The following is a 57,671-nucleotide window of genomic DNA, read 5'->3' as shown; positions in this document are numbered from 1 at the left end:
GCCTGCCAAAGGAGATTGAATAAACTATAGCCGGCGTGGTGAATCTATCCGCCGCCGGCATCGTTTACACACGCACGGGCGCGGCCATTATAGTTTGACTAACTTACCTGGCCCAGGGGCGCGGCTGCAGCCGTGAGGCCCTTGCCCAAGCTGTTTTCTTTTGTTAATCAAGTTTGTATGACACAGTTTTTTCCACTTCGGGTAGGGGCGTGGGCGCGAACGGCGCTGCTGCTGATGGTCGTTGCCGCGGGGCTGGGCGCGCGGCCGGATGCGGCGTGGGCCACCCACTTGCGGGCCGGCGACATTCAGGCCCGGCCGGACACGGTGACCAACAATCCGCGGCGCGTCTTTTTCAAGATGATTCTCTACACCGACAACAGCTCGACCGTGCCGGCCGACTTTGCCACGGTCTTCTACGGCGATGGCACGTCGAGCTGCCCTCCCGGCATACCGCGCTTTGGGGGCCGCCGCGCCATTCCCGGTAATTCTGATACGAGCGCCAACATTTATTATTTCGACCACACCTACCCATCGTCGGGCAGCTTCACGGTGAGCTACATTGGCGAGAACCGCAACCCGGGCGTGTTGAACATGGTGAACTCCGTCAACACGAACTTCTACATCAGCACCCTGATTACGATTGACCCCGCCCTGGGCCGCAACCGTTCGCCCATCCTCACGGCACCGGCCGTCGACAAGGCTGGGCTCCGCCAGGTGTACCTGCACAACCCGGGGGCTTACGATGCCGACGGCGACTCGCTGGCCTTTCACCTGCGCCCCAGCCAGATGGTGCCGCTGGGCATTGTGGGCACGCAGGGCCCCCCCTGCGTCGGCACGGGCAACAATACCCCCGCCCCGGTGTCGGTAGCAGGCTTTGTTTATCCGAACGACCCGAGCATCACCGGCCCGGCCAACCCGCCGGTGCAGGTGGCTTACAATGGCGTGCCGCCGGGGGCGCCGGGCGCACCCGCCATTTTCGTGCAGGATGCTTTCACGGGCCAGATTACCTGGAATGCGCCGGTGGCGCTGGGCTTTTACAACGTGGCCTTCGAAGTGGAGGAATGGCGCCGCACGCCGCTGGGCCGCCGCCGGATTGGCCTGGTCATCCGTGACATGCAGATTATTGTGACGGCCTCCAACAACCTGCGCCCCATCATCACGGTACCGGCCGACATTTGCGTGGTGGCCGGCGCCACGGTGACCGGCAACGTGACGGCCGTGGACGACGCGACGGGCGGCGCCCAGCAAACCCCGATTTCGTTGTTTGCCTATTCGGGCGTCATCCCGCCGGCTACGTTCCGGCAGTCGCAGACCGGGCCACCGCAGGCCCAGGGCACCTTCACCTGGCAAACGGACTGCAGCAACGTGGCCCGGCAGCCGTACCTGGTGGTGTTTAAGGCGCAGGATTCGCCATCGGCACCCACGGTGCCGCTGATTGACGAGAAGCCCTGGCGCATCACGGTGGTGGGCCCGGCCCCGCAAAACCTGCGCGCCGTGCCCGCCGCCGGCACTGTGGCCAGCGCCGTGCTGACGTGGAACCCCTACATCTGCACCAATGCCTCCCAGATTTACATCTACCGCAAGGTGAACTCGTCGAGCTTCGTGCCCGGGCCTTGCGACACGGGCATTCCCGCCTCGGCCGGATACACCCGCATCGGGGCTGTGGCGGCCAATGCGACCACCTTCACCGATAGCAACCTGGATGCTAACGGCGTGGCCCAGGGCCTCGACCGCGGCCAGACGTATTGCTACCGCATCTATGCCGAATTCCCTTTGCCAGCAGGTGGGGCCAGCATTGCCTCGCAGGAGGCCTGCGTGTCGTTTCAGGGCAATGCGGCCAGAATTGTGAAGGTAGACGTGGAAAACACTGGCGTGACCACCGGCCAGATGCAGGTGTGCTGGACGCGCCCGCGCGCCGCCGGCGGCATCCCCTTCGAGGGCACGCCCAGCTACGTGCTGTCGCGCGGGGAGGGCCTGACGCCGACCACGTTCACGCCCATCGCCACGCTCAGTTCGCTGGCCGATACGTGCTACACCGACACGCAAATCAATACCCAAGACCTGCAGTACACTTATAAGCTGGAGTTTGTGCGCACCTTCGCCCCCGGCGATTCCCGGGCACCGGTTCGGGAAGCTTCGCCCACGGCCAGTAGTGTGCGCACCAGCGCCGTGCCCACCAGTGCCGCGGCCACGGCCGTGCGCGTAAGCTGGACCTACAATGTGCCGTGGGACAACGCCACCCGCCCGGCCATCGTCTTCCGCCGCACGGGCAGCACGGGCGCTTTTGCCCGCATCGGCACGGCCCCGACCACGGCCACCGGCGGCACCTATACCGACAGCGACCCCACGCTGGTGAAGGGCCAGACCTACTGCTACTACGTGCAAACCGATGGCCAATACCCCGGCATTGCCTACCTGAACTCGCTGCAAAACCGCAGCCAGGTGCGTTGCCTGGAACTGCGCAGCCCGCCCTGCACGCCCAAGCTGACGCTCGAACCCACCAACTGCGATGAGCTGGCCGCCCGGCCACAGTACCCCACGCCCAACGACCGGTATACCAACCGCTTAAGCTGGACGCTGACCGACACGCCCACCGGCTGCGATGCCACCGTGACGGGCTACCGCGTGTATTACCGGCCCACGCCCACGGGGCCCTTCGCCTTCCTGGGCACCACTACGCAGCCCAGCTTCGTGCACAGCGATTTGGCCTCTAATGGCGGCTGCTACGCAGTGCAGGCCGTGGGCACGGGTGGGGTGCTGAGCGACACGAGCAACGTGGCTTGCCAGGACAATTGCCTGTTCTTCATCCTGCCCAACGTGTTCACGCCCAACGGCGACAACCAGAACGCGGTGTTCCGGCCCAAAAATAACTCGCCGGTGCGGCGGGTGCACTTCCAGGCCTTCAACCGCTGGGGCGTGAAAGTATTTGAAAACACCACCACCGCCAGCGACCCCGTGCTCATCAACTGGGACGGCGGCGGGCCGGTGGGGGAGGCGGCCACCAGCTCGGGCAAAACCACCGCCGATGGCGTGTACTACTATCTGGCCGAAGTGGAGTTTGCCGATTTCAACAACACGAAGCGGACGTATAAAGGCTGGGTTGAAATCATTCGCTAGCCTTAAAAGCGAGTTAAAAAGAAAGGCCGTTCCGAAAGGGGCGGCCTTTTCGGCTTAATTTGTGTGGGCAAGAAAAGGGGGGAAAAATAACGCGTTTGCGCAGGCAAACCGGCTTCACTTTCCGTACTTACTTCAAAACCTCGTGCGTTCAGCAGAGTTGCTAGTCGAAGCCTGCCCCGCACGGGGGGAGCGGCGCTGGTTGCTGTTTTTCAAAATAATTATGATAGAATCTTTTCTCCTTCGTGCCAGGGCTTGGGCCTGGGCGGTTTCGTTGGTGTTGGTGGTGGGGGCGGGGCTGCGGCCGGAAGTGGCGCACGCCAGCCACATCCGGGCCGGCGACATTCAAGCCAAAGTGGACACCACGGCGGGCCGCAACCCGCGCCGCATCTTCTTCAAGATGATACTCTACACCACCACGCTGCCCAACGGTACCCAGCAGCCGGTGGATGAGCGGCAGGTGACCATCTTTTTCGGCGACGGCACCTCCAGCTGTTACCTGGGCGTTGACCGCGTGGGCGGGCGTCAGCCCATTCCACTGGTGCCGGATACCGGCCTGAATGTGTACGTGTTTGAGCACACTTATCCCGCGACCGGTAGCTACACGGTGAGCTACACCGGCGAAAACCGCGTGGCGGGGGTGTTGAACATGGATAATTCGGGCGCCCAGTCGTTTTTTATCAGCACTACCGTTACCATCGACCCCGCCCTGGGCTTGAACCACTCGCCGGTGCTGACCTCGCCCGCCGTGGACAAAGGCGGTATCAACCAGGTATTTCTGCACAACCCCGGGGGCTACGACGCCGACGGCGACTCGCTGGCCTACCACCTGCGGCCCAGCCAGAAGGTGAGCCTGCTGGCCCAGGACATTGTGGGGCTGCCCTGTCCGGGAACTACGGGCAACAACACCCCCATTTCAGTGGTGGTGCCCAACTTTCGCTTCCCGGCCGACCCGGGTCTGGCCGCGGGCGCTGTACAGGTGCCCTACAACGGCGTGCCGTCGAGCACGGGCACAGGCAACCTTGCGCCCATTTTCGTGCAGGACCCCTTCACCGGCCAGATTACCTGGAACGCTCCCGGGCAGGCTGGCACCTACAACGTGGCCTTCGAAGTGGAGGAATGGCGCCGCACGCCGCTGGGCCGCCGCCAGATTGGCCTGGTCATTCGCGACATGCAGATTATCATCGTGCCCACCAACAACCTGCGGCCGAACCTGACCATTCCGGCCGACATCTGCGTGGTGGCGGGCCAATCAATTACCGGCGTGGTCACGGCCGCCGACGGCATTGGGCCGGGCAGCGCGGCCCAGACGCCGGTTACGCTTTTTGCTTATTCGGGCGTCAGGCCGCCGGCTACCTTTGTGCAGAGCACCCAGGGGCCGCCCACCGCGCGGGGCACATTCACTTGGCAAACCCAGTGCAGCAACGTGGCCCGCTTGCCCTACTTGGTGGTGTTTAAAGCCCAGGACACGCCGCCGGGCTCGGGCACTACCACCACCACCCCGGCCAACCAGCCGCTGATTGATGAGCAGGTGTGGCGCATTACGGTGGTAGGGCCGGCGCCCCAAAACCTGACCGCCACGGCCGGCGTCAACGGCACGGGGCTGAACCGCACAGTGCTCAACTGGAGCCCTTACACCTGCACCAATGCCAGCATTATCTACATCTACCGGAAGGTGGGCCCGGGCCCGGCGCCGGGTGCCTGCGAAACGGGCATTCCGGCCTCGTCGGGCTATGTCCGCATTGGTTCGGTGGCCCCCAACGCCACCACTTTCACCGACGAAAACCTCGATGCCAGCGGCACGGCCCGCGGCTTGGCCCGGGGCTTCACGTACTGCTACCGCATCTACGCCGAGTTTCCGCTGCCGGCGGGCGGGGCCAGCCTGGCTTCGGCCGAGGCGTGCGCTACGTTTGCCGGCCGCTCGGCGCAGCTGAAGAACGTGGATGTGGACGTGACCAGCGCCACCGCCGGCCAGATAGCCGTGCGCTGGACCACGCCGCGCCCCACCACGGGCGTGGCGTTCGATGGCACGCCCAGCTACGTGCTGTCGCGCGGGGAGGGCCAGAGTCCGACGACGTTCACCACGGTGCGGACCTTCACCTCGTTCAACGATACGTCGTTTGTCGACACCGGCCTCAATACCCTGGACAGGCAGTACACGTATCGGCTCGATTTTGTGCGCACCTTCACCAACGGCCAGGCCAGCGTGACCGAAACCGGCATTCCGGCCAGCAGCGTGCGCACCACGGTGGTGGCCGGCAACCCGCCCACGTCGTTCAATGTGCGCTGGAGCTACAACGTGCCTTGGGACAACACCGCCCGGCCCGTAACCATCTACCGCCGCGCCGATACGCCGGGGAGCCAGTTCGTGCAAATTGCGACGGCCCCGACCGGAACCACGGGCGGCTCTTACGTCGATAATAGCGCGACGCTGGTGACAGGCCAGAACTACTGCTACTACGTGCGCACCGAGGGCCGCTACGTGCCCACCGGCTACCTGAGTTCGTTGCTCAACAAAAGCCAGGAGCAGTGCCGCCAGCTGATTGCGCCGCCCTGCACGCCGGTATTGTCCCTGCAAACGGTGAACTGCGACAGCTTGGCGGCCCAGCCCCAACTGTCGGGCAGCAGCCAGACCTACACCAACCGCCTGAGCTGGACGCTGAGCAATGCCCCCACCGGCTGCAACGCCAGCGGGGTCAGCTACCGCCTGTACTACCGCGAAGGCCCCGCCGGCCCCTTCTCCCTGCTTACCACCACCTCGCAAACCAGCTTCACCCACAGCAACCTGCCGAACCTGGGCGGCTGCTACGCGGTGCAGGCCGTGGGCAGCGGCGGCGGCGTGAGCGACACGAGCAATGTGGCCTGCCAGTCCAACTGCCTGTTTTTTTCGCTGCCCAACATCTTCACGCCCAACGGCGACGGCCTGAACACGGTGTTCAAGCCCCGCAACAACTCGCCGGTGCGCAGCGTGCACTTCCAGGCGTTCAACCGCTGGGGCCGCAAGGTTTTCGAGAACACCACCACCGCCTCCGACCCCGTGCTCATCAACTGGGACGGCGGCGGGCCCCTGGCCGGCGATACCCCCGGCGCCCGCGGCAGCAAAGTGGCCGATGGCATCTATTTCTACTTGGCCGAGGTCGAGTTTGCCGATTTGAACGGCACCAAGCGGACTTACAAGGGCTGGGTCGAAATCGTGCGGTAATGGCCCTGGAGGCCAGCCCGCCAAGGCTTTGACAAGGTGACATTTCAAACGGAGCGGACCTCAGGGTGCGCTCCGTTTTTTTGGGTCCAATGCTGGTTTGTTTGCAGCTTGCGCCCCCATTCATTTTCCCTCCCTCAGATACCCTCAATTCCCATGAGCTCGACCACCGCCATCGTTTTCCCCGGCCAGGGCAGCCAGTTTCCGGGCATGGCCCGCGACCTTTTCGACCAGAGCCTCGACGCCCGCGCCCTGCTCACCCAGGCCAACGACCTGCTCGGCTTCAGCCTTACCGATATCATGTTTTCGGGTTCCGACGACGACCTGCGCCGCACCGACGTCACGCAGCCGGCCATTTTCGTGCATTCGGTGGCCCAGTTCGTGGCCCGGCCCGAGCTGCAGCCCGGCATGACGGCCGGCCACTCGCTGGGCGAGTTCTCGGCCCTGGTGGCCGCTGGTGTGCTGCGCTTCGAAGATGCCCTGCCGCTGGTGGCCCGCCGCGCCCAGGCCATGCAGGCCGCCTGCGAGGAGCAGCCCGGCACCATGGCCGCCATTCTGGGCCTTGACGACTCCACCGTGGAGCGCATCTGCCAGGAAATCACCGACGCGGGCGACGTGGTGGTGGCCGCTAATTACAACTGCCCCGGCCAGCTCGTGATTTCGGGCTCCACGGCCGGCATCGCCAAAGCCTGCGAGGCTCTGAAAGCCGCCGGCGCCAAGCGCGCCCTGCCGCTGCCCGTGGGCGGCGCCTTTCACTCGCCGCTCATGCAAAGCGCCGCCGCCGCCCTGGCCGCCGCCATCGAGAAAACCACCTTCAACGCCGCCAAATGCCCCGTTTACCAAAACGTGGACGCCCGGCCGCACACCGACCCCGCCGAAATCAAAGCCAACCTGCTGGCTCAGCTCACCGCCCCCGTGCGCTGGACGCAGCTCGTACAGCAAATGGCCGCCGACGGCGCCACCGAATTCATCGAGTGCGGCCCCGGCAAGGTGCTGCAGGGACTGGTAAAGAAGATTGTGCCCACCGCCACCATCGGGTAGCATCAGCACATGAAAAACGCGCGGCCCTAGCCGGCTGGTTGATGTGTTCAACCGGCTGGCCAGGGCCGCACTGCTAACAGGTCGGGGCATTGCGCCAGCAACTCGGCTACGTGCAGCTTCAGCACCGGGTGCCGTGCCGCGCCCGCAATTTCGGCTAGTGGCACCAAGGCAAAGCGCCGCTCGGGCAGGCGCGGGTGCGGCACTTTCAGGTTCGGTTCGTCAATGATTTTGTCATTGAACAGCAGAATATCCACGTCCAGCGTGCGGCTGCCCCAGCGTTCTAGGCGTTCGCGCCCGGCCTTTTGTTCGGTGGCCAGGCAGTGCGCCAGCAGCTCCTGGGCCGACAGCTCCGTGCGTAGGGCCAGCGCCTGGTTGAGAAAGGCTGGCTGGTCTTCGCGGCCCCAAGCGGCGGTTTCATACAAGGCCGAAGCGGCCGTTATTTTGCCGGCCGAGGCGGCCAATTCCTGGCGCGCAAACGCCAACAAAGCGGCCCGGTTGCCAAGGTTGCTGCCCAGCAGCAGGTAGGCGGTGGCGGGGCGGCTCACAGGTGACGCAGGAAGAAGTCGGCGGTGCGCTCGGCTACGAAACGGGCGGGTTCAGGTAGCTCGTTTTTGGGCCAGGGATGCGCGCCGCCGAACATGTGGGTGGCGTCGGGTATCAGCAGCAGCTCGGCATCGGGCTTGTGCTGGTGCAGGGTGTGGGCGGCGGCCACGTGCACGGTTTCGTCCTGGTCGCCGTGCACCAGCAGCAGGGGCTGGCGCAGCTTGCGGCGCACGTTGTGGGCAATGTCGAGGCGCGGGCGGTGCCGGTGGTAGTCCTCCACAATCTGGTAGTGCATGGGCAGCTGCTGGCCGGTGCGGGTGTTGGGCACGTGCAGGATACCGGTGCGCTCCCACTCGTCAAAAATGGACTGGGGCCAGTGCGGGTGCACTTCGGCAATGGCCGCCCAGGTGGCCACGGCCCGCACGCGTGGGTCTTCGGCGGCCTTGAGCAGCACTAGGCCGCCCCCGCGGCTGTGGCCTACCAGGCCCAGGCGCTGCAGGTCCATTTCGGTGGCCGGCACCGGCGACTTACCGTCGAAAAGGGCGTCGATGACCAGCCCGATGTCATCCAGTTCGATGCTGAAGTTGTTGCGCCCGAAGGCCTCCAAATCTTCCAAATCGCCGGTGCCGCCCACCACGATGCCGTTGTGCGACAAATTGAGCTTGACGAACACAAAGCCCCGTTCGGCAAAGAAATCGGCCAGCAGCGGGAAGTGGCCCCAGTCCTTAAACCCCTTGAAGCCGTGCACGAAAACCACTACGGGCTTGGCCACGCCATCGGCCCGAAAGGTGGCATCGGCCTCAAAAGCCCGGCCGTGGCCGGCATTGGTGAGCAAAAAAGAAGCGTGAGTGAGCATATAGCGAAGGTAGGGGCGGGGAGGTGGTGAACGGGTGAGGACGGCAATGCCGTCAATTCTTAAGTGTCGAAAACCCTTCAGCTTGCCCGTTCTGCCGTATCATTGCCGGCGCAATGCCCCAACAACCCACTTTCTCCCTCGACCAGATTCAGGCGCCCATTGCGGCCGAAATGGAAGAGTTTGAGCACAAGTTCCGTCAGTCGATGCGCACCAAAGTGCTGCTGCTCGACAAGATAATGGGCTACATCGTGAAGCGCAAGGGCAAGCAAATCCGGCCCATGTTCGTGTTTCTCACGGCCCGCGCCGCCCGTCCCGAGCCCACCACTACTGCCCCGCTGCCCGATGCTTCCTTCCGCGGCGCGGCCCTCATCGAGCTGCTGCACACCGCCACGCTGGTGCACGACGACGTGGTGGACGAAAGCAACTACCGCCGCGGCTTCTTCTCCATCAATGCGCTGTGGAAGAACAAGATTGCCGTGCTCGTGGGCGACTACCTGCTGTCGCGCGGCCTCTTATTATCGCTTGAAAACGATGATTTCGACCTGCTAAAGATTGTCAGCAACGCGGTGCGCGAATTGAGCGAAGGCGAATTATTGCAAATCGAAAAAGCGCGCAAGCTCGACATCACCGAAGATGTTTATTTCGACATCATTCGGCAGAAAACGGCTTCGCTCATTGCCTCGTGCACGGCGGTGGGCGCGGCGTCCGTCGGGGCCGACAAGGAGACGATTGAGCGGGCCCGCTTATTTGGAGAAAAAGTCGGCATTGCCTTTCAAATCAAGGACGACTTATTTGACTACGGCACGGCCGAAATCGGCAAGCCGGTGGGCATCGACATCAAGGAAAAAAAGATGACGCTGCCGCTGATTTATGCCCTACAGCACGCTTCCTGGCTGGAAAAGCGCAAGGTGATTTTCAACGTGAAGAACAACGAAGGTCACCGCGACCGGGTGCAGCAGGTCATTGAATTTGTGAAGAAATCGGGTGGGCTGGATTACGCCATCAACACGATGAAGAAGTACCGCGACGACGCGCTGGAAATCCTGCATACTTTTCCAGAGTCGCCAAGCCGCACGTCGCTGGAAGAGTTGATTAACTACACGATTGAGCGGGAAAAATAGCGCTGGACTGTCGGGACGGGTTTCGCCTGTCATTGCGAGCGCAGCGAAGCAATCCGTCCTGTCAAAACCAGACACGCCCTTTTACAAGAAAGCCTCGGCACTGCACAGTGCCGGGGCTTTTTACTGGGCTGGTCACAATAGTAGGTTAGTCGCTGAGAACAGAACGGATTGCCACGGCCTGCGGCCTCGCAATGACAGCATTTACTCCGCCACCTGGTAGCTCACGTCCTTCGCCTCACTCACCTTGAACGTCACGCCATCGAAGGAGCTGTCGACTTCCAGGGTGTGCGTCATTTCGCAGCCGGGGCACTTGATTTCCTCGATTTCGTGGTTGTCGGCGTGCTCGGGCGAGTCGGCTTGGTCGTTGGGGGCGGGCACGCCGATGAGGTCGGTGAAGACTTCGGTGTGGCACTTGGTGCACTCAAACTTGAGGCCGACGGCGCGGCCTTGCAAATCGGCGAGCGGGGCGGGCGAGCTGGGGTTTTGCTGAATCCACATAGGGAAAGGGTGTTGGAAGAAAGAAAAGAAAGGTGTTGAACTGTGAGGTCCGTGTCGGCTTTACGCGGCCGGCGCGAAAAAAGATGAGGCAGCCGCAACAGGGTGGTATTTTTGAGAAACCGGCACCTTGTGGGCCGCGAAAACAACCAACATGGAAGCATCCGAAAAAGCGGCCGCCGCTACGTTTTACCTGCCGCGGCTGCCGCGCTGGCGCTCATTGCTGCGCTCGTTTGCGCTGGCCAAAGACCCCTTGCCGGTGCTCAACGACACACTGGCGCACTACGGCGATACCGTGGAGCTCTACATCGGGGGCGTGGAGAAAAGCATCCTCACCCGCGACCCTGGCCTGACGCAGCACGTGCTGCAGAAAAACAACCGCAACTACGCCAAATCGAAGTTTACGCGGGGATTTTCGCGCTACATCGGCCACGGCCTGCTCACCAACGACGGGCCCGACTGGCTGCGGCAGCGCCGGCTGATTCAGCCCGGTTTCCACCGGCAGCGGGTGGCGGCCCTCACGGGCCTGATGCAGGAAATAGCGGCCGAGACCCTGGCGCCGCTGGCGGCTCGGGCCCAGGCCGGCGGGGGCACCACCACGGTAGAGGTGCACGAGCTGATGACGCGGCTCACCTTTCGCATCATCGCGCGCTCGGTGTTCAGTACCAATTTCCCAGAGGCGCAGCTGGACCGCCTGGCCCGGCTCATCACCGAGATTCAGGCGTTTTTCGTGCGTTCCATCCGGCAGCCCTACCTCAAACCGTGGTTTCACTTCCGTGGCCAGTTTAAGTACCACGATGACCTGGCCGCCGAGCTGCGGGTGCTGCTGGGCAACCTCATCGCAAAGCGCCAGGCCGACAATGCCCGGCCCGGTGCCACCCCGCCCGCCGACCTGCTCCAGATGCTGCTCGACGTGCGCTACGAAGACACCGGCGAGCCCATGACGCCCGACCGCGTGCTCGACGAGGCCCTCATCCTGCTCATTGCCGGCCACGAAACCAGCGCCAACGCCCTCACCTGGCTCACCTACCTACTGGCCCATCACCCGCAGGAAGCCGCCGCCGTTCGCGCCGAAGCCGAGAGCGTGCTGGCCGGCCGCACGCCCGCTTTTGAGGACCTGCCGCGCCTGGGCCGGGCCCTTTATGCCGTGCAGGAAACCATGCGCCGCTACCCGCCCGCCTGGATGGTGGACCGCGTGGCCCTGGCCGACGACGAGTACCAGGGCCTGCACATCCCCAAAGGCACGCTATTTTCGCTCTACTTCCACGGCCTGCACCACGACCCCAAGTACTGGCCCGACCCCGAAGAATTTCGTCCCAGCCGCTTCGCGCCCGGCCAGGCCCGCCCTGTGCAGCCCAACACCTACGTGCCCTTCGGTGGCGGGCCGCGCCTGTGCATCGGCATGCAGTTCGCCCTCACCGAAATGCAGCTCGTGACGCTGGAGCTGCTGCGCCTGTTCGAGGTTGACTGGGTGGCCGGGCAAGCGCCCGTCACCATGCAGCCGCTCATCACCCTGCGGCCCAAGGGCGATTTCCGGGTGGCGTTGCGGTTGCGCGCTGCATGACGTTTTAGTTGGAGACCTAAATTAATGGTGCGCGTAATCGGCTGTGCTGGCCGCTACGTCCGATTTCACACTGCTGAAATGGTAGGTGAGCACCGGCGGGAAGGCGTGGGTGGCCACGGCCTCGGCAATGCTGGTGTGGAAAAAGCTGCTCAGGCCGGAGTGCGCGTGCGTGGGAATGACCACCAAATCGGCGTTCACCTGCTCGGCGTATTGCTCGATGCCGGCTGCCGTGCGGCCGGCGTTCACCTCGCTCATCTGGTAATGGGGGAGTTGGGCCAGCTCCGCAAAGGCTTCCATGCGCTGCCGGGCGGCGAAGGCGTCGCGGTCGCCCACCACGTGCAGCAGGTGCAGCGTGGCGTCGGGGAACGTCGCCAGGGTTTCGCGCAGCGGCCCGATGGCCCGGGCGGTTTCCTCCGAAAAATCGGACGGAAACACGATGGTGCGCACCTCAAATGGCACCTGCTGGTGCTTCACCGTGAGCACCGGGCAGGGCGCCAGCCGAATCATGCGCTCGGTGTTCGAGCTCACGAAAAAGTGCGCCGTGGCGCCGTGGCCCCGCGCCCCGGCCACCACTAGGTCGATGTGGTAGCGCTGAATGGCCTTGAGAATGCCCGCGCCGATGGGGCCGGTTTTGATGGCCTCGCGCACGGGCACGTCGGGGGCCAGCGGAGCCGCCCCGGCCATGGCCGTGAGCAGGCGACGCTTGGTGGCTTCCATGAGCTTGATGGGGAAGATTTCGTCGATGCCCGGGCCGCTCACGGTGCTGCCCATGGTGCTGAAGCCGCCGGCTTCATCGAGGTCTTCCAGCACGTGCAACAGCGTCACGGTGCCGCCCGTGTGGCGGGCCAACTGCAAAGCCACCTCGTAGGCGTGGTGGGCTTCGGGCGAAAAATCGGTGGGCACCAGCAGGTTTTTCATGGCTGAAAAAAATTAGGTCTCACCCACCGCGGAAGCCCGGCTGCGTGGCCGGACTTGTCCGCGATGAATGTGACCTAATATAGCTTTTTCCTGACCGGAAAGCAATGATAACAAGCCCTTTCGGCCTGATATCTTTTGCTGGGCTACTCCTTCAGCAGCTTATTGATGGTTTGCTCGAAACCGGCCATTTCTTCCTGGTAATACTTGCCTGTGCCCGGCCCCGCAAAGCCCGTGTGAATCTTCCGCACGTTGCCCTTCTTATCGAGGAAAATGGTGGTGGGAAAGGCCAGGAATTTCGCCAGCTGCGGCAAGGACTTCGCCACCGAGTCCTTGTTAGACACGCCGGCAAACGCCACGTCGTAGCCAATCTTGAACCGCTCGCGCATGTTGCGCAGCTTGGGCGCCGACTTGGCGTATTCGCCGCTGCGCTCGTAGCCCAGGCCAATGATTTCGACGCCGCGCTGCTTGTTTTTCTCGTACCAGGGCGCTAGGAAGTTGGTTTCGTCCATGCAGTTGGGGCACCACGAGCCCAGCACCTGCAGCACCACCACCTTGCCTCGGTATTTGGCGTCGGTGGGGGAGATGCTGCTGCCTTCTACAACGTTCGGAAACTTGAAATTCAGCCGGCTTTCGCCCTTTTTGAGGTAGGTGAGGGTGTCGGCGTCGGGCAGCTTGGCCTTGGGGTCGGGCACGGCCGTCCAGGTTTCGTGGCCCGCTTTGCCGGAATAGAAGTCGCCAAACAGCGTGTTGGGCGCGTAATGCTTGGTGATGTCGACGGGCTCCTTCGGCCCGTTCTGAGCCGTGAACAGGAAAGCGTGGCTGCCGTCGAAGGTGCTCACCGCCATTTTCTGCCCATTCACTTGGCCGCTCAGGTAGCGGTAGTCGCCGGTGGTGGTGAGGAAAGTGCCCATCAGGCGGTTGCCTTGCTGCGTGAACACACCCGTGGCCGGGTACGAGTCGTCGCCGTCCTGAAAAGTTGCGCGCCAGGTGCCGCCAAAGTTGCCCGGCTTTTCAGTCGATTGCGCGGCCGGAAACAGCTCCTGGGCGCCCGCTGTGGCCGTCAGCGGAACGCGGTACGGGTCTTTGGTATCGTATTTCACCCAGGTGCCTTTCAGCTTGTTCGGGCCATCGGCGCGCACCACCAGCGCCGCGTCGAAGGCGTGCAGGCGGATGGTGGTGGAGTCGCCAGCCGAGGAAATTTCCTCGCAGCGCAGCCGCTCCTCGCCGTTCAGGCCCTTGTTGATGAGGTACACCACCGGCCGGCCGGCCTCGGTTTTTACCTCGAATAGAAACGGGATTTCCTGGCCTTGCGTGGCCAGCACGCCGCGCCAGGGGCCGGGCGTGAGCGTCGGGGCCGCGGCGGAAGTGCCGGCGGCGGCCGTGGTTTCAGAGGAAGAATTGGAAGAGCAGCCGGCGAGGCTGAGCCCCAGCGTGGCCGCGGCCAGCAGGGAAAGGGAAGTTGATTTCATGGTAAGCGCAAAAATGCAAACAGAAGCTCCACAACCGCCACCCGCGCCAATAGGTTACCGTCTGCCACTGCGTACCTCTGCGCCTACCTCGGCGCCCACTGCGGGAACCCGGAACCGCGCCAAGCCCGAACGGAACCACCAAAACCCACGTTAATCCATCCAAAACCCGCATCTACGCATTTTGGCTAGGTCCAACTTCCCGGGAGTGCTACATTTGCGCCACCACTCTTTATAATAACACGCATCCTATGGCTTTCGACCTGGAAATGATTCGCGCCGTGTACGCCGGCATGGGTTCCCGCATCGAGGCGGCCCGCGCCGCCGTGGCGCGCCCGCTCACCCTCACCGAGAAAATTCTCTACGCCCACCTCTACGGCGGCGAAGTAAAGCAGGCTTATGAGCGCGGCGTTTCCTACGTCGATTTCGCCCCCGACCGCGTGGCCATGCAGGACGCCACCGCCCAAATGGCGCTGCTCCAGTTCATGCAGGCCGGCAAGGCCACGGCCGCCGTGCCCAGCACCGTGCACTGCGACCACCTCATTCAGGCCAAAGACGGCGCCACCGCCGACCTGGCCGAAGCCAACTCTGAAAACAAGGAAGTGTACGACTTCCTGGCCTCGGTTTCCAACAAATACGGCATCGGTTTCTGGAAGCCCGGCGCCGGCATCATCCACCAGGTGGTGCTCGAAAACTACGCCTTCCCCGGCGGCATGATGATTGGCACCGACTCGCACACCCCCAACGCGGGCGGCCTGGGCATGGTGGCCATCGGCGTGGGCGGCGCCGACGCCGTGGACGTGATGGCCGGCATGGCCTGGGAATTGAAATTCCCGAAAGTCATCGGCGTGAAACTGACCGGCAAAATGAACGGCTGGACCTCGGCCAAAGACGTGATTCTGCGCGTGGCCGGCATCCTGACCGTGAAGGGCGGCACCGGCGCCATCGTGGAGTACTTCGGCGAGGGCGCCGAGAGCCTCTCGGCCACCGGCAAAGGCACCATCTGCAACATGGGCGCTGAAATCGGCGCCACCACGTCGGTGTTCTCCTACGACGAGAAAATGGGCGACTACCTGCGCGGCACCGGCCGCGCCGAGATTGCCGAAGCCGCCGCCGCCGTGCGCCAGCACCTGCGCGCCGACGACGAGGTGTACGCCGACCCGGCCAAGTTCTACGACCAGCTCATCGAAATCGACCTCAACACGCTGGAGCCCTACGTGAACGGGCCGTTCACGCCGGACGCCGCTTGGCCCATCTCGCAGTTTGCCGCCGCCGTGAAAGAGCACGGCTGGCCCGAGAAGCTGGAAGTGGGCCTGATTGGCTCGTGCACCAACTCGAGCTACGAGGACATCACCCGCGCCGCCAGCATCGCCAAGCAGGCCGTGGAAAAGGGCCTGACCGTGAACGCCGAGTTCACCATCACGCCCGGCTCGGAGCTGGTGCGCTACACCGTGGCCCGCGACGGCCTCCTCGACACCTTCGCCGACATGGGCGGCGTGGTGCTGGCCAACGCCTGCGGTCCGTGCATCGGCCAGTGGGCCCGCCACACCGACGACCCCAAGCGCAAGAACTCCATCATCACGAGCTTCAACCGCAACTTTGCCAAGCGCAACGACGGCAACCCGAACACCCACGCCTTCGTGGCGTCGCCCGAAATCGTGACCGCCTTCGCCATCGCCGGAGATTTGACCTTTAACCCCCTCACCGATACCCTGCAAGGCACCAACGGCCCCGTGAAGCTCGACGAGCCCCAGGGTGTGGAAATGCCGCCCCGTGGTTTCGCCGTGGAGGATGCCGGCTTCCAGGCGCCCGCCGCCGATGGCAGCACGGTGCAGGTACTGGTGAACCCCACCTCCGACCGTCTGGAGCTGCTGGAGCCCTTCAAGGCTTGGGAAGGTACCGATTTGATGGGCCTGCGTCTGCTCATCAAGGCCCAGGGCAAGTGCACGACGGACCATATTTCGATGGCCGGCCCGTGGCTGAAGTACCGCGGCCACCTCGACAACATCTCGAACAACATGCTCATCGGGGCCACCAACGCCTTCAACGGCGAGGCCAACTCGGTGCGCAACTTCGCGGTGCAGGGCGACGGCTACACCACCGTGCCGCAGTCGGCCCGCTCGTACAAGAGCCAGGGCATCGGCACCGTGGTGATTGGCGACGAGAACTACGGCGAAGGCTCCTCGCGCGAACACGCAGCCATGGAGCCCCGCCACCTCGGCGTGCGCGCCGTGATTGTGAAGAGCTTCGCCCGTATTCACGAAACCAACCTCAAGAAGCAGGGCATGCTCGGCCTCACCTTCGCCAACAAGGCCGACTACGACCTGATTGAGGAAGGCGACACCATCGACATCCTCGGCCTGACCACCTTCACGCCCGGCCAGCCCCTGCAGGCCCGCCTGCACCACGCCGACGGCGACACCGACCTCATCACCCTCAACCACACCTACAACGAGGGCCAGATTGAGTGGTTTAAGGCGGGTTCCGCGTTGAATTTGATTCGCCTGAAAGAAGCTGGCCAGACGGTATAACTGCCGTCAGCCTGTAGCTCAAGCCACGGCCGCCTTAGAGAAATCTGGGGCGGCCATTTTGGTTATGCTTAATCGGTGTTAGATTTGATTGAATCTAATTTTTGGTGGTCATGGCTGAATTGCGGCAGTTTAAATTCCCATTACTTGTCGGCCTTTTGTTTTTTCAAAGCCAGTTTGCTTTTAGCCAAGACCTGCTTGCTAAGCGGCGTCAACTGCTAGTTGGAGCTTGGAACCACTGCATTGGTGTGGAGAAAATAGATACAACGGGAAGATGTCAGGGTAATGATTACTATGCCAAGCATAGTGATTTTTTTGTATTCACTGCCGATGGTAAATTCTACCAAAGCCAAGATGGAGTGAAAAGCGCAGGTGTTTGGAAACTAACAGAAGCAGAGTTGATGCTTGACTATAACGACACTCGTACGCGTATTAGTCAACCATTTACAAGTCCAGTAGCTTGGGTGAATAATAACCTGTTTTATGAAATAGGCCAAGAGGGTAAGGGTGGCGTATTGGTTTTTACTTACTTCCGAAGAAAAGCAAAACCATAAAATCGTGAAGTAAGAATGATGCCTAGATTTTCGATGAATAGGGCGTTGGTATTTTTCATTCTGCTATTCAGCAACCTCGCCGCCGCCCAACCTACCCCGCCCTACGGCCACAACCCCGCCGCCGGGCACTACCAGCTGGTGCGCGGCGTGAAGCTCTACTACGAAACCTACGGCCAGGGCCCGCCGCTGCTCCTGATTCATGGCAACGGCGACAACATCTCGGCCTGGGCGAAGAACATTCCCTATTTCGCCCGGCGCTACCGTGTTATTGCCGTGGACAGCCGGGCGCACGGCAAATCAGTGGACCCCGGCGACTCGCTGAGCTTCGAAATGATGGCCGACGACTTTGCCGGCCTGCTCACCAGCCTGCGCATCGATTCGGTCTATGTGATGGGGTGGAGCGATGGCGGCATCAACGCGCTGGTGCTGGCCATGCGCCACCCCGAAAAGGTGAAGAAGCTGGTGGCCACCGGCGCCAACCTCTGGCCCGACTCGACGGCGCTCATGCCCAGCCTGTGGCGGCAACAGCAACGCGGCTATCAGGAAAACCGGAACGTTGTTTTCACTGACCCCAAGCGAAAGAATGACTGGAAAGTGTTTTGCCTGGATGTGTTTCAACCCAATATTCCGCTGGCGGCCTTGCGGCGCGTGCAGGTGCCGGCCTTCATCATTGCCGGCGACCGGGACGTGATTCGGCCCGAGCACACGGTGGCCATTTACCAAAGCCTGCCTCGCGCTTGGCTGTGGCTGGTGCCGGATAGCGGCCACGCTACCTTGCAGGAACACGCGGACGAGTTTAACCGGAAAACGGATGAGTTCTTTCGGGCGAAAACCGTGCGGTCACCAGCACACTAACGAATCAAGAATTAAAGGATTAAAAAGGAACGTTATGCCGAGCGTTCGGATAATAGCTTTCGCCCATGAAAACCTCCACCCGCACCGCCAAGCACTACACCTGGGGTGCCGCCTGCGACGGCTGGCACTTATTAAAAAGCGACTCGCTGAGCGTCATTCAGGAGCGCATCCCGCCGGGCACGGCCGAGCAGCGGCACTACCACGCGCGGGCGCAGCAGGTGTTTTTCGTTTTGGCGGGCGAAGCGACGTTTGAAGTAGGGGAGGAGACGGTGCGGGTGGCGGCGCAGGAAAGCCTGCACATCCCGCCGGGCACGCCGCACCGCATTGCCAACCAGGAAGCAGAAGACCTGCATTTTCTGGTGATTTCGGAACCGAAAGCCCACGGCGACCGGGTGACCACCTGATAGCAGGTGCTGAGGAAGGCGATGCCAAGCATCGAAAAATTGGCAGTCGGCAGCTGCAGGGCGATGTATTAAATTTGTTATTCTGCTGCCTGAAAATCATGGGCGAATCGGTAGCAGCCATTGCTTCGCCGGCTTTACTGTGGTTGCATGAAGAAGGCTCTCCGAATCATTTGCCTGTTGATGGGCTGCGCACTGCTGGGCGCGCTCGGCCCGGTGCGGGCTGCTGCGCCGCGGCACTACGTTATTGGCTTTTCGCAGTGCACCACCGGCGACGCCTGGCGCCGGGCCATGCTGGCGGGCATGCAAAAGGAGCTGAGCTTCTACCCCAACGTCACGTTCCGGCTGAAGGACGCCCGCGACGACAGCCGCCGCCAGCAGCAGCAGATTCGCGAGTTTCTCAAGGAAGGCATCGACCTGCTCATCGTGTCGGCCAACGAGGCCGAGCCGGTGACGCCGGTGGTGGAGGAAGCCTTTAACCGCGGCATTCCGGTGGTGATACTCGACCGCCGCACTACTTCCAAACTTTACACCGCCTACGTGGGCGGCAACAACCTGGAGGTGGGCCGCGCCGCCGGCCGCTATATCGGCAACCTGCTTGATGGGCGCGGCAACGTGCTGGAAATCCAGGGCCTGGCCGGGGCCTCACCGGCCGTGGACCGCCACCAGGGCCTGGCCGCCGCGCTGGCCGCCTACCCCGGCATCCGCCTGGTGGCGCAGGTGCAGGGCGACTGGAAACGGCCCTCGGTGGTGCAGAACCTGCCCCGCGTGCTGCGCGCCCACCCCGAGGTGAACCTGATTTTTGCCCACAACGACCGCATGGCCCTGGGCGCCTACCAGGTGTGCAAGCAGCTGGGGCTCGACCGCCGCGTGCGGGTGGTGGGCGTAGATGGGCTGTCGGGCCCGCAGGGCGGCATTCAGTTTGTGCAGGACGGCGTGCTTACGGCCACGCTGCTTTATCCGCCGGGCGGCGAGGAGGCCATTCGCACGGCCATGAACATCTTGCAGCGCCGGCCCTACGCCAAGGAAAACGTGCTGGGCACGATGGTCATCGACTCGACCAACGTGCTGACCATGAAGATGCAAACTGAGCAGCTGGCCGCCCAGCAGCAGGACATTCAGCGGCAGCAGCGGCTGCTGCAGCAGCAGCGCGACACCTACGCCAGCCAGCAAACGGTGCTCTACGTGCTGGCCGGGGCGCTGCTAGTGGCCGCCGCGTTGGCCCTGCTGGTGTGGCGGGCCCTGCGCGCCAACCGCCGCATCACGCGGGTGCTGGCCGGGCAGAACGACGAAATCCGCTCCCAGCGCAACCAGATTCAGGAGTTTGCCGAGCAAGCCAAGGTCGAAACCGAGGCCAAGCTGCGCTTCTTCACCAACTTCTCGCACGAGCTGCGCACCCCGCTCACCCTCATTCTGGGGCCGGTGGAGGAAATGCTGACCAGCGGGGCCGACTTCACCGCCGCCCACCGCCACGACCTGGGCCTGGTGCGCCGCAACGCCCAGCGCCTGCTGCGCCTGGTGAACCAGCTCATGGACTTCCGCAAAATCGACGTGGGCAAGATGCCCGTGCGCGCCACCGAGGGCAACCTCGTGGCCTTCGTGCGCGACATCCTCGATGCCTTCGAGAAGCCCGCCCGGCAAAAGGGCGTGGCCCTGCGCTTCCTGCCCGCCGAGCCGGTGATGACGCTGCCCTTCGACGTGAACATCCTCGACAAGGTGCTGTTCAACCTGCTGGCCAACGCCTTGAAATTCACACCCGAGCGCGGCCAGATTACCGTCAGCCTCCAGCCCGTGCCGGCCGAAAACAGCGTGCGCGTGAGCGTGGAAGACACCGGCCGCGGCATCAGCGAGCAGGACCGGGCCCACATTTTCGAGTGGTTTTACCAGGGGCAGCAGCCGGGGGCGCAGGGCTCGGGCATGGGGCTGGCGTTGGCCCTAGGGCTCACGCGCTTGCACCAGGGCCAGCTCACGTTCACCAGCCAGGCGGGGCAGGGGAGCACCTTCGTGGTGACCCTGCCCCGCACGCTGCCGGCTGGAATGCTGGCGCCGGCCGCGGCCCTGCCCGTGGCGCCGGGGCTGGCACAGGACGAGGAAATGGTGGCCGCCCCGCCGCCGGCCGTGGCCGAAGCACCGGCCGCCGGCTTTGCCACCGGCGAGGGGCGCGACGCGTTGGTTCTGGTGATTGAGGACAACGAGGAGGTGAACGCCTTCCTGGCCCAGAAGCTGCGGCCGCACTTCCAGGTGCACACCGCCCTGGACGGCAGCACCGGCCTGCGCCTGGCCGCCGAGCTTATTCCCGACCTCATCGTGTGCGACGTGATGCTGCCCGAAATCAGCGGGCTGGAGGTGGTGGCCCAGCTCAAGGGCGACTGGCGCACCTCGCACATTCCCATCGTGCTGCTCACGGCCCGCTCGGCGCCCGAGCAGCAGGTGGAGGGCGTGCAGGCCGGCGCCGACCTCTACCTCACCAAGCCCTTCAACCCCACCTTCCTGCTCGAAAGCCTGCGCACCCTGCTCGGCAACCGCGACCGGCTGCGCGAGCATTTCCGCCGCGAGCTGAGCGTGGACACCGCCACCGTGGCCCCCACCCAGCGCGTCGACCAGAAATTCCTGGCCGACCTCACCGCCATCATCGAGGCCAACCTCGACCGCGCCGACCTGAGCGTGGAGGACGTGGCCCGCAGCCTGGGCATCTCGCGGGTGCAGCTCTACCGCAAGGTGAAGGCCGTACTCGGCACCAGCCCCACGGACTTCGTGCAGAGCATTCGCCTCACCAAAGCGCGGCAGCTGCTGCTCGACGATTCGCTCACCATTGCCGAGGTGGCCTACCAGCTGGGGTTCAATTCGCCGTCCTACTTCTCCACCAGCTTCAAGGGACGTTACCAGATTTCGCCCTCCGAGTATCGGGCCCTGCACACCACGCCGGTGGAATGAACGGATAGTGAAAGTGAGGTAACGAGAGTGCAAGCGGCGGGCTTTCCCCAAACGTTTGCAGTTTGTTAATTATTTATTAATCAGCAGTTTGATTCTATTTTGAAGAGATGAACGGATAGTAAACGTTTTTGAGAGGATTGAGCAAGCCCTCCGTTGGGGGGCGGCGGACATTTGGGTCATCAATCAGCGGCCGGCTTTCCGATGCCAGGGCGCTGCAAACGATTCCTGCTCTTTCAATCCCACTCAAAATCGCATGAACAAACTACTATCCACTCTCCCGCAGGCGGCGCTGGTGGCGCTGCTGGCCGGCGGCCCGGCCCTGGCCACGGAGGCGCCCGCCGCCCATCCGGCCGCCCTGGCGCCCGCCGCCGACCGCCCCATTTCGGGCCGTGTGACCGATGAGAAAGGCGCTGGCCTGCCCGGCGTGACCGTGCTCGTGAAGGGCACTTCGCTGGGCACCACCACCGGCCCCGACGGCAGCTTTGCCCTCACCGCGCCCGACAACGCCACGCTGGTGCTGTCCTTCGTGGGCTACAAAACCCAGGAAATTGCGATGGGTACGCAGGCCACCTTCGCGGTGCAGCTGGCCAACGACGCCGCCGAGCTCGACGAAATTGTGGTGACCGGCTACCAGACCCAGAAGAAGGCCGACCTGACCGGCGCCGTGGCCGTGGTGAAGGTGGACGAGGTGAAGGACCTGCCCTCCAACAACGTGGCCCGCAACCTGCAAGGCCGCGTGCCGGGCGTGAACATCACCACCGACGGCGCGCCCGACGGCAACGTGTCGGTGCGCATCCGCGGCATCGGCACGCTGGGGAATAACGACCCGCTCTATGTCATCGATGGCATTCCGACCAAGGATGGCATCAACCAGATTAACCAGAACGACATTGAGAGCATTCAGGTCCTGAAGGATGCCTCGGCGGCCAGCATCTACGGCTCGCGGGCCGGCAACGGCGTGATTATCATCACCACCAAGCGCGCCAAGAAGGGCGTGAACAAGGTCGATTTCAACACCTTTTTCACCTTTCAGGGGCCCGGCAAGCAGCCCAAATTGCTGAACACCGAGCAGTACGGCCGGGTGCTGTGGCAGGCGGCCATCAACGACGGCGTGACGCCGCCCACCCAGCTCTATACCTACCAGCAGCACAACGACGCCAGCGGCCGGCCGGTGCTCGACCGCGTCATCGTGCCCGAATTCATCGGCCCCGACCAGACCCAGCGCGCGGCCGATACCAACTGGTTCAACGAGATTCAGCAGAACTCGCTGGCGCAGAGCTACAACCTGAACCTGAGCACCGGCGGCGAGAAAGGCGGCGCGCTGGTGTCGCTGAATTACTTCGACAACAAGGGTGTCATCAAATATTCTGAATTTGAGCGCTTTACGGGGCGCATCAATTCTGATTACAACTTCTTCGGCGGGCGGCTGAAGGTGGGCGAAAACCTGACGCTGGTGCGCAACATGCAGACCTACGGCGAAGACCGGCAGGCCCGCGGCCTGGCCGTGCTCAGCCTGCCCATTGTGCCGGTGCGCACCGTGGACGGCGTGGGCTGGGGCGGCCCCGTGTCGGGCATTGCCGACCGCAACAACCCCGTCCGCATTCTGGAAGACAACCGCCAGAACAAGGCCTACAACAACCGCGCCTTCGGCAACTTCTTCGCCGATTTGGAGGTGGTGAAGGGCCTGCACCTGCGCAGCAGCTTCGGGCTCGATTACAACCTGTTCACCTTCCGGGGCATGTACAAGCCCTACAAATCGGGCTACCTCAACAACCCCGAAAGCCGGGTGAGCAACACTAGCCGCGTGTTTGGCAACTGGGTGTGGCAGAACACCTTGAACTACAACCTGACGCTGGGCCGCAACCAAATCGACTTCCTGGCCGGCACCGAGCGCATCAGCTACGACTACGAGGAAACCTTTGCCACGCGCACCGGCTTCGCCATCACCGACCCCAACTTCATGTACCTCGACGCCGGCACCGGCGTGCAGAACAACGGCGGCTATTCGTCGGCCTACCGGCTGGCCTCGTACTTCGGCAAAATCAACTACGCGTTTGCCGATAAATACCTGGTTTCGGCCACTTTGCGCCGCGACGGCTCGTCGCGCTTCGGCAAGGACAACCAGTTTGGTTTGTTCCCGGCCGTGTCGGCGGGCTGGCGCCTGAGCGAGGAGGGCTTCATCAAGGACAACGCCCGGTTTGTGTCGGATTTCAAGCTGCGCGCCGGCTGGGGACAAACTGGTAACCAAGACATTGCCTACAACGCCGCCCGCAGCCTCTACCGCCCCAACTACGGCTCGGACCCCACCTGGGACCCCGACACCGGCACGGCCTACGACATCAACGGCAACAAGAGCGGCCTGCTGCCCTCGGGCTTCCAGCGCTTCCAGCAGGGCAACGACCGGCTGAAGTGGGAAACCACCAGCCAAACCAACCTGGGCGTGGACTTCGGCTTCCTGGAAAACCAGCTCTCGGGCTCGGTCGACTACTTCGTGAAAAACACCAAGGACATTCTGGTGAACCTGCCGTACCCGGCCGTGGTAGGCGAGGGCGGCGGCCAGTTCATCAACGGCGCCTCGCTGCGCAACAAGGGCTGGGAATTCCTGCTCAACTACCAGAAAAAGCTGAGCAACGACTTGGCGTTCAATATCTCCGGCAACCTATCCAGCTACCGCAACGAGGTGACCTACCTGCCGGCCGCGGCCGTGAACGCCTACGGCGGCAACGGCCAGGACCAGACCATTCTGGGCCGCTCCATCGGCTCGGTGTTCGGCTACGTGACGGACGGCCTGTTCCGCACGGCCGAGGAGGTGACCAACTCGCCCACTCAAACCGGCAAGGGCCTGGGCCGCATCCGCTACCAGGACCTGAACGGCGACGGCAAAATCGACGCCAAGGACCAGACCTGGATTTCGAACGGCAACCCCGACTTTAGCTACGGCCTGAACCTGGGCGCCAGCTACAAAGGCTTTGATGTGCAGGTGTTTCTGCAGGGCGTGCAGGGCCTGAAAGTGTACAGCGACACCAAGTTTCGCACCGACTTTTCGTCGCTGACCTCGGGCGAAAACTGGGGCCAGCGCACCCTCGACGCTTGGACGCCCGCCAACCCCGACTCGAACATCCCGGCCGTGTCGCTCATCAACAACAACAACGAGGGCCGCACCTCCACCTACTTCCTCGAAAACGGCTCCTACCTGAAGCTGCGTAACGTGCAGCTCGGCTATAGCCTGCCCGCCGGCCTGATTAGCAAGCTACGCATGACGCAGGCGCGCGTCTACGTGCAGGGCCAGAACCTGCTGGCCTTCTACCAGAAAAAAGGCGACGGCGCCTACACCGCCCCCGACCCCGAAGTGCAAACCTTCGGCTACCCCATCCCGGTCACGTTCACCACGGGCCTCAATATTTCCTTCTAAATCCCGCCCATCGTCTTCATTATGAAAACGTTTAAACACTTCGCCCTAGCTTGCTCGCTGCTCACGCTGGGCCTCGCCACTTCCTGCAACGATAAGGAATTTCTGGACGTGCCGCCGCGCGGCGCCATCAGCGACGAGCAGATTAATACGGCGGAAAACATTGACAAGCAGTGCATCGCGGCCTACTCGGCTCTTGGCAACGACGGCTTCACGGCGCCCTACACCTCCCTGTGGCCCTACGGCAACCTGCGCGCCGGCGACGCCTACAAGGGCGGCGGCGGCACCGGCGACGTGGACGCCTTCCACTTCTACGAAACCTTCAGCTACAACCGGCCCGACATCGGTAACACCGATGAGGTGTGGTTCCGCCTCTACATCGGCATCGGCCGCGCCAACGATGCCCTGCGCCGCCTCAACGCCATTTCCGATGCCGCCATGCCCACCCGCAAGGTGCGCCAGGGCGAAATGCGCTTCCTGCGCGGCCACTTCTACTTCATCCTGAAGGAGTTGTTCGACCGCGTGCCCTACATCGACGAAACGGTGGACGTGGCCGAGTACGGCAACGTTTCGAATGTAGCCCTGAGCAGCCAGCAGCTCTGGGACAAAATTGCCGCCGACTTCCAGTTTGCCGTCGATAACGTGCCCGCCAACCAGCCCGAAGTAGGCCGTGCCAACCAGCTGGCCGCCAAGGCCTACTTGGCCAAAACGCTGCTGTTTCAGGCCTACACCCAGGACGCCAGCCACCAGGTGACCGGCGTGGACCAGGCCAAGCTCCAGGACGTGGTGCGCCTCACGGATGAGGTCATTAGCTCCGGCCGCTACTCGCTGTACCCGGACTTCGCCTTCAACTTCCAGTCGAACCACGACAACGGCGCGGAGTCGGTTTTTGCCATCCAGTTTTCGAAGAATGACGGCACGCCCAAGGGCCGTATTCAGCAGGGCAACAAGCTGAACTACCCCATGAATGCCGAGTTTGGCTGCTGCGGCTTCCACCAGCCCAGCCAGAACCTGGTGAACTCCTTCAAAACCGACGCCAACGGCCTGCCGCTCTTCACCACCTTCAACACCAGCGGCGATTTGGTGAGCGGCGTCGACTTCACCGTGAACAGCGTGGACCCGCGCCTCGACCACACGGTGGCCATCCCCGGCCACCCGTGGAAGTACGACCCGGGCTTTGTGTTTCAGCAGGCCTGGGTGCGGGTGCCGGGCATCTACGGCTACTTCATGTCGATGAAGGAGAACGTGGGGCCCAACGACCCGAGCTTCCAGAAGGAGCCGCCGTTCATGAGCTCGTCGAAGAACTGGGCCATTATCCGCTACGCCGACGTGCTGCTCTGGAAGGCCGAGGCTCTGATTGAGCTCAACCGCGCCGCCGACGCGCTGCCCCTCATCAACCAAATCCGCCAGCGCGCCCAGAATAGCACCGGCCTGCTGCGCCAGAGCACCGGCCTGCCCACCTCCAACTACCGCATCGGCCTCTACCCCAGCACCAACTGGACGCAGGCCTACGCCCGCCAGGCCCTGCGCTACGAGCGCCGCCTGGAACTGGCCATGGAAGGCAACCGCTTCTTCGACCTCGTGCGCTGGGGTATCGCCGCCGACTACCTGACCGCCTACCTCAACCAGGAAAAAACCAAGCGCCAGTACCTGCAGGACGCCCGCTTCACTCGCGGCCGCGACGAGTACCTGCCCATCCCGCAAAACCAAATCAACTTCACCAAAGGGCTTTATCAGCAGAACCCGGGCTGGTAGGGGAGGCCTGACGCATTTACAAGAACGTCATGCTGAGCGCAGCCGAAGCATCTCGCGTGCCGCCACTAATCCAATCGTTCAACGAATTTGATTACTGCCCCGAGCGAGATGCTTCGACTCCGCTGCGCTACGCTCAGCATGACGTTCAGTGACGACACCGACTCCAAAATATTTCGTTAACAACCAATCGTTCTACCCTCAAAAACATCCGCTTGTGAAAAACCGCAACGTATTCTTCTGGTCGATAGTGGTGGCGCTGGGCGGCCTGCTGTTCGGCTTCGACACGGCCGTGATTTCCGGGGCCGAAGAGTCCATTCAGAAGCTGTGGGGCCTGAGCGCCTACGAGCACGGCCTCACCATGTCCATCGCCCTGATTGGCACCGTGCTGGGCGCCATCTTCGGCAGCGTGCCGAGCGATGCCCTGGGGCGGCGCGGCACCCTGGTCTGGATTGCGGTGCTCTACCTCGTGTCGGCGGTGGGCGCGGCCTTGTCGCCGAGCTGGGTGCCGTTTATGGTGTTCCGCTTTTTGGGCGGGCTGGGGGTGGGGGCTTCGTCGGTTACAGCGCCGCTCTACATCTCGGAGGTGTCGCCGCCGGCCTCGCGGGGCCGCATGGTGGGCATGTTCCAGTTCAACGTGGTGTTCGGCATCCTGCTGGCTTACCTGAGCAATTTCCTGCTGCGCGACATTGGCCCCGACGCCTGGCGCTGGATGCTGGGCGTGCAGGCGGTGCCAGCCATTGCCTTCTTTCTCTTGTTGTTCCGCATCCCGGAGAGCCCGCGCTGGCTGCTGCGCCACGGCCGCACCGAGGACGCCCGCGCCGTGTTCGAGCGCATCGACCCGGCAACGGCTGATGAGAACATCAGCACCATTCTGGTGGCTAATGCGGCCGAGCAGGGCCCGGGCGAGTCGCTGTGGGCGCCGCAGTACCGGCCGCCGGTGCTGCTGGCCATCCTCTTCGCCGCCTTCAACCAGCTGGCGGGCATCAACGCCATCATCTACTACGCGCCGCGCATTTTCGAGATGACCGGGCGGGGCCAAAGCGCGGCGCTGCTGTCGTCGGCTGGCATTGGACTGGTGAACTTCTGCTTCACGCTGCTGGCCGTGAACATCATCGACCGGTTCGGCCGGCGCCGGCTGATGCTGGTGGGCTCCGTGGGGCTGATTCTCACGCTGGGGCTGGTGGCGCGGGCCTTCTACACGCAGCAGTTTGAGGCGGTGCCGGTGCTGCTGTTCGGCTACATTGCCTTCTTCGCTTTCTCGCAGGGCGCGGTTATCTGGGTATTTATTTCCGAGATTTTTCCCTCGGCGGTGCGGGCCAAGGGGCAGGCGCTGGGTTCGAGCACGCACTGGGTGCTGGCGGCCGTTATCACCTTCATTTTCCCCAAGCTGACCGAGGCGCTGGGCGGCGGCAACACCTTCGCCTTCTTCTGCGGCATGATGGTGCTGCAGCTGCTCTACGTGTGGAAGCTGATGCCCGAAACCAAAGGCAAAACGCTGGAAGAAGCCGATAAGGTGCTGGTGCTGCATTGATTGAACATCAACCCAGCCCGTCATGCTGAGCGCAGTCGAAGCATCTCTACCGCGCAACACAATCAATTACTACTGCGGTAGAGATGCTTCGACTGCGCTCAGCATGACGTTCTGTTTTGTAAACATGACCGTTCTACATTAGACCAAAACCAAACCCAAATCCAACTGGCTGTTGGCTGGCCGAACTTGCGGGCCCGGCGGCCTGCGCGCTGTGGTGGGTAGCGCCCGCCGCCTTTGAAGGCCCCGTTCGGCCAGCCGCTACCGGAATTATTCCTTGCCCCTAATCCTTCCCCGTCCATGACTACTTCCCTGCCCACCATTGCCTGCTTCGGCGAAATTCTCTGGGACATCCTGCCCACCGGCAAGCAGCCGGGCGGCGCGCCCTTCAACGTGGCCGTGCACCTGCACCAGCTGGGTTTGCCCGTGCGCTTCATCAGCCGCGTGGGCGACGACGAGCTGGGCACCGAGCTGGTCGATTTCGTGGCGTCGAAAGGTGTGGATACCGGCCTCATCCAGCAGGGCAAAACTCACCTCACCGGCGTGGTGAAGGCCAACGTGGACGACGCCAACGAGGTGACCTACAAGATAGTGCAGCCCGTGGCCTGGGACTACATCCACTTCGACGCCGATGTGGAAGCCGCCGTGGCCACTGCCGATGCCTTCGTGTTCGGCAGCCTGGCCGCCCGGCAGGCCGGCACCCGCGAAACGCTGTACCGCCTGCTCGAAACCGCCAAATTCAAGGTGTTTGACGTGAACATGCGCCCGCCGCACTACACCCGCGAGGTGGTGAAGTACCTGCTGGGCAAAGCCAACATGGTGAAAATGAACCACCACGAGCTGGCCGAAATCATGGCCTGGTTCGGGGCCGAAACCGACGATGCCGCCGCCATGCAGTGGCTGGCCACCCGCTTCGACCTGCAAGTGGTGTGCGTGACCTGCGGCGCCGACGGCGCCATGCTCTGGGCCAACAACCAGCTCTACCGCACGCCCGGCGTGCCCGTGCAGGTGCAGGACACCATCGGCAGCGGCGATGCCTTCCTGGCCGCGCTGCTCCGCTGCTGGCTCACCGGCCACGCGCCCGAGGCGGCGCTGCGCTTCGCCTGCGCCGCCGGGGCGCTGGTGGCCACGCACCAGGGTGCCACGCCGGCCTTCGAGGAGGCTGATGTGCGGGCGCTGATGACGGCCGCCGTGGCGTAAGCCTGTAGCGTGGACTCTGCGAGTCCGCGCACCGAACGACGCGCCTTGAACGAACTGCTACCAACCCACGCCTGCGCGGACTCGCAGAGTCCACGCTACATCCCACCCGTATGAAACGCCTTTTTCTCCCGGCCCTTTTTAGCCTCAATCTGCTCGCCTACGCGCAGCAGGCGCCCGTGCCGCCGGCCACGCCGCAGTACCGGCCCGGCTACCACTTTTCGCCCGCCGCGCACTGGATGAACGACCCCAATGGCATGGTGTATTACCAGGGCACCTACCACCTGTTTTTCCAGTACTATCCCGATGGCATGACCTGGGGCCCCATGCACTGGGGCCACGCCACGAGCACCGATTTAACCAGTTGGAAGGAGCAAGCCATCGCGCTTTTTCCGGATAAGCTGGGCTGGATTTTCTCGGGTTCGGCGGTGATTGATGCCAATAATACAGCCGGCTTCGGGAAGAATGCGATGGTGGCTATTTTCACCCACCACAACGACCCCGAGGAGAAAAAGAAAACCAACAAGCATCAGTACCAAAGCCTGGCCTACAGCCTCGACGCCGGCAAAACCTGGACAAAATACGCGGGCAACCCCGTGCTGCCCAACCCCGGCATCCAGGATTTCCGCGACCCGAAAGTGAGCTGGAACGAGGTGGCCAAGAAGTGGATAATGACGCTGGCCACCAAGGACCGCATCACCTTCTACTCCTCGCCCAACCTGAAAAGCTGGACCAAAGAAAGCGAGTTTGGCGAGAAGCTGGGCGCCCACGGCGGCGTGTGGGAGTGCCCCGATTTGTTCCCGCTCACGCTGAACGGCAAAACCCACTGGGTGCTCATCGTGAACCTGAACCCCGGCGGCCCCAACAGCGGCTCGGGCACCCAGTACTTCATCGGCAGCTTCGACGGACACAAATTCACGCCCCTGAACGACAAGACCAAGTGGGCCGACTACGGCCCCGACGACTACGCCGGCGTGACCTGGGCCAACACGGGAGCCCGCCGGATTTTTCTGGGCTGGATGAGCAACTGGGATTACGCCAACCAGGTGCCCACCTCGCCCTGGCGCAACGCCATGACGCTGCCCCGCGAGCTGGGCCTGCGCCAGGTGGGCTCGGAAATCTACCTCACCTCGCAGCCGGTGAAGGAGGTGGCCAAAATAGCCCAGCCCGCCACCACGCTGAAAGATGTGAGAGCCACCGCCACCGCCCAGGACCTGAGCACCAAGCTCAACTTCGGCGGCGACCGGTACGCGCTGAAAATGAGCACCGCACAGCTGAAGGATTTCGCGCTGGTGCTGGGTAACACGGCCGGTGAGGAGCTGCGCATCGGCTACGATGCCGCAGCGAAGCAGTACTACATCGACCGCACCAAGGCCGGCCCCGCGGCTTTCAGCCCCAAGTTTGCGGGCCGGCACGTCACGCCGCGCCTGGCCACCGCGCCGGCCGCCGACGTGGCGCTGTATGTGGACGCGACGTCGGTCGAGCTGTTTGCCGATGGCGGGCTGAGCGTGGCCACCGAACTGTTTTTTCCGACCAAAGCCTTCACCACGCTCAAGCTGGAATCGGCCGGCGGCCTGACGGTGCAGGAGCTGACCTACAGCAAGCTGGCCGGACCCAACGCCAAGCCGGTTAATTGATTCGGCGCTGCATGCAACGGGTAGAGACGCATACTTGCGTCTCGTCGTTGAACGGCCGGGACCGCGCCGTCCGCATCGGCTGGCCGTCATCTTGCAGTTGAATGCAAGCGGCGCGGCCGCCGAGACGCAAGTATGCGTCTCTACTACTCTGTCTTTCTGAGCTAATCCAAGCAAACTTTCCTACTTCCCATGAGGCATTATCGGCAACTCGCCGGGGTGCTGCTGGCGGCGCTTAGCCTGGCCGGCTGCAAGAAAAACGACCCCACCACACCCCAGGACCCGCCCGCCGTCAACCCCGGCGTGGAGCTGGTGTGCACGCCCCCGGCCGAGCGCAACGACTACGGCATCTTCCCCAAAGTGGCCGACGGCGCGGGCGTGGGCGACGTGATGCCCTTCTTCGACGCGGCCTCGGGCACCCAGTACCTCTACTACCTGAAGGACGTGTGGAGCGACGTGAGCAACCAGCGCCATCCCTGGTACGCCTTCACCACCAGCGACTTCCGGCAGTACACCGAAGCGCCGGCCGGCGAGCTGCTGGCCAGCAGCGCGGGCAGCTGCGCGCAGGACCGCGCCATCGGCACGGGCAGCGTAATTGCCCGCAACGGCACCTACTACGCCTTCTACACCGGCAACAACCCCAACGCCGACAACTGCGGCCGCCGTAAGGAGGGCGTGATGCTGGCCACCGCGCCCGGCCCGGCCCAGCGCTTCACCAAGAGCACCAGCTTCGCCACGCTCTACGTGCCCACCGGCCAGGGCTTCGACGAGAACGACAACTTTCGCGACCCCTTTGTATACCAGGACGATGCCACCGGGCAGTACGCCATGCTGGTGTCGGCCCGCCGCAACGTGGCCGGTATCTGGCGCGGCGTCATCGTGAAGCTCACTTCCCCCGATTTGCTTACCTGGACCTACCAGAGCGTGCTCTATGACGGCGGCTCGAGCAACTACTTCATGATGGAGTGCCCGCAGCTGTTTAAAATCGGCAGCACTTACTACCTCACGTATTCCGACACCGGCACCCGCCACTTCTACTACCGCAAAAGCGCCGCGCCCGGCGGCCCCTGGAGCGCACCCGCCGGCAACGAGCGGGTGGACGGCAGCGGCCTCTACGCCGCCCGCGTGCTCAACAACACCGCCACCGGCAAAAACTACCTCATCGGCTGGGTCAACCGCCTCGAAAACAACAGCGACGCCGGCAGCTGGTGGTGGGGCGGCAACCTCGTGACGCACCAGCTCAACCAGCTGCCCAACGGCGACCTCACCGTGAGTATGGTGCCGGCCCTCAAAACCTACCTCGAAGCCCAGACCGAGCCCCTGCAGCGCGTGAGCCGCACCGCCAGCGCTGCCCGGCCCGATTCGAGCACCTACATCCTGACCGGCCCGGCCGCCGGCCCGCTGGCCAACGTGCTGTTCAAGCCCCTCAACCTCACGCGCTTCAAGCTGAGCACCACCGTGTCGTATAGCAGCGCGGCCAAGGATTTTGGCTTCATGCTGGGGGCCTGCGACGGCACCAACCAGTTCTACAGCCTGCGCTTCGTGCCCAGTCAGAACCGCTTCAGCTTCGACCGCCTGAACCGCAGCAGCCTCAATGCCGGCACCTCCGCCGTGGCCGATGTGCCCTTCCCAATGCAGCCGAATACCGATTACATGGTGGACATCGTGGAGGAAAATTCCGTGGTGGTGGTGTACCTCAACGGCGTGGCCGCGCTGTCGGTGCGCATCTACAAAGCGCCCCGCACCTCCTGGGGCATCTTCGCCGACAACAGCACGGCAACCTTCAAAAACCTGACGGTCACCAAGCCCTAGCAAAGTAGGGGCGGGGGCAGGCCCCGCCCCTACATCTATTCCTACTCCAACGGCGCCCTCTCGCGCCCGGGGCATTTACCGCTCTTTGCCTGGTTTTCGGGCGAAGCTGGCCCCTCTCATGCCTGATTTTTCCACTTTCAACCCCCGTCAAATTCCCATGAAAAAACCATTTACCCTCGCTTTTGTCGGCGCCCTCGCTACGGCGGTCTTTTCCTCCAATGCCCAGACCATCAGCATAGATGGCACGCTGAGCGCTAGTGAAATCAGCAGCAGCGGCTACCAGCTCATTGGCCGCTACACGCGCAGCCACAGCTTCGGCGACGCCGGGTTGCTGTCGTTCTACGCCGCGGCCGATGCCAACAACATCTACCTCTTCCTGGCCGGCACGCTCGAAACCGATGGCAGCGCCGCCTCGCTGGGCCAGATTCGCAACTCGCTGCAGATTTACGTGGCCCGGCCGGGCGCGGCGGCCGTGCCCGTGGGCACCGCGCTGCCGCTGCCGGCGACCAGCACGCCCATCACGTCGTTCAAAATGGTGGGCGCTAAGCTCGACCAGCCCGGCGACTTCGGCATCGGGGTGAAGGGCAATGGCGTGGCCGCGCAGGTGCAGGTCGATGGCGTGGTGTACAGCGCGGGTAGCCCGGCCACGGCCGTTACCAAGCCGCTCAATGTCAACGGGCTGAACGTGAACACGGGCGCGGCGGCCACCATCGGCAGCGCCCAGGCCACGGGCCAGTACGCACTGTTTGCCAATGCCGTGGTGGCCTTCCGCAACAGTTCGCGGCTGTCGACCAACCCCGGTGCGCCGGCGGGCGGCGCCAACGCCACGGGCCTGGAAATTTCGCTGAGCCGGGCCAGCCTGGGCCTGCCCGCCGCTGGCGGCGCGGTGCAGGTATTCGGCCTGCAGAACAACGCCGACGGCGACTTTTTCTCCAGCGACATCATCCCGGAAAACACCGCCGCCGCGCCCGGCGCCGACGCCAACGGCAGCCTGCAGCGCAGCCCCGATTTCACGGCTATCCCCGGCCGGCAGTCGGCCACGTTGCAGGTGACGGCCAGCGGCGCCACCGTGCTGGCCGCCCGCTCGGCCGAGGAAGCCGGCCTGGGCCTGCAGGTGTACCCTAACCCCGCCGCCGGCCGGCTGACGGTGGCCTACCAGGTACCCCGCGCCGGCGCCGCCAGCTTGGTATTGACTGACTTGCTGGGCCGCCCCGTGCGCGTGCTGGAGCAGGGCCTGAAAGCCGCCGGCCCGCAAAGCACCACCCTAATCACCGCCGACGTGGCCGCCGGCACCTACCTGCTGCGTGTGCAACTGGGCAGCACCGTGGCCGTGCGCAAAGTCGTGCTGCTGTAGGACCTGTGTGAACAAAGCCGCCTTGCCGTCATTCAGAGCGCAGCGAAGCATGACGGCAAGGCGGTGCCAAATCAACTTCTACTTCCTCCATGCCAAAATTCCCACCGCATGAAAACCAAACTCTTCCGCCCGGGCCTGTGCCTGGGGGCCGGTCTGGCGTTGCTGCTGGCCGGCGGCTGCGACACCCGCACGCCGGACGCCGCGCCCACGCCGCCCGCCAGCACCCCGGCCGATGCGGCGCTGACCTGCGCCCAACAGCCCGAGGGCACCAACTACGCCATCTACCCGCAGTGCGCCGACGGCACGGCGGTGGGCGACGTGATGCCGTACTACGATGCCGCCTCGAACACCACGTACACGTATTTCCTGAAGGATATCTGGAACGACGCCACCACGAAGCGCCACCCCTGGTACGGCTTTAAAACCAGTAATTTCTACGGTTATTCGGACCTGGCTGCCGGCGAGCAACTGAGCTGCAGCGCGCCCACCTGCGCCCCGGATTTTGCCATCGGTACGGGCAGCGTGACGCTGCGCAACGGCACCTACTACGCCTACTACACCGGCTTCAACCCCAACACCGGCAGCTGTACAAACCCCAAGGAAGGCGTGATGCTGGCCACCGCCACCGGCCTGGGTCAGCCTTTCACCAAAAGCACCAGCTTCGGTACCCTGTACGCGCCCGCCGGGCAGAATTTCGACAGCAACGACAACTTCCGCGACCCTTTCGTGTACTTCGACGCGGGCACGGGCCAGTACTCGCTGCTGGTGGCGGCCCGCCAGAGCGTGAGCGGCGTGTGGCGCGGCATCATTGCCCGCTATACTTCCACCAACCTCACGAGCTGGACCTACCAGGGGCGGCTCTACGACGGCGGCAGCACCAATTTCTTCATGATGGAATGCCCGCAGCTGTTCAAGCTAGGCAGCACTTATTACCTGCTGTTTTCCGACATGGACTCCAAAAACGTGTACTACCGCAAAAGCGCCTCCCTGGCCGGGCCGTGGAGCGCACCGGCCGGCAACGCCCGTTTCGACGGCCCCGGCTTTTACGGGGCTAAGGTGATAACCGACAAGTTTGGCGACAGCTACATCCAGGCCTGGTTGCACCGCCGTGCGGGCGCCACCGACACCGGCGCCTGGCAGTGGGGCGGCAACCTGGTGACGCACAAGCTCTACCAGCTGGCCAACGGCGACCTGGCCCTCACCATGCCACACACACTGAAAAGCTACCTGGAGGCCACCACGCCGGCCTTCACCAAAAGCAGCCAATGGGGCAACGTCACCAACACCATCCCCAACACGGAGTCGTACCAACTCGTGAGCACGGCCAACAACGACGTGGCCAACGTGCTCTACGACCCCATCAACCGCACGCGCTTCAAAATCAGCGCCACTGTGTCATACACCAGTGCAGGCAAGGATTTTGGGTTTCTGCTGGGGGCCTGCGACGGTTACAACCAGTTCTACAGCCTGCGCTTTGTGCCCGGCCAGAACCGTTTCAGCCTCGATTTCACCAACCGCACCAACCTCACCAGCACCACCGTGGCCACCGCCGACGTGCCCTTTCCCCTGCAGCCGAACACCGACTACACGGTGGACATCGTGCAGGAAAACTCCGTCGTGGTCGTGTACCTCAACAATGTGGCCGCCCTCACAGCTCGCATCTACAAAGCGCCGAAAACCTCCTGGGGCGTGTTCGTGGACAACAGCACGGCCACCTTCAAGAACATTGTGGTGAAGGCGCCTTAGCCCGGCAGCTGCCGGGCGGGGGCTGCTTCGGCCGCGAAGTGGCGCATGCGGTAGCAGTTCATGGCCGTGTCGCCGAGCTGCTCGATGAGCTTGTAGTTGGCCACGGCGCCCACGGCCGCCCCGATGACGGGCACCAGCTGGGCCATTTTGGCAAGGTCGATGTAGTCGCGGTATTCCTGCTGGAAGGTGCGCCAGTCGAACTCTTCGGGGTTCAGGGGCAGGCCGAGGCGGTAGGCGTCCCAGTCGGCGAGGCGGCGGTAGGTGGCGTTGCGGGCCTGCTGGCTGCTGAAGGCCAGCTGGAACACATGGAGCAGGTACAGCCGCTCGGTGTAGTCGTGCACGTCGTAGCCATAGAGCGCGGCGATGTCGAACAGCAGCTTCATTTTCAGACCGATAAGTAGCGGGAAATCGGCCAGCCCGAGCAGAAAGCCGCCGGCTCCGGTCACGGCGCCCTCGGCCGTGGCCATGGTGCGGTAGTCGCGGATGCGGCTGCGCACCTCGGCCTCGCGGGTGGCAAAGGCGGCCTCAGCCAGCGGCTTGCTGGTGGTGTGCTGCGAGCCGAAGAGCACGCCGCGCACCATCTGCCGGATGGCGCCGGTGATGGCCTGATGCACCTTTTCGGGCAGCAGGGCATTGAGGCGCACCTGCACGCGGTGAGCAAAGTTGTTGAGAAACGAGGGCCGCCGCTGCATGCGCAGCTGCCAGGCGCGCAGCTCGACGCGGGTTTGCTGTTCTTCGGGAGTCATGGGCGTAATGTAGCGCGAATAGTAGCGCGGACTTTTAGTCCGCGTCACCAGAAAGCGAAAACGGCGCGGGGACGCGGACTAAAAGTCCGCGCTACTTGTTCCTACAGCGTGGCCGTTTGCCCGGCCCGGTTTTCGCGCGGCTTCGTCACCAGATAATAGTACAGTAGAATGCCCAGCCCGATGAGAAACGGCACCAGCGCCAGGTGCTTGCCCGTGATGGTGGGCGTGATGTGCACGGTGTCGAAGCCGAAAAATTCGCTCGTCATCCAGTAGGAGTTGGCCGTAATCCAGAACACGATGGCCAGGTTGTGGGCCAGCTCCGAGGCCAGCGCGCGGGTGCGCCAGGCAATGACGAGGGCAATGCCCAGCGTGGGCAGCACCATGAGCAGGCCCAGCGGCTTCCACACCATGCACCAGGCAATGTCCTTGAGCAGCCAGAACAGGATGTGCGTGTTTTCCATCTGCCGGTACACGGCCGGGATGCTGTACACTTCTTCGGAAACCTGGGGCGCGGGAGCAGACATGGGATGGGGAAAAGCCCAAAAATAAGCCGCCGGCTATTGTCTTGGGCTTTCCACCCAGCTATCAGTGAGCCACCACCACGCGCCGCCGAACCGGGCCGGCGTCGGTACTGGCCTGCAGCACATAAACGCCGGGCGCCACATCGGCCAGCGACAAAACGATTTCTGTATGGTGAGCCGGGAGGGTAAACCGCCGCACGACCCGGCCCTGCACGTCCAGCAGCGTCACTGGCTGAGCCGTGGCCGACGCGGCGCCGGCGGGCAGCCGCAACGTCGCCTGCTGCTGGGCCGGGTTGGGAAATACGTCAAGCGCCGGGATGCTGGCAAAAGCCGAGCGCATGGCCAATAGGGTGTTATCGAGGCGGACCAAATTGCTGCGTAACTGCCCGTTGATGCTGGTAAAGCTGCCGGATACCAGTATTTTCCCGTCCAGGGGTTGCAAAGTCACTCTGGCAGGGTAATAGACGATTTCCTGGGGCACCGTTACCGGGGCAAATGTTGCGTCGCGGCTGCCATCGGCATTGAGCCGGACCAGTTGGAACAGGGGCGGCGCAAAATAGCTGGTGTCGGCGAGGCTGCCCAGAATTCGGCCATCGGTCTGAACTTGAAGCACCCTACAGGACAAGGCCGCCGTGAAAGTAGGGTCGGGCTGGCCGTTGGGCAGTAGTCGTGCGATGCCATTGGGCGCGGCCTGGCCGTTGAAGGATGTGAATTGGCCGTTGATGATTATATGGCCCCCGGTCGCTACCTGCGCCCCCCAGTACACGCGCAGGCCGGCGCTGCTCGAAGCGCCGCTGCCAATGGAAAAGGTATTGTCGACCTGGCCCGTCGTGGCCGACAGTCGCGCTAGAAAAGGCCGGTTTGCATCGCCCCAGCTCACCACCGGCTGCCCTCCGGGCTGCACCCCCGCTACATAAAACCCCGACGCGGTGGCCGTTTGCCAGGGCGCGCCCGTGGGGTTAAACCCGGCGTCGAGGACCCCGGCGGCCGATACGCGCGCTAGGCCCGGCCGCGCCTGGCCGTTCACCGCCACGAAGTCGCCGGCAAAGAGCACGCCGCCGGAAGGCAAAGCAACCAGCTGCCACGCAAACTGGGTGGTGGGTGCATAGGCAAAGGAAACCGGAGCGAAACCCGTATCGAGCGCGCCGCTAGCCAGCAGGCGCAGCACGGTGATGCCCGTATAAGGAGCGGTAGCAATTGAGGTGTAGCCCCTCACGTAGAAGCGGCCGTCGGGCTGCGGCAGCACATCGTAGCCGGAGAAAGGGTAAGCGCCCGGGTTGATGGGCACCTGCCCCACATATGCCCCGCTGCTGTTGAGGCGCTGCGGGTAGTACCGGTTGGCCAGGGTGGTGCCGTTGATGGACGTGTAATTACCGGTCAGGATAATGTCGCCATTATTCAGCGGGGTGGTGCTGCTAAGGGTCCCACCGTATTCAATCAGCGGATTAAAGGCCGCATCGACCTGCGTGGCGGTGCCGTTGAGCATGGCGAGCCCAGTGCGGGGCACCCCGCCGATGGAAGTGAACGTGCCCCCGGCCAGAGTTTGGCCGCTGGTCAGGTCCACCAGGTCGTACACGATGTTGGGGGTGCTGGTCGAGGTGGTGGCCGCCGCGGGGCCAAAACCGGCATCCACCACGCCAGTCGCGCTGAGCCTGGCAATGTTGCCCCGGGCAGTGCTGTTGCAGGCCGTGAAGGTGCCGCACACCACCATGGAACCATCGGCCCGTAGGCGGATTTTGTAAATGCCCGTGGCCGTGGCCACCGGGCTGAGCACGGTCGGCGCAAAGCTGGCGTCGCGGGTGCCGTCGGCGTTGAGCCGGACGAGGCCGCCGCTGGCCTGCCCGTTTACCTGCGTGAAGTAGCCGCCCACGAGCAGCTTGCCATCGGGCTGCCGGGCCAGGGCCCGCACCGTGGCGTTGGTGCCCGTGCTCAGAAACGTGTTATCCCGGCTGCCATCGGCATTAAGGCGCACCAGGTTGTTGGCAACTAATCCATTAACCTGCACAAAATTGCCGCCCACCACAATTTTGCCGTCGGGCTGCACCAGCATTACTTCCGGCGTGCCGCTGTTGGGCGTGCTGGGCGAGTTCGCGGATGTGAATCCCAGGTTACCTACGTCGAAACTGGTATCGTAGCTGCCATCGGCATTGAGGCGCAGCAAGTTGGCCACGGCCTGGCCGTTGTAGTGGTCCAGGTTGCCGCCCACCAGAATTTTGTCGTCGGGCTGCACTTCGAGGCTGCGGATGTTGTTGGCAAAGTTCGGCGCCAGCGCATCCCACCCGTAAACCACAAAGCCAGAGCCGCCGCGGTTGAACGTGGCGTCCACACTGCCGTTGAGGTTGAGGCGCACCAAATTGCCGGTGAGCACGCTGTTGTACGTCGCGTTGGTAGCGCAGCCCACCAGGATTTTATTGGTGCTTTGCAAAGCCAGCGCCGTCGGATTGCCCGACGCATCGGGGCCCGTTCCGGTTTGTGCGGCAAACGCCGCGTCGGGCGTGCCGTCGGCGTTGAGGCGCCGCATGCGGCTCGCCCGTTGGTTGTCGATGTATTCGTAGTTGCCGCCCACCAGGATTTTGGCATCCGGCTGTTGTAGCATCGTCCGCGTGGTATAGGCGCCAATAATGCTTGCCTGGGCAGTCTTCAGAACGGTGGGCGCAAACGTGGGGTCGATGGAGCCCTGCGCAAAAGCCGGCGCGCTCGTCAGAAGAACGGTGCCCCAATAGGCCAGCAAGAAGGTGAATAGGTGTTTGGGCATTCAGAATGACATACAAAAAGCCTGGCAATTTACTACTCAAACGCGGACAGAGCGCTTGGTATCAAGTATAACGTTTTAAGTCAGACGGCCAAGCCACTACTTTCCCGGTTCTTCAATTCCCAGCGCCTGCAGCTGCACCGCGTATTTCTGATAAATCGCCCGCAGGTCGGCATTGTGCGTGGCCGCATCCACCCCAATGCTCACGTTGCGGGTATGGAAGCGGTGCAGGTGGCTGATGTGCGGGCACAGCACCGGCAGCTGCCCGGCCAGCAGGAAGCGCACGTAGAGGTCCAGGTCTTCGGCCATTTTCAGCTCCTCGTCGTAGCCGCCCACCTCATCCACGAAGGCCCGGCTATAGCACACGTTGCCCTGTAGGAAGTGCTCGGCCCGGAAAATGGCCTGGAGCATGGCCGTGGGCGAGTCGAACTGCCAGGCGTAGTAATCCTCGTTGGGCAGGTAACGGCCCTGCTCGTCCACGCGCAGGAAATCGGCCACGAACCAGGGCCGGCCGGGGTTCGCGTTGATTTGGGTGCCGTAGTGAAACAGGGTGCGCTGCAGCAGGAAGTCGTCGTCATCCAGCGGCACAATCCAGGCTTCGGCCGGGGCCTCTTTGATGAGCAGGTTGCGGGCGGGGCCGGCCAGCTGGCGGTCCGCCGAGTGCCAGCGGCGCAGCGGCGGGCCAGGCTGGGCGGCGGCCTCGCGCAGGTAGGCGGCCGTGCCATCGCGCGAGCCGCTGTCGAAAATCAAATGCTCAAAGGAGAAGTCGAGGGGGGCGCTCACGGTGGCGCGCACGCTGGCCACGGCCTCGGGCAGCAGCTCGCGGCGTTGGTGCGTGGGGGTAATCACAGAGAAATGCATGCCCGGTTAATCGGCCAATGGCCGAAAAGGTTGTCGGGCAGCGGCCGTTACTTCTGGCTGATTTTGCCTTTCAGCCAGGTATTCAGCTCGCCGGCGGCGGCCAGGTCGCGCACATTTTCCAGGGGCTTGATGGTGCCCAGGCCGCCCAGGGCATAGAGTTTGAGCATGGCCTGCACGCCTTCGGCGTTCAGGGTCAGGGCGTCGGTGTCGTTGGGGTGTTGCAGGCTGTAGCGCGTCCAGCCACCCATGAAGGCCATGAGTAAGTCGGTTTGCTTGCCGTAGAGGTCGCCCAGGTAAGGCTGCACCCCGATGGACACTTTGGGGCTGCCGCTGGCCCATTCCAGCAGAAACCGCTGGGCTTGCTTGCGGCGGCTCACGTCCTCGTTCACGGGCGTGGCCTCCAGCCAGTTGATGGTGTTAAGGACCTGCGGCTCGTAGCGGGCGAAATCGTCGGGCTTGCTCAGGGTGTATTGGGCCGGTACGTCGAAGGTTTGGGCCGAGGCCAGTGCGGGCAGGCCGCCGAGCAACAACGCAAGTAGAAGCTTTTTCATGAAAAAGGGTAGGGGTAAGGAATGCGCTCAAGGTAGGCAGCTGGCAGCAAAAAGCCGCAAAACCGCCGCGCCGGAGACCCCGCAACCGAGGCGGCGCCGTTACTTTGCCACCCATGACACAGCAGGCCATTTTCAACTGGAGCGGGGGCAAGGATTCGGCCCTGGCGCTCTATAAAGTGCGGCAAAGCGGCCAGTACCACGTCCAGACGCTGCTCACCACCGTGAGCGAGCCTTACCAGCGCATTTCCATGCACGGCGTGCGCACCGAATTGCTCGACCGCCAAACCGCCAGCCTCAGGCTGCCCTGCCGCCAGCTTTTCCTGCCCGAGATGCCCAGCATGGATGCCTACGAGCGCCTCATGGCCAGCACGATGGACGAGCTGAAAAGCGACGGCGCGACGGCCGCCATCTTCGGTGATATTTTTCTGGAAGACCTGCGGCGCTACCGCGAAGAAAAGCTGGCCGCCGCCGGCTGGCAGGCCGTTTTCCCACTCTGGGGCGTGCCCACGGCCGAGCTGATGCGCGAGTTCCTAGCCCTGGGCTTCAAAACCATCACCACCTGCGTGAACGAGAAGTACCTCGACCAAAGCTTCGTGGGCCGGGTCATCGACGAGCAGTTTCTGCGCGACCTGCCGCCCCACGTGGACCCCTGCGGCGAAAACGGCGAGTTCCACACTTTCGTCTTCGACGGGCCGATGTTCCGCGAACCCGTGGCCTTCGAAAAAGGCGAAATCGTACACCGCCGCTACACGCCCGCCCCCAAAACCGACACTGCGGACTACGACTGTGGCGACGCTGCTGATGCTAGCCCGTTCGATACGGGCTTCTGGTACTGCGACTTGGTGTAACTAATAGAGCCCGTCATGCAGAGCGCAGCGAAGCATCTCGCGTGGGGTAGTAAATCATTCAATTACGCCCCCGCTTCATCGAGCGTGCGGCTCAAAGCCAACGCCTGCTGCACAATGGCATCGGGGAAGCCGGCCCGGGCCAGCAGCCGGATGGCGTTGCGGGTGCGCAGCGGGCCGGGCTTGAGCAGGTAGTCGAAGAACCAGTCGGTTTCGGTCACGGTCTCGGAGAAGTGGTACTCGGTGAAAGCGGGCGCCAGCAGCTGGCCCAGCTCGCCATCGTGGGTGGAGGCCACCACCAGGCTGCGGGTTTGCAGGTAGGTCAGCACGGCCTGCGTGGCCGCGATGCGCTCCACGGTGTTGGTGCCCTTAAACAGCTCATCGAGAATGAAGAGGTAGCCGCCCACGCCCACTTCGGCCGCCCGCACGAAGCCGAGGATGGTTTCGGCTTCGGCGAAGTAGTAGCTCTTGCCCTCAGTCAGGCTGTCGGCCAGGTTGATGCTCGAAACCACCCGCCGAAACGGCGCCGCGTAGGCCGTGGCCGGGCAGGTGGCAATGGTTTGGGCCAGCAGCGTGCTCAGGCCGATGGCGCGCATAAACGTGGTTTTGCCCGACATATTGGAGCCCGTGAGCAGCACACTGGAGTCGTTGCTCACCGTCAGGTCGTTGGGCACGCAGCCGGGCACCAGCGGGTTGTAGGCGCCTGCGAGGCGCAGGCCCGCATCGGTGGTAAACTGCGGCGTGCAGTGCGGGTGCCGCGCCCGAAACCCGGCCACCGCCACCGCGCAATCCACATAGCCCACGGCCTCATACACGGCCCGGATGGCCCCGAAGTGCTGCTCTATCTGGCGCCGGCAGCTGTGGTACACAATGAAATCGAGCAGCAGCACCATTTTGAGGTACTGCAGAAACAGCCACGGCAGCATGGCTAGGTCCGATTGGACCACCTCGTTGGCCTGCAAAAACGCCACCTTGTTCACAATGGAACCCAGGCGCCCTAGCGCTTCCGGCAGCCCGCGCAGCGCCGCCAGTGGCAGTTGCAGCCGGGCCAGGTCGCGGCCGGTGCGGTAGAGGCTGCCGAGCTGCAGCATGGGCCGCACGCCCACCGAAATGCGCCCCTGGTACCAGAAATGCAACACCGAATGCAGCACAACCAGGCCCCCGGAAACCAGCCACAGCGCCGGCTGCCAGAAGCCGCCCACCACCGTGGCCAGCAGCAGCAGCACCAGCGCGGGCGCGGCGGCCGTCCAGGGCAGGGCCGGCAGGGCGTCGCCGGTCAGGATGTCGGGCAGGTAATAGGCCTGGGTGGAAGTGAGGCGGCGCAGCGCCAGCAGCGCCTGCCCGCGCGGGGCCGCGTCGGCCATCAGGCGGGCGGCCTGGTCAAAGTCCTGCAGGGCGGCTTCGTCAGCAAGCGGACTGCGCAGGCGGTGGTAGAGGCACTGCTGGCCCACGCGGCTCACGGTGCCATCGAGCAGGGCAAACAGGTCGTCGCCATTGAGGTCGGCCCAGGTCTGGTCGTCGAGGCGGTGGTAGGCCGGCTCGGCCTGCACCGTGGCGTGGTAGCGGGCCACGAGGGGAAAGAGGTGGGAGCGGGGCGAGGGCGTGCGCCACTCGGCTTCGAGCAAAGCCAGGCGGTCGGCGGTGGAAGTCCACATGGAGGCAGGGTAGGAACGGGGGCGTGCCCACAGGCGGGCAGGGCCGGGCAAAAGTACGGGCCGCCGCCGCCCGGTCCGGTTTGGGTTACTTTTTCAATTCTGCCGTATTGGGCTGCGGCGGCTTTGCCGCAACACCCCTTTTCGTTGTCCGAACCTATGCCCTCCCTTATTCGCAAAGCGCTGAAAGTTGCCGCCTATACCGCCGTGGGCCTGAGCGGCACCGTGGCGGCTTACCTGTCGTCGGCCTTTGTGCTTTCCCGCATTGCCGTGGCCAAAGCCGTACCCAATGCCACCCCCGACGTGCCGGTATTTCTGCATTCCAACGGCGTGCACACCGACATTGTGGTGCCCGTCCGAACCGCCCAGATGGACTGGAGCCAGCAGCTGCCCTACAGCAACATCCCGTCCGGCGATACCACGCTGCGCTACATCGCCTTCGGCTGGGGTGACAAGGGCTTCTACCTCGACACGCCCACCTGGGCCGACCTCAAGTTCAGCACGGCCTTCGTGGCCGCGTTCTGGCTGGGCTCGTCGGCCATGCACACCACCTACATGCGCAGCCTCACGCCCGGCCCCGAAACCGTGCCGCTCACCCTCACCCACGACGAGTACGCCCGCCTCATTCAGTACATCCAAACCAGCTTCGCCTACGATGCCGCCGGCCGCGTCCAGCACATCAAAGGCCACAGCTACGGGCAAGACGATGCTTTCTACGAAGCCCACCGCGTCTACAGCTTCCTCTACACCTGCAATACCTGGACCAACAACGCCCTCAAAGCCAGCGGCCAGCGCGCCTGCCTCTGGACGCCTTCCGACAAGGGGATTTTATATCAGTACGGGCGGTAGGGAATGATGCGCGCTTGAAGGAAAAGAACGTCATGCTGAGCGCAGCCGAAGCATCTCTGCCGCAATAGTAAATCTGATTACTTGCGCGGTAGACATGCTTCGGCTGCGCAGACGCCAGATAAGCATGACCGTTTTCGAAAGAGCTTTCCTCACTATATCCCAAAAACAAGCCGGCCCCGCCGGCTGCAACACCAACGGGGCCATAAGGGGTGGAACCATGGGGCCAATGGCCCGGGCGGCTTAGTTCAGCCACACATCGGCCACTTGCTCGAAGCGGTGGGCGGCGAAAGCGCCGTAGGGCCGCTCGGCATAAAAGCCGAGGACGTGCACCTGGGGCTGGCCGGTGCGCACGTGCGGCAGCACGCGCACGGCATACACCTGGCCCGCCTGGGGCCAGTCGCCAATGAAGTCGGCAGGGCGCTGCGCGTCGTTCACGCAACGGGCAAATTGCTGCAACGGCAGCGGCGTGGGGAGCTTGACGTTTGACATGTCCAAAGATACTGATTTTGCGACAAACTAAAAAATTTGGCGATTAATTTTTTAGTCTTTTTTAATGACAATTAGCTCAATTATACCTCCATTGCATGATTATACGATGAAGGTAGCCGATGTACGAGGCCGGTTTGTCAGCGGATTGACGGCCTTGATTAAAACAATATACTAAAAATGTTAGTAAATAGCATCCCCGTTCCGTCAGGAAAGACGGCCGGGTACTCGTATGCTTACATCACTGCACGATTTTATTTCGGCTTCCCTGCTCACTACTCGGGAGTTACCCCTGTTTGGTTGCCCGGTGCCAGCTGGTTTCCCTTCGCCCGCCGACGACCACCTCGACGGACCATTCGACCTCACCAAGCACCTGTTCCGGCATCCGGCGTCCACGTTCCTGGCCCGCGTTAGCGGCGATTCCATGATTGGGGCCGGCATTCACCCCGGCGATTTGGTGGCCGTCGACCGCGCCCTTACGCCTCGCCACGGCAGCATTGTAGTGGCCGTGGTCGAGGGCGAGCACACCATCAAGCGCCTGCAGCACCGCGCCGGCCAGCCCTGGCTGGTGGCCGAAAACGTGCGCTACGCACCGGTGGCCGTCAATCAGGAAGCCGGTCTTTTTGTGTGGGGCGTGGTCACGCACGTCATCCACGCGCTGGGCGAGCAGCAACTGACCATAATCAAGTAGCCATGTACGCGCTGGTCGACTGCAATAATTTCTACGTGTCCTGCGAGCGGGTTTTTGCGCCGAAGCTGGAGGGCAAGCCCGTGGTGGTGCTCTCGAACAACGACGGCTGCCTCATTTCGCGCTCCCAGGAAGCAAAGGATTTGGGCCTGAAAATGGGCGAGCCTTACCACTTGGTGCGGCCGCTGCTGGAGCAGCACCGGGTGCAGGTGTTTTCATCGAATTACGCCCTCTACGGCGACATGAGCCGCCGGGTGGTGCAGGTGCTGGGCAGCCTGGCCGGCGGGGTCGACGTGTATTCCATCGACGAGGCTTTTCTGGATTTCGGTGGCATGAACCTGCTGGAGCCGGACCTGCTGGCCTACGGCCAGCGCGTGCACCACACCGTGCTCCAACACACCGGCATTCCTACCTGCGTGGGCATCGCGCCCACCAAAACCCTGGCGAAGCTGGCCAACCGCCTGGCGCCCAAAACCGGCCCCATCCGCACCGTGCTGCTGGCCACGGCCGCCGACTGGGAGCCCGCCCTGGCCCGCGTGCCGGTGGGCACCATCTGGGGCGTGGGCCGCCGCTACGCCCGCAAGCTGAACGAAATGGGCATCATGACCGGGCTGGAGCTGGCCAACCTGCCCGAGCACTGGCTGCGCCGCCACTTGGGCGGCGTGGTGGGCCAGCGCCTCTGGCGCGAGCTGCATGGCCAGCCCTGCCTGGAATGGAACCCCGCCGAGTGGGACGACGACCAACTGCAGCCCGGCCTCGCCAGCCGCCACAGTGTCACGTGCACCCGCTCCTTCGGCCGCCCGCAGCACCAAGAAGCCGTGCTGGCCGAAGCCGTGGCCACCTTCGCCACCAAAGCCGCCGAGAAGCTGCGGAAACACGCCATGGCCACCCACCTGGTAACCGTGATTCTGGGCACCGACCGGTTTGCGCCCGCGGCGGGCCCCAAAACGCACACGGCCGTCATCAGCCTGGCTACGAGCACCAACGATACCACCACCCTGATAAAAGCGGCATTGCAGGGGCTACGTCGGTTGCGCCGCGCCGGAGTGGCTTATAACCGGGCCGGGGTGCTGCTCACCGGCCTGGAGCCGGAGGGGCAGGCGCAATTGGGGCTGTTCTCGGGCACCGCCCCTGACCAGCAACGCAGCCAGCAGCTGATGCAGACCATGGATGCGCTCAATGCCCGCTTCGGGCGGCAGCTGGTGCGGTCGGCCGCCACGGGCACCGCCAAAAACGCCGCGGGGCAACTGCAGTCGCCAGCCTGGGCTGGCCGCTCGGCGCACCGCTCGCCACTCTACACCACTGGCTGGGACGACCTGTGGCAGGTGCGCTGAGACCGGTTTAGCGCACTACTACGGTTTTGGTAAGTATCCCACCCGTGCCTTGTGCCCGCAGCACGTAGAGGCCGGGCGCGAGGCCCGCGAGGTCAAGCACAACCGCTGTTTCCGTGCGGGTTTGCTGCAACACGGTTTGGCCCAGCGCATTGGTCAGCCACAAGTTGGCAGGGCCGAATTTGGCTGGTAGCTCTACCTGCAGCTGCCCGGCCGCCGGGTTGGGGTACACGTTGAAGCCGGGCATCGCCGTGGCCGCCCGCGTGGGCAGCAGGGTGGCATAAGTGGCCGCCGCCGCATCGGCGCTGCCATTGAGCTGGCCCAGGGTGGGGGCCACCAGCAGCGCGAAGGTGACGGTGGTAGAGTCGCCGGGGGCCAGCCGGGCCACGCGGGTGCCCACCACCTGCGATACATCGGCGCCGTTGGGCAGGCCGGCCGTGCGCTGGGCGCGGGCGGTGCCGCTGCTCAGGGTCAGAAATTTTTCGGCCGGCGAGAAGCCATCGGCCAGGCGCACCGCCGAGCCGGCGGGGGCGCCGTTATCGATGGAATAAACCGTGGGCGTGCCGCCGCGCAGCAGCCGGATGCCGGTGTAGGCGGTGGGCAGGGGCTGGGGGGCCGTCTGGCCCACGGCATACACGTAGCCCAAGGAGCGGGTGCTGTCCCAGGTGGCCACGTTGCGGGCGGCGCCATCGGAGTTGGGCAAGTCCCAATCGGTGAAAATGCCGGCGTAAAGGGGCTTGAGGGTATCGGTGGTGATGTTCTTGAGCGAATATTCCAGCAGCACGAAGTCGCGCTGGCCGAGGGCGGCCCAGGCGTAGGCCCGCTGGCGCACGCGCACGCCCACACTGCGCACCCGGCTGCCGGCCACCGGCACGGTGTCCTGAAATACCACGCGGGCTTCCTGGGTGGCGCGGGGGCCGGGCTGCTGCCGGGTGGCCTGCGCCAGGCTGAAAAACGACTGCCGCGACTGCCCGCCGCTGGTGCGCAGCCGGTCCGACACGCGGGTGGCGCTGGTGGCCAGCAGCAGGCCGCCTTCGCTGAGGATGTTACTGCTGCCGCGGTAGGTGAGGCCCGCCCCGACGCGGCCGGTCAGGTCGTCGTAAGCCAGGTTGCCGCGGCTGGTCAGGGTCAGAGCTAGGTCGTTGGCATCGAGCACCACGTAGTCAGGGTTCAGCTGCACATCCACGTACTGGTCGTACTGGAAGCCGCCGGTGGCCGTGAGGCGATAGCGCAGCGTGGCCGTGGTGTTGAGCGGAATGCCGCTGGCCGCCACCGCCAGCCGAAACGGCGCGGCCGTGTTGCGGGCCCGGCCCAAGGTGGCCAAGCTGCCCACCGCGTAGCTGCCCTGCCGCACCGTGACGTAGGGCGACAGCGAGGTAAGCGTGACCGTGAGGCCGGCCACCGGCTGTAGCAGGTTCTGCACGTCGACGGTCAGCCGGATGGTGTCGCCGGGCGTGTAGGCCGTGCGCTGCGGCGCAAAGTAGCTGGTGACCACGCGGGCCTCCTGCAAATTAGTGCGCGTCACGGCCTTCAACACGTTGAGGCGGCCCGTGCCCAGGCGGCCTACCCACTGGGCATTCGCGGGCAGGTTGTCGATGTTGTCGGTGGTTTGGCGCAGCTGGGCCGCCACCTGGTCGGAGTTGTACTGCGGAAACACGCGCCGAACCAGCGCCGCCGCCGCCGACACCAGCGGCGCGGCAAACGAAGTGCCGCCCACGGCGATGTAGTCGTTGTCGCGCACGCCGTAGGTGGTCAGAATGCTGATGCCCGGCGCCACCATATCCACGCGGTGGCTGAAGGTGCCGTTGGGGCTTTTCTGGTCGGTGCTTTGCACGCCCGACACGGACAGCACGTGGTCGTAAGAGGCCGGGTAAAACAGCAGGTCGGCGTTGGTGTTGCCGGCGGCGGCCACCACCACGGCGTCGCGGTTCAGGGCGGCGTAGTTGATGGCGTCCTGCTCGAAGCGCGAATAGCCGCCCGCCGCGCCCCAGCTCAGGTTGATGATTTGGCAGCCGTGGTCGGCCGCGTACACCACGGCCTCGTAGCCGGCGAACACGCCGGTGGCCGTGTTGGGGTAAATGGACAGAGGCATAAACCGGCAGCGGTTGCCCAGGCCCGCCAGCCCGAGGCCGTTGTCGGCCCGGGCCGCCGCCGTGCCCGCCACCAGCGAACCGTGCACGATGGTGGGGTCGTAGCCCGCGTCGTTGTCGTTGTTGGCCAAATCCCAGCCGGTGAAGTTGTCGATGTAGCCGTCGTTGTCGTCGTCGAGGCCGTTGATGGGGTCGGCGTAATTGTGCTTCACCTGCTGACGCAAATCCTCGTGGGTGAGGCGCACGCCGCCATCGGTGATGCCGATGACGATGCTGCTGTCGCCGCGCGTGATGTCCCAGGCGCGGTAGGCCTTAATCTGCTTGAGGTAGAACTGGCTGGTGGTGATGTCGGTCAGCGTCGAGTCGGCCAGCGGGTCGTTGGGCTGGTAGAGCGGCTCGCGGATGTAGAGCGGCTCCACGTACTCCACGGCGCCGGTGCCCAGCAGCGCGGCGCGAGCCCAGTCCAGCGTCACGGTGGCGGGCAACTGGAGCTGATAAATGGTGCGCAGCTCCACGCTGCCGGGCCGCTCCGGGCTGGGCGGCAGCGCGCGCGGAAACTTCTGCTGCAATGCCCCCGCGCCCAACGAGCGCAACACCGCATCGAGCGCGGCTGGCGTTTTGCCCGGCCGCAGCTTCAGCACCAGCCGGCCGGGGATGGTGGGCGGCGTGGCCGCGGCCGTGAACGTCCCGCCCAGTCCAACCAAAAACAGAAAAATAAATAAGCGTAAGGCGTTTGTCATCAGGCAGAAGGATAAAGGAACAAGCGGCTAGTAAATATACTCTTTTACGAATTCGGAGCGGGTTTGGCCTTTTGATTCAGGAAATGTTTTCGCCCAAACAACCCGGAATACGCACAGGTAATGCCGATATCGAAACAAAGTAAAACGGCCATGCTGAGCGGAGCTGAAGCGTCTCTACTGCACTACTAAAATCGATTAGTTGCACAGTAGAGATGCTTCGGCTCCGCTCGGCATGACCGTTTTATCGAACCTTGGAGCGAGCCAACGGCAGCTTGCCGCGGGCTTAGCGGGCGCGCTTGAGCTTGTTGCCGTTGCTGTATTTGTAGGGCCGCGGGGCCTTCACCGTTTTGGAGCGCTCCAGGCTATGCGGCTTGAGGTCGATGACCGGCCGGATGGTTTCGTGCCGGAACTGGGCCTTGCTGGATTTGCCTTTGCTCGATTCGGAAGGATGCGCAAACGCGCGCTTGGCTTTGATTTTGGGCCGGTTTTGGGCCTGAAGGGTGCCCGCTGCGAAGCAGGTCAGGAGCAGGAAGAGGAAGAACTGTTTCATGGCAAAAGCAAGGGAAAGCAGCGTGAAAAGAAAAACCTGATGGATAAAAGCGAAGCGCCCAGCTCCTACAGCAAGCCGCGCACATCATCGCGCAACGACTCGATGCCGCGCCGGATGGTGTGGAGCAGGCCGGAGTCGGCCCCGCCGGCTTCGTGCTGGCCGAGCTGCGCGGCCAACTGGGCGCGCTTGGTTTCAAGCGCGTCGGCGTGCTGCTGGTGGGTGCTGGCCGAGCCGGCAGCCGTGGCGTGGGCGCGGTTGCGCAGGGTCTGGATTTTGGCGTCGAGCTCGTCGAGGGCTTGGCGCAAATCGGCCTCAGACAGCTGGGGCGCGCGCGGGTGGGTGGGCGTGGACATAGCGGAGCAAATCAGGACAAAGGAACCTGGGCTTTGTACTGCGATTGCGCCGGAAAAGATGCCACGCCGGGGCCATTATTGCCAAAAAAGCTACCGCACCAGCGTGCGGGGCAGGCCCAGCTCCCGGGCCAGTGGCGCCGCGCCGGATTGCCACAGGGCGGCCAGCACGGCGTTGGCCGTTTCGGCTAGCTCTAAGTGGTAGTCTTCGTGCAGCCTGGCGGTTTGCTTCAGGGCCTCGTGGGTGCGCTTGGCCAGGTGCTGGAGCAGGGGTTGGGTGGGGCCGTGCAGGCGGGCCGTGGCCTCGGCCTGATGCCGGAACACGTTGGCCAGCAGGCGCCAGCTCAACTCCACCTCGCCAAAGGCGTCGTCGGTAATCTTGGCGTGGTAGGCCAGCCGGGCCTGCAGCTGGCGCAGGATGACGAGCAGGTCGTTGGGGGTGGGGTGGAAGCCGCGCACGGGGTCGTCGACCAGGGTGCGCAGCGCGGCGCGGCGGTTTGCCAGCGCCTCGGGGCCTTCGAGCAGGCGGTAGGCCAGCTGCTCCGTCAGCACCGCATCCTGGGCCACGAGGCGGGCCAGGAGCTGGTCTTTCTCGCGTTCGGGCAGGGCGAAGAGGGCGCGGCGCAGGTCGGGGGAGAGGGCGGGCATGGGAGGAGGCGGATGGGATGCAGCCTCAAAATAACAGCGTTTACGCCGTGCGCCACGCGCCAAAGATTCGCCAGCCGGCCAACACAGTCATCAGGGCAATCAGCCACAAAGGCAAACGCCATTCAGCGGGTAGAATGAATAATTCCCAGGGGCTGGACTCTGGTGTCGGAGGCAACGGCATCGGTAAAAAGTAGGAACCACCACAAATCAAAGGTGGGTCAAGCGACGGCGGTTGCGGCGTATATTCATCTACAAGCACATACAGGGCGAAAGGACCATGATGCATATCGAAGAGATACTTCTTCTGATTGTTGATAGCCATCAGGTCAAGCAGCCGCACGAACGATTTGTATCTGGTGTGGGGCGTGATTGCAACCCGAATGCCGCAGTTCGGAACCGTATCGGCGCGCATTGACTCAATGGTTTTCGAAATGCCAGCCAATGCAGTTGAGTCGTGGGCAGCCGTCCCATCAAATGCAATATCCTGCCACTTGTACAAGGTAAATAGCTGGGAATAAAGGAACGGAATCCTTCTCTCGCTCGAATAGAGCGTGTGATAAATGGTGTCTGAATCTGGTTTAGGTGGCATCGTCAACTGCAGCACGCTTCGTCGCGTCAGCTTCTCCCGCCACGAGCCCACGGCCACGCTGCCCAGCCACAGCAGCCCCGCCAGCGCCAGCAGGCCCGGCGGCAACAGCAGCGGGCGGCGGTAGCGGCGCGGCAGGTGGAGGTGCATAGGCAGGGGGTAGCGCGAACTCTGTAGCTCGCATGGCAGAACGACAACCGTTGAATCGGCGCGGGCACGCGGACTACAAAGTCCGCGCTACAAAACGCCCGGCACCGCCCGTTTATTCTATCAGCGTCAGGTTGTACGTCACGCCCAGCCGGAAGCCGTTGTTGAACTCGAACACCGGAAAGCGGGTGGCCGGGTCGGGGTCGTAGTGCTGGGTTATCTGGTTGAGGAATTGCAGTTCGACGCGGAAACCCTCGCTGAACTGGTAGCCCAGGCCGGCGGCCACGCGGTTTTGGTTGAACACGTTGCCGGTGATTTCCCGGCCGAAGTTGAGAAACAGCTCATCGAAGGCCGTGAAATACCACTCGTGGTCGTCGAGCGTGGGGCCTTGCAGCGGCATTTCGCCGGCCAGCTGGTAGCGGATGCGGTTCTGGCGCTGCCACACAGCGTCGTTGCCGAGGGGGCCACTGGCGCCGGGCACGCCAATCCAGCGCTGCTCCAGGCGCAGGCGGTGCGTGAGGGCCACCCGGCCGAGGGAGTCGGTCAGCGTTACATCTTCGTAGAAGCGCTTTTCGGGAAAGGTGCCCTGGTCGGCCGTGGGGTGGGCGCCGTAGGGATGGGTTTTGAAAAACGTGTAGCCGCCGCCCAGCTTCAGGCGCGGCAGCAGCTGGTAGCCCACGCCGGCCCGTAGCAGCGACTGCTGCCAGCCCGTGATGAAGCCCGTGCGCCGGGCCTGGTACTCGGTATGAACGGTGAGGTGGGGGCCCAGCCGGTGGTCGCCCTCGTACACGTACCAGCCGATGCGGTTGAAATCGTCAATTCGGTTGACTGGCCCCTGGGCCCGGGCACCCAGCGGCAACAGCAGAAGCAGCGGCAGTAAATATTTCACTGGGCGAAGGTAAGGGCCCCGCTGAGTGGTGCCGTGCGCCGGCCGGGCCCGCGCCTCAGCCCTGGCGGGCCAGCCGCCGGAGCTGGCGCAGCTCGGCGGCTTTGGTGTAGCGCAGCTCTTTGGTGCGGGTGCACAGGCCGGTGATGAAGTAGGGCGTCACCGGCCGTACTGTGCCGCGCGGGCTGTAGGCCGTGTCGATGGCGTAAGCAAACACCACGAAATCAGCCCCGACCCGATACGAAACGCCGCAGGAAGAACCCGGTCCGTCGGTCTGCACCACCACGGTGGCGCCGGCGGGCGAGCCTTTCAGTTGCCGCGTCATAGCAAACGTGTACTGGCGAAACTGCTGCCGCAGGGTCACCACCGTATCGGCGCCGGTGCGCGACCGCAGATGCAGCGTGTCCACCTTTTCCACCAGCGCTACCGACTCCAGGCGGCCCGTGAAAACGAGGCCGGCCTGCGCGTGGGCTTTCGCAATTTTCTGTTTCTCCGGAATATTTTCGGAAACGCAGGAGCAGGCCCATACGCTGGACAAATTGAGCAGAAGTACGCAGGTCAGCAGTAGGGCTTTCAACATGAAAAGTGGAGCGGTAAGGTTGTCGGATTGATGCGGGCAGCCGCCATTTTGCACACGGCTTTTGAAAATATGGTGGCGAAGCTGCGCCCAAAGCGTCGAAATCGGGCTTGCATCGCCCGGCGCGCCTCGGCCGCCGAATCTAACATTCCGCCCCCCTTCGCCGTTGGCACAAGCCTGCACTAGCCGCCGTTCATGTTTCGATTTTCTTTGCTGGCGTTGCTGGCTGCCGGGCTTGCCACCGCCCCGCTCTGCGCCCAAACGCCCGCCGCCCCCGATACCGCCCGCGCCGTGGCCCTGCCCGAAGCCACCGTGACGGGCTACGGCCAGCGCCTGCCGCTGCGCCGCACGGCCGCCGCCGTGGGCGTGCTCGACGCCCGCACCATTCAGCAGTTTAACCCCGCCGCCCTCACTCAGGCCGTGAACACGCTGCCCGGCGTGCGGCTGGAGGAGCGGGCCACAGCCAGCTACCGGCTCAGCATCCGGGGCAGCACGCTGCGCTCGCCGTTCGGGGTGCGCAACGTGAAGGTGTACTACAACGGCATTCCATTCACCGAGGCCGGCGGCAGCACGCCGCTCAACCTGCTCGACCCCGCCATCATCGGGCGTTTGGAAGTGCTGAAAGGCCCGGCCGGCAGCGTGTACGGCGCCGGCACGGGCGGCGTGGCCCTGTTTGGCACGCCCGAAGTAGTGGCGGGCAGCCGGGTGGCCGCGGGTGCCACGGTGGGCAGCTACGGCCTGCACCGCAGCACCCTCACGGCCGAAACAAGCAGCGCCACCAGCAGCGTGCGCGCCCAGTACGCCCACCAGGAGTTGGCCGGCTACCGCGAGCAAAGCGCCCTGCGGCGCGACGTTTTTGCCCTGGACGTGCGCACCGTGGCTTCGCCCAAAACCACGCTGGCCGCCCACCTGCTCTACACCGATATCGACTACCAGCTGCCGGGCGGCCTCACCCGCGCCCAACTGGCGGCCGACCCGCGGCAGGCGCGGCCGGGCACGCCCGCCGCGCCCGGCTCCGTGGCGCAGCAGGCGTTTTATGCCTCGCGCACGGGCCTGCTGGGCCTCACGCACGAGTACCGTTTCTCCGATAGGCTGGAACTGGAAACCACGGTTTATGGCAGCGGCACGGCCATTCGCACCGCCTCCATCACCGACTACGAGCGCAACACCGGGCTGGGGCTGGGCGGCCGCACGGCCCTGCGCTACCGCACCACGCTGGGCGGGCGCACGCTGCGCCTGCAAGGCGGCGGCGAGGGCCAAGCCGGCTTCGCCAACGGGCGCAGCTACCAAAACCTGGCCGGCGCGCCCGGCACCCTGCGCTACGACGACGAGCTGACCACCACCACGGGCTTCGCCTTCGCGCAGGCCGATTACGAGCTGCCGGCCCAGCTGCTGCTCACGGTGGCCGCCAGCTACAACCGCCTGCGCTACGGCATTGCGCGGGTGAGCAGCACGCTGCCGGCCCCGGCGCCCAGCTACACATTCAGCCGCGATTTCCGACCGGTGGTGTCGCCGCGGGTGGCGCTGCTGCGCGAATTTGGGGTAGGGCTGTCGGTGTACGGGAGCGTGAGCACCGGCTTTGCCCCGCCCACCACCGACGAAATTCGCACGTCCGATGGGCAACTCAACGGCGACTTGCAGGCCGAGCGCGGCACCAGCTACGAGGTGGGCACGCGCGGCAGCCTTTTCGCCAACCGGCTGCGCTACGAACTGAATGTGTTCGATTTGGAGCTGCGCCAAACCATCGTGAGCAGCACCACCGACCAGGGCGTGGTGGTGTTTCGCAACACCGGCAGCACCCACCAGCGCGGCCTCGAAGCAGCCCTAAGCGGCTGGCTGTGGCGGGCCGCGTCGGCTCCATCGCAGCCCGAAGCGGGCTTCCCGGCGCCGGCCGAGCCCAGCGGCCTGCGTGCCTGGGCCAGCTACGCCTACAACGACTTCCGCTTCGGCAGCTACCCCAGCGGCGGGCAGGACCTGCGCGGCAACCGCCTCACCGGCACCGCGCCGCACACGCTCAGCGCCGGCCTCGATTTCAGTGAACCCCACGGCTTCTACCTCAGCCCCAACCTCGGCCACCAAGCCCGCGTGGAGCTCACCGATGCCAACACCGAAACCGCGCCCGGCTACTGGGTGTTCGGGGCGCGCGGCGGCTGGCGGCGCACCCTGGCCGGCCACCTCGAAACCAACCTCTACGCCGGCCTCGACAACGCCACCGACCGCCGCTACAGCCTCGGCAACGACCTCAATGCCTTTGGCGGGCGCTACTTCCAGCCCGCGCCGGGCCGGGCCGGGTACGTGGGCGCGCAACTGGGCTGGCGCTGGTGATGGGCCGCCGCTGAAAACGGCACAAGGCCCAAAAAATAGCGGGCAGCGTGTGCTGCCGGCTAACTGACGGCAGGTAAGAATCCGAAGTGTTTATACACAAACACACACATACAACAAGCTATTCGCTTTCTTCAAAAGCCACCGGCGCAAGGTGCTGGCCCTGCTGCAGAAAGGAAGCCGGTGTCTCGCCCGTAAACCGGCGAAACTCCCTGATTAGGTGCGCCTGGTCGTAGTAGCCGCATTCGTGCGTCACATCCTGCCAGTCCACCAGCGGCTGGGCGTTCAGCTGCTCCACCACGTAGCGGAAGCGGCTGATTTCGGCAAACAGCTTGGGCGCCACCCCCACCACCTCCCGAAACCGGCGCTCAAACTGGCGCCGGCACAGGTGCGCTTCCGTGGCCAGCGCATCTACGCTCACCTGGCCGTGGCGCTGCAACACGCCGGCGGCCAGGGTTTCCAGGGCTGTGGGCCATTCGCCCGGGCCTGTTTCGGCCAGCAGCAGTGCTTCGGCGGCCCCGGCGCGGGCCGTGTCGGTGGGGGCGCCCGCCAGCGCCGCGGCCAGCGCCCGCACAAAGGCGCCGGCCCGGCCCGCCAGCGCCGGGCCGGCGGCGTAAGCCTGCGCCATCGAGAGGCCAAACAGCTGGTAAAAGCCCGTGGGAAGAAACGTGATGCCCAGCAGCCCCGTGCCCGGCGCACACTGCAGCTCCAGCCGTTGGTAGCAAACCGGGCGGCACAGCCAGGCTTCGTCCGTGCCGCCCAGCAACGCCTCCTGGCCCGGGAAAGCCTCGGCGGTAGTATAGCCAAAAAAAAGCGCCGGGGTGGGCGAGGGCAGCACAATCTGGGGCCGCGTTACCTCCCCATCACTCCCCGCCTCAAACACCCAGTAGTATTCTACCAGGTGTTGCAGTGCGGGTAAGGGCTTGAAGGCTTGCCATTTGGTGTAAGACATAATGTTGAGGCTTCTATCCGGCGCCATTAATATTAATAAATTTTAGTATTGTAATATAGTAAATGCTTAACTAATTATTGGAATAATTAGATTGTTGCCGGCGGCATTGGTTATTTAAGGCCTGGAGTCCTTTTCAGTCAGGCTGTTCTTTCGGCAGGGCTCCCAAAGCCGGTTGCGACGCCCGTAAACGCAACAAGGCCTCCATCGCACGATGGAGGCCTTGTTGGAAGGGTCGGGAACCGTGCCGGCTTAGTTAGGCCCTTGCTCTTCGGGCAGGGTGAAGGCCCGGTCGCTGGGGTTGGTGAGCTCGCGGGGCAGGTTTTCGTCAGACGCCGGGGCGGGGCCAGTCTGGTTCATCTCCTGCGTGTCGGAGCGCAGCGAGTCATCCATCTCGTCGGCCTTTTCCTGGCCGGAGGCGTTGTTATCGTCGAGCTGCTGGCCGTAGGTTTCGGCGTTGAGCATGGGCGTCGAGGCGCCGTCTTCGGCGTTGTCCTCTTCGTTGAAGGTGTTGGGGTTG

At 64.0% G+C, this 57,671-nt stretch carries 44 protein-coding genes (1 of these 44 only partly in view); 23 read left to right on the top strand and 21 right to left on the bottom strand.

Annotation, left to right across the window (positions count from 1 at the left end):
• Window positions 1–177: 177 nt before the first annotated feature.
• From Q4S41_RS07845 to fabD, 3 genes are all read left to right on the top strand, one after another.
• Window positions 178–3,117 (top strand): T9SS type B sorting domain-containing protein, encoded by a 2,940-nt coding sequence (locus Q4S41_RS07845; RefSeq protein ID WP_305030553.1) that lies wholly within the window; start codon window positions 178–180, stop codon window positions 3,115–3,117.
• Window positions 3,118–3,337: 220 nt separating this feature from the next.
• Window positions 3,338–6,316 (top strand): T9SS type B sorting domain-containing protein, encoded by a 2,979-nt coding sequence (locus Q4S41_RS07840; protein ID WP_305030552.1) that lies wholly within the window; start codon window positions 3,338–3,340, stop codon window positions 6,314–6,316.
• A 153-nt stretch (window positions 6,317–6,469) separates the two neighbouring features.
• Window positions 6,470–7,354, top strand: coding sequence for an ACP S-malonyltransferase (fabD, locus tag Q4S41_RS07835; protein WP_305030551.1), 885 nt, complete (start codon window positions 6,470–6,472; stop codon window positions 7,352–7,354).
• A gap of 47 nt (window positions 7,355–7,401) precedes the next feature.
• On the opposite strand, the gene folK is transcribed toward fabD, so the two are convergent.
• Both folK and Q4S41_RS07825 read right to left on the bottom strand, forming a co-directional pair.
• The gene (gene folK, locus Q4S41_RS07830; protein ID WP_305030550.1) at window positions 7,402–7,899 is read right to left on the bottom strand and encodes a 2-amino-4-hydroxy-6-hydroxymethyldihydropteridine diphosphokinase; all 498 of its coding nucleotides are present in this window, start codon (window positions 7,897–7,899) and stop codon (window positions 7,402–7,404) included.
• Entirely contained in the window at window positions 7,896–8,753 is an 858-nt protein-coding gene (locus tag Q4S41_RS07825) for an alpha/beta hydrolase family protein (RefSeq protein ID WP_305030549.1), read from the bottom strand. Before Q4S41_RS07825 ends, folK begins: the two co-directional genes overlap by 4 nt.
• Before the next feature lie 113 nt (window positions 8,754–8,866).
• On the opposite strand from Q4S41_RS07825, the gene Q4S41_RS07820 reads away from it, so the two are divergent.
• A complete protein-coding gene (locus tag Q4S41_RS07820; protein WP_305030548.1) occupies window positions 8,867–9,874 on the top strand; it encodes a polyprenyl synthetase family protein in 1,008 nt (335 codons plus the stop codon).
• Between the two features lie 201 nt (window positions 9,875–10,075).
• On the opposite strand, the gene Q4S41_RS07815 is transcribed toward Q4S41_RS07820, so the two are convergent.
• Window positions 10,076–10,372, bottom strand: a complete 297-nt coding sequence (locus tag Q4S41_RS07815) for a hypothetical protein (RefSeq protein WP_305030547.1) — start codon at window positions 10,370–10,372, stop codon at window positions 10,076–10,078.
• Window positions 10,373–10,523: 151 nt separating this feature from the next.
• Between Q4S41_RS07815 and Q4S41_RS07810 the strand changes: the two genes are divergently transcribed.
• Window positions 10,524–11,933: a cytochrome P450 gene (locus Q4S41_RS07810; RefSeq protein ID WP_305030546.1), complete on the top strand. Its 1,410-nt coding sequence runs from the start codon at window positions 10,524–10,526 to the stop codon at window positions 11,931–11,933.
• 21 nt (window positions 11,934–11,954) lie between these two features.
• On the opposite strand, the gene Q4S41_RS07805 is transcribed toward Q4S41_RS07810, so the two are convergent.
• Together Q4S41_RS07805 and Q4S41_RS07800 are read right to left on the bottom strand one after the other, a co-directional pair.
• On the bottom strand, window positions 11,955–12,851 hold the full coding sequence (locus tag Q4S41_RS07805) for a universal stress protein (RefSeq protein WP_305030545.1): 897 nt from the start codon (window positions 12,849–12,851) through the stop codon (window positions 11,955–11,957).
• A 143-nt stretch (window positions 12,852–12,994) separates the two neighbouring features.
• Window positions 12,995–14,320, bottom strand: coding sequence for a peroxiredoxin family protein (locus tag Q4S41_RS07800; protein WP_305030544.1), 1,326 nt, complete (start codon window positions 14,318–14,320; stop codon window positions 12,995–12,997).
• 248 nt (window positions 14,321–14,568) lie between these two features.
• On the opposite strand from Q4S41_RS07800, the gene Q4S41_RS07795 reads away from it, so the two are divergent.
• The 13 genes from Q4S41_RS07795 to Q4S41_RS07735 all read left to right on the top strand — a co-directional run bounded on the left by Q4S41_RS07795 (window position 14,569) and on the right by Q4S41_RS07735 (window position 36,024).
• On the top strand, window positions 14,569–16,848 hold the full coding sequence (locus Q4S41_RS07795) for an aconitate hydratase (RefSeq protein WP_305030543.1): 2,280 nt from the start codon (window positions 14,569–14,571) through the stop codon (window positions 16,846–16,848).
• A gap of 110 nt (window positions 16,849–16,958) precedes the next feature.
• Complete coding sequence (locus Q4S41_RS07790; protein ID WP_305030542.1) at window positions 16,959–17,399, top strand: hypothetical protein; 441 nt, start codon at window positions 16,959–16,961, stop codon at window positions 17,397–17,399.
• Between the two features lie 15 nt (window positions 17,400–17,414).
• Window positions 17,415–18,254 carry an alpha/beta fold hydrolase gene (locus Q4S41_RS07785; RefSeq protein WP_305030541.1) on the top strand — a complete coding sequence of 280 codons (840 nt, stop codon included), beginning with the start codon at window positions 17,415–17,417 and terminating at the stop codon, window positions 18,252–18,254.
• Window positions 18,255–18,319: 65 nt separating this feature from the next.
• Entirely contained in the window at window positions 18,320–18,658 is a 339-nt protein-coding gene (locus Q4S41_RS07780; protein ID WP_305030540.1) for a cupin domain-containing protein, read from the top strand.
• A 147-nt stretch (window positions 18,659–18,805) separates the two neighbouring features.
• Window positions 18,806–21,589: a substrate-binding domain-containing protein gene (locus tag Q4S41_RS07775; protein WP_305030539.1), complete on the top strand. Its 2,784-nt coding sequence runs from the start codon at window positions 18,806–18,808 to the stop codon at window positions 21,587–21,589.
• Between the two features lie 253 nt (window positions 21,590–21,842).
• Complete coding sequence (locus Q4S41_RS07770; RefSeq protein WP_305030538.1) at window positions 21,843–25,001, top strand: SusC/RagA family TonB-linked outer membrane protein; 3,159 nt, start codon at window positions 21,843–21,845, stop codon at window positions 24,999–25,001.
• Between the two features lie 21 nt (window positions 25,002–25,022).
• Window positions 25,023–26,753 (top strand): RagB/SusD family nutrient uptake outer membrane protein, encoded by a 1,731-nt coding sequence (locus tag Q4S41_RS07765; RefSeq protein ID WP_305030537.1) that lies wholly within the window; start codon window positions 25,023–25,025, stop codon window positions 26,751–26,753.
• Between the two features lie 214 nt (window positions 26,754–26,967).
• The gene (locus Q4S41_RS07760; RefSeq protein WP_305030536.1) at window positions 26,968–28,284 is read left to right on the top strand and encodes a sugar porter family MFS transporter; all 1,317 of its coding nucleotides are present in this window, start codon (window positions 26,968–26,970) and stop codon (window positions 28,282–28,284) included.
• Between the two features lie 297 nt (window positions 28,285–28,581).
• Entirely contained in the window at window positions 28,582–29,481 is a 900-nt protein-coding gene (locus tag Q4S41_RS07755) for a carbohydrate kinase family protein (protein ID WP_305030535.1), read from the top strand.
• Window positions 29,482–29,591: 110 nt separating this feature from the next.
• Window positions 29,592–31,115 (top strand): glycoside hydrolase family 32 protein, encoded by a 1,524-nt coding sequence (locus Q4S41_RS07750; RefSeq protein WP_305030534.1) that lies wholly within the window; start codon window positions 29,592–29,594, stop codon window positions 31,113–31,115.
• 189 nt (window positions 31,116–31,304) lie between these two features.
• On the top strand, window positions 31,305–32,924 hold the full coding sequence (locus tag Q4S41_RS07745) for a glycoside hydrolase family 32 protein (protein WP_305030533.1): 1,620 nt from the start codon (window positions 31,305–31,307) through the stop codon (window positions 32,922–32,924).
• A 157-nt stretch (window positions 32,925–33,081) separates the two neighbouring features.
• The gene (locus Q4S41_RS07740) at window positions 33,082–34,278 is read left to right on the top strand and encodes a T9SS type A sorting domain-containing protein (protein WP_305030532.1); all 1,197 of its coding nucleotides are present in this window, start codon (window positions 33,082–33,084) and stop codon (window positions 34,276–34,278) included.
• Between the two features lie 108 nt (window positions 34,279–34,386).
• On the top strand, window positions 34,387–36,024 hold the full coding sequence (locus tag Q4S41_RS07735) for a glycoside hydrolase family 32 protein (RefSeq protein ID WP_305030531.1): 1,638 nt from the start codon (window positions 34,387–34,389) through the stop codon (window positions 36,022–36,024).
• On the opposite strand, the gene Q4S41_RS07730 is transcribed toward Q4S41_RS07735, so the two are convergent.
• The 5 genes from Q4S41_RS07730 to Q4S41_RS07710 form a co-directional block, all read right to left on the bottom strand.
• Window positions 36,021–36,770, bottom strand: coding sequence for an EcsC family protein (locus Q4S41_RS07730; RefSeq protein WP_305030530.1), 750 nt, complete (start codon window positions 36,768–36,770; stop codon window positions 36,021–36,023). The two genes, Q4S41_RS07735 and Q4S41_RS07730, sit on opposite strands and share 4 nt — an antisense overlap.
• Window positions 36,771–36,871: 101 nt before the next feature.
• Window positions 36,872–37,294, bottom strand: a complete 423-nt coding sequence (locus Q4S41_RS07725) for a hypothetical protein (protein WP_305030529.1) — start codon at window positions 37,292–37,294, stop codon at window positions 36,872–36,874.
• A 61-nt stretch (window positions 37,295–37,355) separates the two neighbouring features.
• Complete coding sequence (locus Q4S41_RS07720) at window positions 37,356–40,046, bottom strand: T9SS type A sorting domain-containing protein (protein ID WP_305030528.1); 2,691 nt, start codon at window positions 40,044–40,046, stop codon at window positions 37,356–37,358.
• A gap of 96 nt (window positions 40,047–40,142) precedes the next feature.
• Window positions 40,143–40,892, bottom strand: a complete 750-nt coding sequence (locus tag Q4S41_RS07715; RefSeq protein WP_305030527.1) for a glycosyltransferase — start codon at window positions 40,890–40,892, stop codon at window positions 40,143–40,145.
• 59 nt (window positions 40,893–40,951) lie between these two features.
• Complete coding sequence (locus tag Q4S41_RS07710; RefSeq protein ID WP_305030526.1) at window positions 40,952–41,455, bottom strand: hypothetical protein; 504 nt, start codon at window positions 41,453–41,455, stop codon at window positions 40,952–40,954.
• A 113-nt stretch (window positions 41,456–41,568) separates the two neighbouring features.
• Here Q4S41_RS07710 and Q4S41_RS07705 point away from each other — a divergent pair, with 113 nt between their 5' ends.
• Window positions 41,569–42,303 (top strand): Dph6-related ATP pyrophosphatase, encoded by a 735-nt coding sequence (locus tag Q4S41_RS07705; protein WP_305030525.1) that lies wholly within the window; start codon window positions 41,569–41,571, stop codon window positions 42,301–42,303.
• A 62-nt stretch (window positions 42,304–42,365) separates the two neighbouring features.
• On the opposite strand, the gene Q4S41_RS07700 is transcribed toward Q4S41_RS07705, so the two are convergent.
• Window positions 42,366–43,955: a MutS-related protein gene (locus tag Q4S41_RS07700; protein ID WP_305030524.1), complete on the bottom strand. Its 1,590-nt coding sequence runs from the start codon at window positions 43,953–43,955 to the stop codon at window positions 42,366–42,368.
• 156 nt (window positions 43,956–44,111) lie between these two features.
• On the opposite strand from Q4S41_RS07700, the gene Q4S41_RS07695 reads away from it, so the two are divergent.
• Window positions 44,112–44,801, top strand: a complete 690-nt coding sequence (locus Q4S41_RS07695) for a TIGR02117 family protein (RefSeq protein ID WP_305030523.1) — start codon at window positions 44,112–44,114, stop codon at window positions 44,799–44,801.
• Between the two features lie 240 nt (window positions 44,802–45,041).
• Here the strand turns inward: Q4S41_RS07695 and Q4S41_RS07690 are convergent, their stop codons facing one another.
• Window positions 45,042–45,290, bottom strand: coding sequence for a hypothetical protein (locus Q4S41_RS07690; RefSeq protein WP_305030522.1), 249 nt, complete (start codon window positions 45,288–45,290; stop codon window positions 45,042–45,044).
• A 229-nt stretch (window positions 45,291–45,519) separates the two neighbouring features.
• Between Q4S41_RS07690 and Q4S41_RS07685 the strand changes: the two genes are divergently transcribed.
• Together Q4S41_RS07685 and Q4S41_RS07680 are read left to right on the top strand one after the other, a co-directional pair.
• Window positions 45,520–45,978 carry a LexA family protein gene (locus Q4S41_RS07685; RefSeq protein WP_449271958.1) on the top strand — a complete coding sequence of 153 codons (459 nt, stop codon included), beginning with the start codon at window positions 45,520–45,522 and terminating at the stop codon, window positions 45,976–45,978.
• Window positions 45,979–45,980: 2 nt separating this feature from the next.
• Complete coding sequence (locus Q4S41_RS07680) at window positions 45,981–47,309, top strand: Y-family DNA polymerase (RefSeq protein WP_305030520.1); 1,329 nt, start codon at window positions 45,981–45,983, stop codon at window positions 47,307–47,309.
• Between the two features lie 7 nt (window positions 47,310–47,316).
• On the opposite strand, the gene Q4S41_RS07675 is transcribed toward Q4S41_RS07680, so the two are convergent.
• The 7 genes from Q4S41_RS07675 to Q4S41_RS07645 all read right to left on the bottom strand — a co-directional run bounded on the left by Q4S41_RS07675 (window position 47,317) and on the right by Q4S41_RS07645 (window position 53,883).
• Window positions 47,317–50,136: a S8 family peptidase gene (locus tag Q4S41_RS07675; protein ID WP_305030519.1), complete on the bottom strand. Its 2,820-nt coding sequence runs from the start codon at window positions 50,134–50,136 to the stop codon at window positions 47,317–47,319.
• 283 nt (window positions 50,137–50,419) lie between these two features.
• Window positions 50,420–50,686: a hypothetical protein gene (locus tag Q4S41_RS07670; RefSeq protein ID WP_305030518.1), complete on the bottom strand. Its 267-nt coding sequence runs from the start codon at window positions 50,684–50,686 to the stop codon at window positions 50,420–50,422.
• A 65-nt stretch (window positions 50,687–50,751) separates the two neighbouring features.
• Window positions 50,752–51,039, bottom strand: a complete 288-nt coding sequence (locus Q4S41_RS07665; protein ID WP_305030517.1) for a hypothetical protein — start codon at window positions 51,037–51,039, stop codon at window positions 50,752–50,754.
• A 90-nt stretch (window positions 51,040–51,129) separates the two neighbouring features.
• Window positions 51,130–51,684 carry a hypothetical protein gene (locus tag Q4S41_RS07660; protein ID WP_305030516.1) on the bottom strand — a complete coding sequence of 185 codons (555 nt, stop codon included), beginning with the start codon at window positions 51,682–51,684 and terminating at the stop codon, window positions 51,130–51,132.
• 40 nt (window positions 51,685–51,724) lie between these two features.
• Entirely contained in the window at window positions 51,725–52,420 is a 696-nt protein-coding gene (locus Q4S41_RS07655) for a hypothetical protein (RefSeq protein WP_305030515.1), read from the bottom strand.
• A 112-nt stretch (window positions 52,421–52,532) separates the two neighbouring features.
• Window positions 52,533–53,306: a DUF2490 domain-containing protein gene (locus tag Q4S41_RS07650; protein ID WP_305030514.1), complete on the bottom strand. Its 774-nt coding sequence runs from the start codon at window positions 53,304–53,306 to the stop codon at window positions 52,533–52,535.
• 55 nt (window positions 53,307–53,361) lie between these two features.
• Window positions 53,362–53,883, bottom strand: a complete 522-nt coding sequence (locus Q4S41_RS07645; protein ID WP_305030513.1) for a hypothetical protein — start codon at window positions 53,881–53,883, stop codon at window positions 53,362–53,364.
• 192 nt (window positions 53,884–54,075) lie between these two features.
• Here Q4S41_RS07645 and Q4S41_RS07640 point away from each other — a divergent pair, with 192 nt between their 5' ends.
• Window positions 54,076–56,205 carry a TonB-dependent receptor family protein gene (locus Q4S41_RS07640; RefSeq protein WP_305030512.1) on the top strand — a complete coding sequence of 710 codons (2,130 nt, stop codon included), beginning with the start codon at window positions 54,076–54,078 and terminating at the stop codon, window positions 56,203–56,205.
• A 118-nt stretch (window positions 56,206–56,323) separates the two neighbouring features.
• Here the strand turns inward: Q4S41_RS07640 and Q4S41_RS07635 are convergent, their stop codons facing one another.
• Both Q4S41_RS07635 and Q4S41_RS07630 read right to left on the bottom strand, forming a co-directional pair.
• Window positions 56,324–57,154 carry a helix-turn-helix domain-containing protein gene (locus Q4S41_RS07635; protein ID WP_305030511.1) on the bottom strand — a complete coding sequence of 277 codons (831 nt, stop codon included), beginning with the start codon at window positions 57,152–57,154 and terminating at the stop codon, window positions 56,324–56,326.
• 249 nt (window positions 57,155–57,403) lie between these two features.
• Window positions 57,404–57,671, bottom strand: the 3' portion of a protein-coding gene (locus tag Q4S41_RS07630) for a hypothetical protein (protein WP_305030510.1). Its footprint extends 11 nt past the window's final position; the window shows 268 of its 279 coding nt (coding positions 12–279); its start codon lies beyond the right edge, outside the window; the stop codon is at window positions 57,404–57,406.

It is taken from the genome of Hymenobacter convexus, assembly GCF_030580955.1.
In the GTDB taxonomy this organism is placed as follows: domain Bacteria; phylum Bacteroidota; class Bacteroidia; order Cytophagales; family Hymenobacteraceae; genus Hymenobacter.
Note: the sequence above shows the minus strand (reverse complement) of the source record. Positions and strands in the feature narration are given on the sequence as shown.

Coding starts and splice junctions, on each gene's coding strand:
- Q4S41_RS07845 (WP_305030553.1), top strand. CDS start 178: ATGACACAGTTTTTTCCACTTCGGGTAGGGGCGTGGGCGCGAACGGCG.
- Q4S41_RS07840 (WP_305030552.1), top strand. CDS start 3,338: ATGATAGAATCTTTTCTCCTTCGTGCCAGGGCTTGGGCCTGGGCGGTT.
- fabD (WP_305030551.1), top strand. CDS start 6,470: ATGAGCTCGACCACCGCCATCGTTTTCCCCGGCCAGGGCAGCCAGTTT.
- Q4S41_RS07825 (WP_305030549.1), bottom strand. CDS start 8,753: ATGCTCACTCACGCTTCTTTTTTGCTCACCAATGCCGGCCACGGCCGG.
- Q4S41_RS07820 (WP_305030548.1), top strand. CDS start 8,867: ATGCCCCAACAACCCACTTTCTCCCTCGACCAGATTCAGGCGCCCATT.
- Q4S41_RS07815 (WP_305030547.1), bottom strand. CDS start 10,372: ATGTGGATTCAGCAAAACCCCAGCTCGCCCGCCCCGCTCGCCGATTTG.
- Q4S41_RS07810 (WP_305030546.1), top strand. CDS start 10,524: ATGGAAGCATCCGAAAAAGCGGCCGCCGCTACGTTTTACCTGCCGCGG.
- Q4S41_RS07805 (WP_305030545.1), bottom strand. CDS start 12,851: ATGAAAAACCTGCTGGTGCCCACCGATTTTTCGCCCGAAGCCCACCAC.
- Q4S41_RS07800 (WP_305030544.1), bottom strand. CDS start 14,320: ATGAAATCAACTTCCCTTTCCCTGCTGGCCGCGGCCACGCTGGGGCTC.
- Q4S41_RS07795 (WP_305030543.1), top strand. CDS start 14,569: ATGGCTTTCGACCTGGAAATGATTCGCGCCGTGTACGCCGGCATGGGT.
- Q4S41_RS07790 (WP_305030542.1), top strand. CDS start 16,959: ATGGCTGAATTGCGGCAGTTTAAATTCCCATTACTTGTCGGCCTTTTG.
- Q4S41_RS07785 (WP_305030541.1), top strand. CDS start 17,415: ATGATGCCTAGATTTTCGATGAATAGGGCGTTGGTATTTTTCATTCTG.
- Q4S41_RS07780 (WP_305030540.1), top strand. CDS start 18,320: ATGAAAACCTCCACCCGCACCGCCAAGCACTACACCTGGGGTGCCGCC.
- Q4S41_RS07775 (WP_305030539.1), top strand. CDS start 18,806: ATGAAGAAGGCTCTCCGAATCATTTGCCTGTTGATGGGCTGCGCACTG.
- Q4S41_RS07770 (WP_305030538.1), top strand. CDS start 21,843: ATGAACAAACTACTATCCACTCTCCCGCAGGCGGCGCTGGTGGCGCTG.
- Q4S41_RS07765 (WP_305030537.1), top strand. CDS start 25,023: ATGAAAACGTTTAAACACTTCGCCCTAGCTTGCTCGCTGCTCACGCTG.
- Q4S41_RS07755 (WP_305030535.1), top strand. CDS start 28,582: ATGACTACTTCCCTGCCCACCATTGCCTGCTTCGGCGAAATTCTCTGG.
- Q4S41_RS07750 (WP_305030534.1), top strand. CDS start 29,592: ATGAAACGCCTTTTTCTCCCGGCCCTTTTTAGCCTCAATCTGCTCGCC.
- Q4S41_RS07745 (WP_305030533.1), top strand. CDS start 31,305: ATGAGGCATTATCGGCAACTCGCCGGGGTGCTGCTGGCGGCGCTTAGC.
- Q4S41_RS07740 (WP_305030532.1), top strand. CDS start 33,082: ATGAAAAAACCATTTACCCTCGCTTTTGTCGGCGCCCTCGCTACGGCG.
- Q4S41_RS07735 (WP_305030531.1), top strand. CDS start 34,387: ATGAAAACCAAACTCTTCCGCCCGGGCCTGTGCCTGGGGGCCGGTCTG.
- Q4S41_RS07730 (WP_305030530.1), bottom strand. CDS start 36,770: ATGACTCCCGAAGAACAGCAAACCCGCGTCGAGCTGCGCGCCTGGCAG.
- Q4S41_RS07725 (WP_305030529.1), bottom strand. CDS start 37,294: ATGTCTGCTCCCGCGCCCCAGGTTTCCGAAGAAGTGTACAGCATCCCG.
- Q4S41_RS07720 (WP_305030528.1), bottom strand. CDS start 40,046: ATGCCCAAACACCTATTCACCTTCTTGCTGGCCTATTGGGGCACCGTT.
- Q4S41_RS07710 (WP_305030526.1), bottom strand. CDS start 41,455: ATGAAAAAGCTTCTACTTGCGTTGTTGCTCGGCGGCCTGCCCGCACTG.
- Q4S41_RS07705 (WP_305030525.1), top strand. CDS start 41,569: ATGACACAGCAGGCCATTTTCAACTGGAGCGGGGGCAAGGATTCGGCC.
- Q4S41_RS07700 (WP_305030524.1), bottom strand. CDS start 43,955: ATGTGGACTTCCACCGCCGACCGCCTGGCTTTGCTCGAAGCCGAGTGG.
- Q4S41_RS07695 (WP_305030523.1), top strand. CDS start 44,112: ATGCCCTCCCTTATTCGCAAAGCGCTGAAAGTTGCCGCCTATACCGCC.
- Q4S41_RS07690 (WP_305030522.1), bottom strand. CDS start 45,290: ATGTCAAACGTCAAGCTCCCCACGCCGCTGCCGTTGCAGCAATTTGCC.
- Q4S41_RS07685 (WP_449271958.1), top strand. CDS start 45,520: ATGCTTACATCACTGCACGATTTTATTTCGGCTTCCCTGCTCACTACT.
- Q4S41_RS07680 (WP_305030520.1), top strand. CDS start 45,981: ATGTACGCGCTGGTCGACTGCAATAATTTCTACGTGTCCTGCGAGCGG.
- Q4S41_RS07675 (WP_305030519.1), bottom strand. CDS start 50,136: ATGACAAACGCCTTACGCTTATTTATTTTTCTGTTTTTGGTTGGACTG.
- Q4S41_RS07670 (WP_305030518.1), bottom strand. CDS start 50,686: ATGAAACAGTTCTTCCTCTTCCTGCTCCTGACCTGCTTCGCAGCGGGC.
- Q4S41_RS07665 (WP_305030517.1), bottom strand. CDS start 51,039: ATGTCCACGCCCACCCACCCGCGCGCGCCCCAGCTGTCTGAGGCCGAT.
- Q4S41_RS07660 (WP_305030516.1), bottom strand. CDS start 51,684: ATGCCCGCCCTCTCCCCCGACCTGCGCCGCGCCCTCTTCGCCCTGCCC.
- Q4S41_RS07655 (WP_305030515.1), bottom strand. CDS start 52,420: ATGCACCTCCACCTGCCGCGCCGCTACCGCCGCCCGCTGCTGTTGCCG.
- Q4S41_RS07645 (WP_305030513.1), bottom strand. CDS start 53,883: ATGTTGAAAGCCCTACTGCTGACCTGCGTACTTCTGCTCAATTTGTCC.
- Q4S41_RS07640 (WP_305030512.1), top strand. CDS start 54,076: ATGTTTCGATTTTCTTTGCTGGCGTTGCTGGCTGCCGGGCTTGCCACC.
- Q4S41_RS07635 (WP_305030511.1), bottom strand. CDS start 57,154: ATGTCTTACACCAAATGGCAAGCCTTCAAGCCCTTACCCGCACTGCAA.